Annotated in this window: 44 protein-coding genes; 29 read left to right on the plus strand and 15 right to left on the minus strand. The window is 64.4% G+C overall.

The genetic code is table 11. The features are described 5' to 3' along the window. The first annotated feature begins 479 nt into the window (after positions 1 to 479). From AB0C34_RS29445 to AB0C34_RS29505, 13 genes are all read left to right on the plus strand, one after another. Positions 480 to 1,178, plus strand: coding sequence for a hypothetical protein (locus tag AB0C34_RS29445; protein ID WP_357080018.1), 699 nt, complete (start codon positions 480 to 482; stop codon positions 1,176 to 1,178). A gap of 236 nt (positions 1,179 to 1,414) precedes the next feature. Next, positions 1,415 to 2,374: a DNA-processing protein DprA gene (locus tag AB0C34_RS29450; protein ID WP_357080021.1), complete on the plus strand. Its 960-nt coding sequence runs from the start codon at positions 1,415 to 1,417 to the stop codon at positions 2,372 to 2,374. Next, positions 2,371 to 3,198, plus strand: coding sequence for an amidophosphoribosyltransferase (locus AB0C34_RS29455; RefSeq protein ID WP_357080024.1), 828 nt, complete (start codon positions 2,371 to 2,373; stop codon positions 3,196 to 3,198). The genes AB0C34_RS29450 and AB0C34_RS29455 overlap by 4 nt, the downstream gene beginning before the upstream one ends. A 365-nt stretch (positions 3,199 to 3,563) precedes the next feature. After that, on the plus strand, positions 3,564 to 3,701 hold the full coding sequence (locus AB0C34_RS29460) for a hypothetical protein (RefSeq protein ID WP_357080027.1): 138 nt from the start codon (positions 3,564 to 3,566) through the stop codon (positions 3,699 to 3,701). A 603-nt stretch (positions 3,702 to 4,304) separates the two neighbouring features. Further along, positions 4,305 to 4,523: a hypothetical protein gene (locus AB0C34_RS29465; RefSeq protein ID WP_357080030.1), complete on the plus strand. Its 219-nt coding sequence runs from the start codon at positions 4,305 to 4,307 to the stop codon at positions 4,521 to 4,523. Positions 4,524 to 4,751: 228 nt separating this feature from the next. Next, positions 4,752 to 5,972 carry a hypothetical protein gene (locus AB0C34_RS29470; protein WP_357080032.1) on the plus strand — a complete coding sequence of 407 codons (1,221 nt, stop codon included), beginning with the start codon at positions 4,752 to 4,754 and terminating at the stop codon, positions 5,970 to 5,972. Between the two features lie 439 nt (positions 5,973 to 6,411). Then, positions 6,412 to 6,768 carry a hypothetical protein gene (locus AB0C34_RS29475; protein ID WP_357080035.1) on the plus strand — a complete coding sequence of 119 codons (357 nt, stop codon included), beginning with the start codon at positions 6,412 to 6,414 and terminating at the stop codon, positions 6,766 to 6,768. Between the two features lie 456 nt (positions 6,769 to 7,224). Further along, the gene (locus AB0C34_RS29480) at positions 7,225 to 8,397 is read left to right on the plus strand and encodes a cytochrome P450 (RefSeq protein WP_357080037.1); all 1,173 of its coding nucleotides are present in this window, start codon (positions 7,225 to 7,227) and stop codon (positions 8,395 to 8,397) included. After that, complete coding sequence (locus AB0C34_RS29485; RefSeq protein ID WP_357080040.1) at positions 8,394 to 9,641, plus strand: cytochrome P450; 1,248 nt, start codon at positions 8,394 to 8,396, stop codon at positions 9,639 to 9,641. The genes AB0C34_RS29480 and AB0C34_RS29485 overlap by 4 nt, the downstream gene beginning before the upstream one ends. A 1,227-nt stretch (positions 9,642 to 10,868) precedes the next feature. Then, entirely contained in the window at positions 10,869 to 12,029 is a 1,161-nt protein-coding gene (locus tag AB0C34_RS29490; protein WP_357080042.1) for a lipase family protein, read from the plus strand. 317 nt (positions 12,030 to 12,346) lie between these two features. Further along, positions 12,347 to 12,940 carry a DUF664 domain-containing protein gene (locus AB0C34_RS29495; protein ID WP_357080045.1) on the plus strand — a complete coding sequence of 198 codons (594 nt, stop codon included), beginning with the start codon at positions 12,347 to 12,349 and terminating at the stop codon, positions 12,938 to 12,940. Between the two features lie 422 nt (positions 12,941 to 13,362). Beyond that, positions 13,363 to 14,259 (plus strand): DUF5995 family protein, encoded by an 897-nt coding sequence (locus AB0C34_RS29500; RefSeq protein WP_357080048.1) that lies wholly within the window; start codon positions 13,363 to 13,365, stop codon positions 14,257 to 14,259. 620 nt (positions 14,260 to 14,879) lie between these two features. Next, the gene (locus AB0C34_RS29505) at positions 14,880 to 16,340 is read left to right on the plus strand and encodes a class I adenylate-forming enzyme family protein (RefSeq protein WP_357080051.1); all 1,461 of its coding nucleotides are present in this window, start codon (positions 14,880 to 14,882) and stop codon (positions 16,338 to 16,340) included. On the opposite strand, the gene AB0C34_RS29510 is transcribed toward AB0C34_RS29505, so the two are convergent. Beyond that, complete coding sequence (locus tag AB0C34_RS29510; RefSeq protein WP_357080054.1) at positions 16,337 to 16,591, minus strand: acyl carrier protein; 255 nt, start codon at positions 16,589 to 16,591, stop codon at positions 16,337 to 16,339. The two genes, AB0C34_RS29505 and AB0C34_RS29510, sit on opposite strands and share 4 nt — an antisense overlap. Positions 16,592 to 16,671: 80 nt before the next feature. On the opposite strand from AB0C34_RS29510, the gene AB0C34_RS29515 reads away from it, so the two are divergent. Then, positions 16,672 to 17,949, plus strand: a complete 1,278-nt coding sequence (locus tag AB0C34_RS29515) for a hypothetical protein (protein WP_357080056.1) — start codon at positions 16,672 to 16,674, stop codon at positions 17,947 to 17,949. 414 nt (positions 17,950 to 18,363) lie between these two features. After that, positions 18,364 to 18,963: a helix-turn-helix domain-containing protein gene (locus tag AB0C34_RS29520; protein WP_357080059.1), complete on the plus strand. Its 600-nt coding sequence runs from the start codon at positions 18,364 to 18,366 to the stop codon at positions 18,961 to 18,963. Positions 18,964 to 19,036: 73 nt separating this feature from the next. Here AB0C34_RS29520 and AB0C34_RS29525 read toward each other — a convergent pair whose 3' ends face one another. Both AB0C34_RS29525 and AB0C34_RS29530 read right to left on the minus strand, forming a co-directional pair. Continuing rightward, positions 19,037 to 20,014, minus strand: a complete 978-nt coding sequence (locus AB0C34_RS29525; RefSeq protein WP_357080063.1) for an NADP-dependent oxidoreductase — start codon at positions 20,012 to 20,014, stop codon at positions 19,037 to 19,039. A gap of 224 nt (positions 20,015 to 20,238) precedes the next feature. Further along, positions 20,239 to 21,279 (minus strand): GlxA family transcriptional regulator, encoded by a 1,041-nt coding sequence (locus AB0C34_RS29530; protein ID WP_357080066.1) that lies wholly within the window; start codon positions 21,277 to 21,279, stop codon positions 20,239 to 20,241. A 99-nt stretch (positions 21,280 to 21,378) separates the two neighbouring features. Between AB0C34_RS29530 and AB0C34_RS29535 the strand changes: the two genes are divergently transcribed. Next, the gene (locus AB0C34_RS29535; protein WP_357080069.1) at positions 21,379 to 22,017 is read left to right on the plus strand and encodes an HD domain-containing protein; all 639 of its coding nucleotides are present in this window, start codon (positions 21,379 to 21,381) and stop codon (positions 22,015 to 22,017) included. 18 nt (positions 22,018 to 22,035) lie between these two features. On the opposite strand, the gene AB0C34_RS29540 is transcribed toward AB0C34_RS29535, so the two are convergent. Then, positions 22,036 to 23,721, minus strand: coding sequence for an alpha-keto acid decarboxylase family protein (locus AB0C34_RS29540; protein WP_357080072.1), 1,686 nt, complete (start codon positions 23,719 to 23,721; stop codon positions 22,036 to 22,038). Positions 23,722 to 24,122: 401 nt separating this feature from the next. On the opposite strand from AB0C34_RS29540, the gene AB0C34_RS29545 reads away from it, so the two are divergent. The 3 genes from AB0C34_RS29545 (at position 24,123) to AB0C34_RS29555 (ending at position 25,883) form a co-directional block, all read left to right on the plus strand. Then, positions 24,123 to 24,470 (plus strand): hypothetical protein, encoded by a 348-nt coding sequence (locus tag AB0C34_RS29545; RefSeq protein WP_357080075.1) that lies wholly within the window; start codon positions 24,123 to 24,125, stop codon positions 24,468 to 24,470. Between the two features lie 180 nt (positions 24,471 to 24,650). Continuing rightward, positions 24,651 to 25,190: a cupin domain-containing protein gene (locus AB0C34_RS29550; protein ID WP_357080078.1), complete on the plus strand. Its 540-nt coding sequence runs from the start codon at positions 24,651 to 24,653 to the stop codon at positions 25,188 to 25,190. Between the two features lie 54 nt (positions 25,191 to 25,244). Further along, positions 25,245 to 25,883, plus strand: coding sequence for an HD domain-containing protein (locus AB0C34_RS29555; RefSeq protein WP_357080081.1), 639 nt, complete (start codon positions 25,245 to 25,247; stop codon positions 25,881 to 25,883). Between the two features lie 117 nt (positions 25,884 to 26,000). Here AB0C34_RS29555 and AB0C34_RS29560 read toward each other — a convergent pair whose 3' ends face one another. Together AB0C34_RS29560 and AB0C34_RS29565 are read right to left on the minus strand one after the other, a co-directional pair. Beyond that, positions 26,001 to 26,336, minus strand: a complete 336-nt coding sequence (locus AB0C34_RS29560) for an MmcQ/YjbR family DNA-binding protein (RefSeq protein WP_357080084.1) — start codon at positions 26,334 to 26,336, stop codon at positions 26,001 to 26,003. A gap of 114 nt (positions 26,337 to 26,450) precedes the next feature. Next, entirely contained in the window at positions 26,451 to 27,557 is a 1,107-nt protein-coding gene (locus tag AB0C34_RS29565; RefSeq protein ID WP_357080086.1) for a class II histone deacetylase, read from the minus strand. A gap of 415 nt (positions 27,558 to 27,972) precedes the next feature. Here AB0C34_RS29565 and AB0C34_RS29570 point away from each other — a divergent pair, with 415 nt between their 5' ends. From AB0C34_RS29570 to AB0C34_RS29580, 3 genes are all read left to right on the plus strand, one after another. Next, positions 27,973 to 29,460 carry a cytosine permease gene (locus AB0C34_RS29570; protein WP_357080089.1) on the plus strand — a complete coding sequence of 496 codons (1,488 nt, stop codon included), beginning with the start codon at positions 27,973 to 27,975 and terminating at the stop codon, positions 29,458 to 29,460. A 609-nt stretch (positions 29,461 to 30,069) separates the two neighbouring features. Next, positions 30,070 to 31,215 carry a lipase family protein gene (locus AB0C34_RS29575; protein ID WP_357080140.1) on the plus strand — a complete coding sequence of 382 codons (1,146 nt, stop codon included), beginning with the start codon at positions 30,070 to 30,072 and terminating at the stop codon, positions 31,213 to 31,215. 79 nt (positions 31,216 to 31,294) lie between these two features. Then, complete coding sequence (locus tag AB0C34_RS29580) at positions 31,295 to 31,915, plus strand: TetR/AcrR family transcriptional regulator (protein WP_357080092.1); 621 nt, start codon at positions 31,295 to 31,297, stop codon at positions 31,913 to 31,915. A gap of 133 nt (positions 31,916 to 32,048) precedes the next feature. Here the strand turns inward: AB0C34_RS29580 and AB0C34_RS29585 are convergent, their stop codons facing one another. Together AB0C34_RS29585 and AB0C34_RS29590 are read right to left on the minus strand one after the other, a co-directional pair. Continuing rightward, positions 32,049 to 32,252 (minus strand): ferredoxin, encoded by a 204-nt coding sequence (locus AB0C34_RS29585; protein ID WP_357080095.1) that lies wholly within the window; start codon positions 32,250 to 32,252, stop codon positions 32,049 to 32,051. Positions 32,253 to 32,297: 45 nt separating this feature from the next. Then, positions 32,298 to 33,524 (minus strand): cytochrome P450, encoded by a 1,227-nt coding sequence (locus tag AB0C34_RS29590; protein ID WP_357080098.1) that lies wholly within the window; start codon positions 33,522 to 33,524, stop codon positions 32,298 to 32,300. A gap of 327 nt (positions 33,525 to 33,851) precedes the next feature. Here AB0C34_RS29590 and AB0C34_RS29595 point away from each other — a divergent pair, with 327 nt between their 5' ends. Then, entirely contained in the window at positions 33,852 to 36,998 is a 3,147-nt protein-coding gene (locus AB0C34_RS29595) for a BTAD domain-containing putative transcriptional regulator (protein ID WP_357080101.1), read from the plus strand. On the opposite strand, the gene AB0C34_RS29600 is transcribed toward AB0C34_RS29595, so the two are convergent. From AB0C34_RS29600 to AB0C34_RS29615, 4 genes are all read right to left on the minus strand, one after another. Next, positions 36,982 to 37,731 carry an ABC transporter permease gene (locus AB0C34_RS29600; protein ID WP_357080104.1) on the minus strand — a complete coding sequence of 250 codons (750 nt, stop codon included), beginning with the start codon at positions 37,729 to 37,731 and terminating at the stop codon, positions 36,982 to 36,984. The genes AB0C34_RS29595 and AB0C34_RS29600 overlap by 17 nt on opposite strands. Beyond that, on the minus strand, positions 37,728 to 38,669 hold the full coding sequence (locus AB0C34_RS29605) for an ATP-binding cassette domain-containing protein (protein ID WP_357080107.1): 942 nt from the start codon (positions 38,667 to 38,669) through the stop codon (positions 37,728 to 37,730). The genes AB0C34_RS29600 and AB0C34_RS29605 overlap by 4 nt, the downstream gene beginning before the upstream one ends. Before the next feature lie 145 nt (positions 38,670 to 38,814). Beyond that, positions 38,815 to 39,684 carry an alpha/beta fold hydrolase gene (locus tag AB0C34_RS29610; protein ID WP_357080110.1) on the minus strand — a complete coding sequence of 290 codons (870 nt, stop codon included), beginning with the start codon at positions 39,682 to 39,684 and terminating at the stop codon, positions 38,815 to 38,817. Between the two features lie 246 nt (positions 39,685 to 39,930). Continuing rightward, positions 39,931 to 40,905 carry a helix-turn-helix domain-containing protein gene (locus AB0C34_RS29615; protein WP_357080113.1) on the minus strand — a complete coding sequence of 325 codons (975 nt, stop codon included), beginning with the start codon at positions 40,903 to 40,905 and terminating at the stop codon, positions 39,931 to 39,933. Between the two features lie 146 nt (positions 40,906 to 41,051). Here AB0C34_RS29615 and AB0C34_RS29620 point away from each other — a divergent pair, with 146 nt between their 5' ends. The 6 genes from AB0C34_RS29620 (at position 41,052) to AB0C34_RS29645 (ending at position 46,099) form a co-directional block, all read left to right on the plus strand. Further along, a complete protein-coding gene (locus AB0C34_RS29620; RefSeq protein ID WP_357080116.1) occupies positions 41,052 to 41,483 on the plus strand; it encodes a VOC family protein in 432 nt (143 codons plus the stop codon). Between the two features lie 154 nt (positions 41,484 to 41,637). Next, entirely contained in the window at positions 41,638 to 42,072 is a 435-nt protein-coding gene (locus AB0C34_RS29625; RefSeq protein ID WP_357080119.1) for an anti-sigma factor, read from the plus strand. Next, a complete protein-coding gene (locus tag AB0C34_RS29630; RefSeq protein WP_357080122.1) occupies positions 42,065 to 42,877 on the plus strand; it encodes an RNA polymerase sigma factor SigF in 813 nt (270 codons plus the stop codon). The genes AB0C34_RS29625 and AB0C34_RS29630 overlap by 8 nt, the downstream gene beginning before the upstream one ends. A 176-nt stretch (positions 42,878 to 43,053) precedes the next feature. Beyond that, positions 43,054 to 45,081, plus strand: coding sequence for an MMPL family transporter (locus AB0C34_RS29635; protein ID WP_357080125.1), 2,028 nt, complete (start codon positions 43,054 to 43,056; stop codon positions 45,079 to 45,081). Between the two features lie 83 nt (positions 45,082 to 45,164). After that, positions 45,165 to 45,854, plus strand: coding sequence for an ElyC/SanA/YdcF family protein (locus AB0C34_RS29640; RefSeq protein WP_357080128.1), 690 nt, complete (start codon positions 45,165 to 45,167; stop codon positions 45,852 to 45,854). Further along, on the plus strand, positions 45,851 to 46,099 hold the full coding sequence (locus AB0C34_RS29645) for a hypothetical protein (RefSeq protein WP_357080131.1): 249 nt from the start codon (positions 45,851 to 45,853) through the stop codon (positions 46,097 to 46,099). The genes AB0C34_RS29640 and AB0C34_RS29645 overlap by 4 nt, the downstream gene beginning before the upstream one ends. 33 nt (positions 46,100 to 46,132) lie before the next feature. Here the strand turns inward: AB0C34_RS29645 and AB0C34_RS29650 are convergent, their stop codons facing one another. The 3 genes from AB0C34_RS29650 to AB0C34_RS29660 form a co-directional block, all read right to left on the minus strand. Then, positions 46,133 to 46,306, minus strand: a complete 174-nt coding sequence (locus AB0C34_RS29650) for a CsbD family protein (RefSeq protein WP_357080134.1) — start codon at positions 46,304 to 46,306, stop codon at positions 46,133 to 46,135. A 235-nt stretch (positions 46,307 to 46,541) separates the two neighbouring features. Next, complete coding sequence (locus AB0C34_RS29655) at positions 46,542 to 47,270, minus strand: hypothetical protein (protein WP_357080137.1); 729 nt, start codon at positions 47,268 to 47,270, stop codon at positions 46,542 to 46,544. Positions 47,271 to 47,678: 408 nt separating this feature from the next. Then, positions 47,679 to 47,813 (minus strand): PLP-dependent transferase (locus AB0C34_RS29660; protein ID WP_357080143.1); only part of this gene is annotated, 135 nt, incomplete at its 5' end.

The following is a 47,813-nucleotide window of genomic DNA, read 5'->3' on the forward strand; positions in this document are numbered from 1 at the left end:
GGCTGACACTCTCTATGGCTTCGCTGTTCATAGAGAGTGTCAGCCGGGCAGGGCAGGAGGCAACACAAAACACAAAGTGAGGAAGAGGCAAGAGACGAGACCACAAGGGAGAGAGGAGGACCACAAAGGGGCTTGGCAAGGTGGTTGCGTGGGGGCGCCAGTTACGTTCCGTACGCGACTTGGGAGAAGTGGGGATGGACAGCGGCCGCAACGGATCCGCACGTGACTCGGCAACAGCGTGCAGTTCCGTTAGGCGTGCGGCCGGGTGGCGGGTTCGACGAGACCACAACAGAAGGGGTTCGCCTTCGGCGGGTCTTGATGACTACGCGTCAAGATGCAACCGAGGCGTTCTTGATGCTCAGGCGTCAAGGCGGTTCGACACATACCTCAAATCTGGTGATGCATGAGCATCAAATTCACTGTCTACCAGCACTTTTGCGGTAGAATTGATGCATAGGCATCAATCGGAGGTTCTTCGAATGAGTACATTCGCAGGGTTCGTGGTGACCGTGATCGAGACAGTCTGGGTTGCGATCCGGGATCAGCACCCGGACGTCCCGGATGTGGTGGTGACTATGGCTGGCGGTTCGATCGGCTCCCGTCGGGCGATGCGTCTCGGGAGCTTCGGACCGGACCGCTGGCTACGCGGCAGGGAATGGATGCCCGAACTGTTCGTCGGCGGTGAAGGGTTCGCCCTCGGCGCCCGCGATGTTCTCGGCACTCTGTTGCACGAGGCGGCCCACGGCGCCGCCCGGACTCGCGGTGTGCAGGACGTCAGTCGCGGCGGCGCCTATCACAACGGGAAGTACCGTGACATCGCGACCGAATTCGGGTTGGACGTTGTTCGACAAGGCCATCGCGGATGGTCGGAGACGACCGTTAGGAACGCAACGGCGAAGCAGTACCACGCCCAGATCGATGCGTTGGGATCCGTGCTGACTGCACATCGTCGATCTGAACACGACCCAGCACCAGGCGCCGAGGGGCGCGAAGGAGGGGACGATGAAGAACGCGCACCACGTAGCGGCTTCGCGCTGACCTGCCACTGCGATCCAGCGAGGCGGATACGGGCAGCGAAGCGCAGCGTGAACGCCGGGCCGATCCTGTGCGGGGTCTGCCAACACCCGTTCACGGTCCCGGACTCAGCGACTATGGCGGCAGGCTGCCGCCGTGGCTGAGCAGGCGCGGCTGCCCCCCGAGGGCCTACTCCGGCGAGTAGACGATCATGGCGGACGGCGTCGGCGATACGGCGTTGCCGACCGGTCGCAGCCCTCGTGGCTGTGCTGAATGTGAAGATCTCCTGCGCTAGGCTCGGGGCCTGGATGGAGGCCACCACCAGGGGCGACCCGTCAATCGAGTCGGCATCCAATATCATACTTCGAATGTGTGTTCGAATTTGTTTCGAGGAGGGCAGGTGACACACCCACATGCGGGCAACGATGGGCACCATGCCGACGGCCAGCCCGGCGCTGTGATCTGGGGTGACAGCGACCGCGCGGCTCTAGTCGCATTGATGCGACTGAAGCCAAAGAGTGGAGACTGGTCGAAACTGACCGAGCAAGTGATCGAATGCGGAAGCGCGTTCGAGCTTTGGAGCGCTGACCACCCGGAGTCGCTCTTTGGCAGCGATCCCGATGCAGCATTGATGGCCACAGCGCGCCGAGATGTAGACGAGTGGAAGCACATGCCCTTCGACTTCCATACGTTTCGGGATAGCTCGTATCCTGACCAGCTCCGTTCCGTGCGTCAGATGCCACCGGTGGTCTTCACGCACGGGAAGCTGATCCACAACGAGGTTGGCATCAGCGTGGTTGGGTCTCGAAAGGCGTCTCAGAGCGGCTTGGAGTTCGCGCGTGATGTTGCATATGCGCTGGTCGAACATGACGTGTCAGTCATCGCGGGACTCGCAGCGGGAATCGATACAGCAGCACATTGTGCTGCGCTGGAAGCCGGCGGGCGGACGGTTGCTGTCTTAGGTAATGGACTCGATTACGTCTATCCGCGTTCGAACCAGGAGCTACAAGCTGAGGTGGCGTCTCGCGGGATGCTGCTGACGCACTTCTTGCCCGAGTACGCGCCGACAAGGTGGTCTTTCCTAGCGCGGAATGTGACAATGAGCGCCTATGGCGCAGCGACCGTGGTGGTAGAGGCGGGAGAGCACAGCGGGACCCGTACGCAGGCGCGCGAGGCTGTCGCTCATGGTCGTCCAGTCATACTGAACTCAACGGTCATGCAGACAACCGACTGGGCACGTCGTCTCACCGAGGAACCGGGTGTTTACGTCGCTTCAACCCCGTCGGAGGTTATCGGTCATGTTGGGACCATCCTCGCGCACCGGCGGACAGTCGAGAGCTGGCTGAGCGCTTCCGAATGATGCAGATTGGCCCGCAGGCAGGCATTGTCAGACAGATTACGCAGGAGCGTGTCGGTAAGACCTTTCGCAATGCCTATGTCGCGGGCACCCCTGACGTATGTGATGTCTGCCGTGGTCCGGCACCGGCCACGGATGTCTGCTCTCGTTGCCAGCAGCATGCGACTGAGTTTGGTCCGTTACTGGCAGACCGCACCGTTGTCTTGACTTACGCCCAAGGCAATCATCCCGCTGGTATCCATCAGTCAGCCCACGAGGTGCGCGCGTACAAGCAAGGGGCAGATCAGTGCATGCAGAACCTGCAATTACTGATGAAGCTTGGAGCGACGATTCACCAACACTGCATCGCCCAGTGGGTAGGAGCATTGTGGGATGCCGTGACGTTCGTACCGTCCATGCAACGGCCTGGACCTGATCACCCCGTCGCCGCGCTCGCGAACGCCGTCGTACAGGACCTGGCATCGCCAGTCAATATCAGGAAGTTTCTGATTGAGCCTGGCCCTGGTGTGAACGTTAAGCGTGTCCTGGTCGGCGACCGGTTCGTCGTACCAGACATCTATCGCCCTGTTGTCGAGGGGAAACGTGTCCTGATTGTCGATGACACATGGACGACGGGTGCGAGCGTGCAGGGCGCAGCGATTGCCGTAAAGAACGCGGGCGCGAGTTCAGTCACCGCCTTTTGCTTCGACCGCTGGCTCCGTTGGGACTGGGATGACCATAAGCAGTTGCTCGGCTCACTGGACGCGGATGCTCGTTACGATCCGCTCCGCTGCCCTGTCAGCGGATCAGTGTGCGCCTACGCGGCCAACTTTCGCTTGAGGTTCTAGCCGCCATCGTCGTACATAGGGTGTATGCCGTTGGTCAACTCATCGGCGAGGCGCCCGCTTGCGAAGTCCTCCGCAGACTGCCGCTTGCGGCTCTCAATGAGGGGTTCAGGGCGAGCCATGCCTCCGTTGCGGGTGTAGCCGACTCGTGCGGTGCCTGACTGGGTTCGTTTGGAGGCCTGGGCTTTGCGGTGCCGCGCCGGTGGGCCCACCAGTCGCCGCCGGTCGGGACGCGGCCGAGCGTCTTGACATCGACATGGATCAGGCTGCCGGGATCGGAGTGCTCGTAGTGCACCACCTTCCGCAAGTGTCCCGGTCGGCGGATCCAGGTCGGTCGACCGGTTGACGCCGCGGCGCGTGAGCATCCGGTGCACGGTCGCCGCCGGCGCGACGAGAACGATGCCGTGCTCGGCTGCCAAGCGGGCAGTGATGTGGGCTGGGCCGAACTTGCTGGTCCGGCGGATGTGTTCGATCAGGTCGGCGACATCGTCGCTGGTTCGGACTGATTGGCGGTTCGGTGCCGAGGAGTGATCGGCTAGTCCGGAATCGTGGCGGTGAGGGCGGTAATGATCGCGCGGCTTCGCTATTGGCTTTCCGCCGACATCCCGACCCAGACCACAGTCACACCTGCATCGATGCATGCCCATCAGCATGGGCCCATGGGTCACAATCGTCGGCACGGTAAAAACCAGGACAAATGTCGCATTAGATTCCAACCGGTTTGGAAACAATGCATATTTGACGTTCGCAATATTGCATTCTGTACGGTGTAATTCTAACTGTTCTACTGTGGTTTACAGGATTTGCGCAGCTCAAGGCCGAGTTTTTGATTCTCGCTGGATGTGATGGAGATCGAAGATCAGAGATGCAAAATTGCGTTTCAACTTCCGTTTTTCGACCTAGTGGGTAGACTCGTCACGTTCGGTGGGTTTCGGCACCAGTCGTCGAACTGACATCGCAACTCTGCGTGGCCCTTCCCGTTTGGGGAGGGCCACAAGGCTGATCGGCCCACTGTTGGGCTGGCTGAAGCCGCTCCGCTGGTCGGGGAGGTTTCCGCCGCCGCAATCAGACGGCGGATTTGAAGAGGTTGACGATGGAGGTGATGCTCGGTGACGGCTGCCGGACCGAACGGGTCTGAGCCGCAACGGCCGGACAAGACCAAACGCTGGTTGGAGTTGCTGTTGTGGCTCCGGACCGCCGTGAACGTGCTGGACTTGGTGATGCGGACTGCTCCGCATGCGGCCGAAAATGCCACCGCCAACCTGGCACTCATGACGGCCAGGCTGGCGGCTTGGCTGCTTCGCACGATAACTAGGTTTCTTGGCTAACGATCGTGTGAGCAGGATGTTCCAGGTGGGGGACTGAGAGGCTGGGCAAACAGCCAATCGGGCCCCACCGCATCTAGGCATCTCGGATGCGTTGCGTACCGTCCAGCAACGAAGTCGGACGGTACGCAACGTGAACTGTACAGGGCTTTTGTGCCTCGCAGGGGGCTGACGCAGATCAGCATTCGATCCCTGGTCCACCTGTGCTGCGAATTTTGTCCGAAAGGGTCGGTGAGCGCCTATATGGTTTGGGAGCGCTCGTACACTGCGCTGATGATTTCCGACGTACCGGCTGAACACCCTGCCGGTTTCGACTTCGACTACAGCTACTGGTTCGACTGCAAGTGCGGACGGCGCGTTCAGGTCTCGGCCACCGCGTATGACCTGCAATGCAGTGGTGACGAACCGTACCCCGTGTGCAACTGCGATACGACGATCGATATTGCCGCGGCGCACCCGGCCCTTCGCGACCTTGACGACATCGATTGCCAGGACGAGCAGGTCGACCAACACCTCTGGTATCACACCAGCATCTACCAGGATTGGCCATCTCCGACGTACCACGACGACATCGCCGCGCAGCTTAAACACTCTCCATTGCCGACATACCAGCACGAGAAGATAATCGAGGCAAAGACCTCGCTGGCTCTTCATCTGGGAACCTATGCCGCCGCAATCGATAACATGCTGCGTCGCATGCGCGATCAGGACTCGCCGAGCCACCAGTACTGGCTTCATCAGGTGCAGATCCGCCTTCAGCATGCAGATCTGGCACGTGGGATCCACAGCGAATTGTGCGGATGGTTCGGCGATGTACCGATGACGGCGCTTGCCGATCTCGGCGCCCGGGCTGCCCGCTATGTCAACGTCCACGAGGCGCCCGGGTCGATTTCGCTGGCCGTTGATCCGCATGTGATCATGCGAGTGCGGACGATCCCGCTGACGCTGGCGGCAGTGCTGCCCGCAGCCGAAGCCAGCGAGCAGGTCGTCGACCGCGTCGTCGCTGATCTGCGCGCCGCACAACAGCTTCGCCCTGATACCACCGGTATACCGAAAGATCAGGTCTTCGAATCGGAGTTGGACATCTTCCGCGCAGAGATGAGCGGCCGCACTGTCAGTGACGAGGCGAAGAAACTCACCAAGCAGCTCACCCCGCAATTCAGGAAGTATCACCGTCGGGAAAGTGAGATCTGGTCGAACCTGCAAACCACACTCACTGACATGTATCTAGCCCACGTGACTCCACGGCTGCGCGATCGATTGCTCAGCGTCATTCCTGCCGATATCGAACCCGGACAGTATCACCAACGGTTGCGTGAACTGGCCGGCCTGATGATGCAGCCACACGCTGTGCTCGGACGGTTCGAGACTGCTTCGTGGCGAACGCTCGAACCAACGAGCTACAGCGTGCCCTCGGAGTCGGATGAGCGGGGTGGCCAGGCAGCGGAATGAGGTCGGCGCACATCTCTGCGTGCTCAACTCGGTCCAGGCGGCGATTGGTGGCCGAAGACGGCAGTAGTAAGCCTTCGATGTGGAGCCACAGAATTTGCCCACAGCTGCCAACGTAGTCGAGGTGCGTCACCGATGGTCGCGGTCAGGGTTATGAGGCGGAGAGTATTGCGACACCAATGTATTTTGCGTGTTTGCTCATCTCGGAGCTTGGTCTCCGCAGGTCAGCACACTGTTCGGAGTGTTTGATCTCATAATCCATTGGTCGCGGGTTCGAGCCCCGCCCGCCCCACAAACCCACTCTGAGCAGGGGTTTATTTTCACGAGAGGTCCTTCCAGCGACCGGACCGCCGCGCGATCGAGGCCGATCCAGTAGCGCTGCGCGGGTGGCTCGAGCAGGCGTATCCGGCGCTGACCGTGCGCCAACGCTGAGGACGCGATCGTGTTGTTCACCGATCAGGTCGACGTGCGCAGCGACCTTCTTTTGGGCCGGACCTGGCTTCGCCGCGCGGCTAACCCCGACGGTGGCACGGACGGGGAAACGGTTGTCCCTCAACGCGATGTCGGCGTTCTCCCCTCCGAATCGGGAGTGCTGGGCGTGAGGCCGGTTATGGCCAGGAACAGCGCGGCGAAGGCCACGATCCAGGCCAGGGCCGAGCTGTCTGGCGTCGAGTACCTCCGGTTGGCTGGCGCCCTGCTGGGGGCGGAGTTCGGCGAGGGTGGCGAAGGCGGTGCTGGTCGCGTGTTGTGCGAGGACCCACCGCCGGTTGTCGGTTTCGATCGCGATCGGGACCGGTAGTCCTCGGACCGGAACCCGGTCGAGCAAGGCGGAAGCGTTGATTCATCAACAAAGCGCGCGTGGCTGGGGTCGTTGCCTCGGCCGGGTGTCAGTCAACGCAGTGATGACGGCGATAGCGACCCGGGAAGGGTGTTCCGAGGCCGGATGCTGGTCTGTTACCAGCCTGGGCAGGGATCGCTACTATCCGCCCGGAGGTAGGGATCGCACCTCGTGAGTTCGCCGATGACATGCAGGCTCTGGGATTGAGCCTGGCCCGACGAGGCGCGGGGCTGTTCTCGCTTCGGGTAACTCGGCGTCCCACGCCCTGTCTCGACGTTACCCTGTATTCTCGTCCCGCTCGGGGATATCGCAATTCGTTGCTGCACAACGGGTTCTACTCGCCGGGTAGGCCGACATCGGGACACCGTCGGCACCCGATCGGGTACACCGCCGATCGGGGTTACAAAGGAGCAGACTGTGATCGACAGCCACCAGGATTTCTTCGATGGCCTCGACTTCTTCGATGAACGGCACTGCGCGCGACTCGATGACGAACTGAAGTGGGCACGCGAGCAGTGCCCGGTCGTGCATACGAACTTCGGCGGCGGGATGCACATTGTGACGCGCTACGCGGACTTGCGCACAGTCGCAGTACATCCCGAGGTGTTCAGCTCAGCGCAACCCGGCATCGTGGAGGTACCGGTCGCGCTTCCACCACTCGATCTCGATCCACCGCTACACGGCGAGTTCCGCGGCCTTCTGAACAATCGCCTCTCCCGCGCCGCGCTGGCGCGCTACCGGCCGATTCTCGAGAAGCTCGCGGACGAGTTGATCGATGACTTCGTCCAGGACGGCGAGGTTGAGTTCATCAGCCGGTTCGCCATTCCCTTCACCGCTGGAACTCTGGCGAAGGTAGTGCTCGACGATGACAACGAGGAGCGGCTGCAGCGTGGAGTCGACGCGGTGACGGCCGTATCGGTGCAGGGCACGCCCGAGAGCTTCGCCGCGGTCGCGGAATTGGCCACGGAATTGATGGCCGCCCGCGAGAGCGACCGGCGTGATGACTTCCTACAGTCCGTCGTCGAGGCGACGGTGGCGGGCGGACGGCCATTGACACAGGAAGAGCGACTGGGATTGGTCACCGTGCTGCTCCTCGGTGGTCTGGACACCACTCGCGGGACACTGGGCTACATCGGTCAATTTTTGGCCGAGCAACCAAATCTGGAAGCGCGCCTGCGCGAACCGAATTGGGCCAACCGCAACTTGGACGAGTTGCTGCGCCTCACCTCGACGGTGTCGGTGATGGGCCGGGTTGTGTTGCAGGACAACGACCTGCTCGGCATCCCCCTGGTCAAGGGCGACCGGGTCGCCGTGCACTGGCGCTCGGGCAACCGTGATGCCGCCAAGTTCGACAATCCCGACCAACTAGACCTCGATCGTTTCCCCAACCCACACATGGCCTTCGGCGTCGGTATTCACCGCTGTGTGGGGCAGCATATAGCCCGGCTGCAACTGGAGATCGGGGTCAACCGCCTGCTCGCCCGGCTGACGAACTTCCGGATCGCACCCGGAACCTCGATCCGCTCGGCCAGCGGCGTCAGCATCGGCGCACCCGAGGAACTCCACCTGCAATTCGACCAGATCTCATGACCGTCCCAGAATCGCCGCGACCCAGCGGAACCTGCCCAGTAGCCCACGGCGCACCCAACGGCATCGTCGGCCCACGCGTCCCGCTATATGCTCCGGAGTTCGCCGCGGATCCGCATCGCGCGTACGACGAAATGCGCCAGCGATACGGCTCTCTGGTGCCGGTGGACCTCGCGCCGGGTTTGCCGGCCACCCTGGTGATCCGCTATCACACCGCAGTGCGGATCCTCAACGACCCTGAACACTTTTCGCCCGATCCGCGGACGTGGCAGAAGAACGTCCCCGCCGACTGCCCTGTCCTGCCTCTCCTAGGGTGGCGTCCCACCGCAAGCAAGAACACCGGAGTCGACTACTTTCGCTATCGGCAGGCGACCACGTCGAGTATCGACGAAGCCGATCTGCATGCGCTGCACGCCATCGTGGGGCAGATCGCCATCCCGCACATCAACAGTTTTTGCGAGGCTGGTAGCGCAGACATCATCAGCCAGTACGTCTTTCCGGTGGTCTTCGACGCCGTTAATTCCCAGCTGGGCTGCCCTCCGGACATAGGTCAGCGAGCCGCGACGGCGCTGGCTACTGTATTCGAGGGCGTCGATGCCGAAGCGGGAAACGCAATGCTCTCCGAAGCATTGATCGAACTCGTCACCTCCAAACGGGCCCATCCCGGCAACGACATCACCTCGCGGTTGGTGCAGCATTCGGCCCAGCTCGACGATGTGGAGGTCCTCAACCAGATTGTGGGCATCTACGCCGGCGCGTGCGAACTGCAATTGAACCTCATCGCCAACGCCCTGCTGCCGATCCTCACCGACGAGCGGTTCGCGGGCGGCGTCCTCGGCGGGAGCCTGTCCACCCGCGACGCGCTCGACGAGGTGCTTTTCAACGACCCACCGCTGGCGAATCTCTGTGTCACCTTCCCCAGGCAACCGCTCCTCGTCGACGACGTGTGGCTGCCCGCACATCAGCCGGTCGTCATCAGCATGGCCGGATGCAACAACGACCCCGAGATCCGCACCGATAGTCTCGTCGGTAATCGCTCGCATCTGGCCTGGGGTTTGGGGCCACACGCCTGCCCCGCGCGGTCGATGTCCTACCTGATCGCACAGGACGCGATCGATCAGCTTCTCGATGCGCTGCCCGAGCTAGAGCTGGCAGGGGAGATAACCTGGCGGCCCGGACCCATCCACCGGGCGTTGGCGGGCCTGCCGGTCCAGTTTCCGCCCTCTGCACCGTTCACCGTGTTGTAGCCGCGTTTCGGCTAGGACCGCAGCCCTGGAAGATGGAGTCGAAGCGCAGTTTGTTCGTGGCTGCGGATCGCGGCGGGGATCGTGGTCGGCCCAGGGTTGCGCTCCGTCCGGGCGGGCGCGTCGAGCCTCGCGGACATCAGCGTGATACTCGACCGCACCCGGCACTCGAGTCATTGCCGGTGCAACCCTGGTACGGCCGGTGATACGAGGCATCGATAGTCTGGCCCGCGCTGACCGCAGAGAACGAAGCGGAATCGCAGCAGCGGGGTTGGCGCGGCGACTGAACTCCAGCTCGAAGGATTGATGGCCCGACACGTCAACTTCACGGCTTGGTCGCTACGCCTGACTGAGTGGCATCGCCGCTGATTCCAGGTCGGGGCAACCATGGCCGAGGGCCAGCATCGTCCTGCCCACCCTGCGGGAGATCATGAGTTTCAATGCCGTCATTTTGCCCAAGTTGCTGTGAATGGGCATCAGCGTCGGCTCGCCGTAATCCAGCCATGCGCCTGATCGTCAGTAGATCCTGATCGTCAGTACATATCGCCAACGCTCCGATGTCGAGCGGGCTCTCGCCTCGATCGACGAGCACGTGCACGGTGTGAGCTACCTTGTGTTCGTCGACGACTCCGGCGATGCCGGTCACCATGACTGGTTCGCCCAGCACGGCAAGGTGGTGGACGTCGGCCGCCGCCGTTACAGCGCCGCCAGGCGCGCCGTCTGCGCTGCCGCGGAAGGCCAGCAGTTCGACACAAATTCCTCGACGTCGATGGCGTCCTCGAGCAGGCCGCGACCTTCACCTGCAGTGCAGTCTTCACCGCTCGCTCACGCTGCTGGATCGGATACTGCGGCTCGATCGACAATCACCGCTCGCCCGGCATGATGTGGGTGCGAGCAGTCCCTGCGCCGGTGTGCTTTGCCTCACCTCGACTGACGAGAACTCCCGCATTCCACCGCTTTTCGATTCGATCGATGATGTGAGGAATCGGACAATACCGACCGGTTTGTTGCACGATCGGCTGGCTGTCGGATAGCCTGCCAATTGTTCCGACGTAACGTTCCCATATCGAATTTTTTCATTTTTTGAAAACGACTCGTCGAAGCCCGGCAAATTCGCAGCAGACCGCTCACCGGTCGCATCGGGCTGCACCGTGGAGGTACTAATCGAGCATGCGTCCGATATCACGAGCCGGTATCCTCGCGACCGCAGTGGCAGCGATACTTTTCTCGGTGAACATCCCCGCGCTCGCGGTCAACGACCTGGCCGGTCCAGCACATACCGAGATCGATGAGGCACAGTTTCTGCCCGATCCGACCGGAGATCCCTACCTCGATCAGAATTTTTCTGTGACGAGCGCGATACCGAACGGCACCATTCTTTCGGCTCGTCCGATCGATGCTGATATCAGCGTCCCGCTTTCCGGCGACGGCGTCCAAGCGTGGCAGGCGTGGTACAAGACCACCGCGGGCGACGGCTCCCCGTCCGCCACCATCGTCACCGTGCTGAAGCCGGCGCGCTGGAACGGTGGGATCATCGCCAACAACTTCGCGATCGACGGTCTCGGCACGAAGTGTAATCCGTCCTATCAGATGCCCCACGGCGACTTCACCGAGATTCCTCCGGTCGGTCCAACCCTGCTGAGCCGTGGATACGCCCTGGTGATCAGCGATTACGAGGGCCCGCGGATGGCCTACGCACACGGCCCGACCGAGGGGCGCGCCGTCCTGGACGGGATTCGCGCGGCACTGCGTCTGCCGGCTGCGAATCTCTCGGGCCCGGTTGCGCTGCTGGGTTACAGCGGCGGCGGGATCGCCACGGTGTGGGCAGCGCAACTCGCGCCGACCTACGCACCGGACCTGCACCTGATCGGCGCCGCGCCCGGCGGCGCGCCGACCGACCTGGACCAACTGCGGCCGCCGATGGACGGAAAATTCGGCGCCAGCGGCTTCTATCTGTTCGGCGCGCTCGGCCTGGCCCGTGCCACCCCCGGCGCGCTACAGCAACTGAACCCGATCGGCGCCGAGCTGGCCAGGCAATTCAGGAATTCTTGCGTATTTACGGCGATGGCGGCGGGTGTCGTACCGATAAAACTGACCGCCCTTACCAACGGCTCGCTCTACAAAACCGATCTCGCCGATCGGATCTTCCAGGACACCACGCCTGGAGAATTGACACCGAACATCCCTATTTTCTTCTGGCACGGTGCGGAGGATGAATTCATACCGATCAGCGGCGTCGAGAAACTCTCCGCCGAGTGGGCGGCCAGAGGCGTGAACAGCACGGTCGACGTTCTGCACTGCGGCGAGCATGTGACCTGCGCCATCGCGCCCGAGGGCATGGACGCCATCGACCGATGGATGGCCGCGGTCGGTATCTCTACGACCCGATAGCGCAGCGCGGCGCAGCCTCTGGACCGCATGAGACCACGGGCATGGGCGGTGTGCGTGCGCGGCCTTCGTGATGCGCGTACCTAGGAATGCTGGTTACACCCCCGGACTGTGCCTCGTACACCGCGGTGGCGAAGGCGAGTGATGCATGGGCCACCGAGTCGAGTCAGGGGAGCCGATCTTCTGCTGGTCCGGCTACGGCGCGGGATCTTGGTGCCGCGATCGACGGCCTGTAGGACAACTCCCACTACGGTCAGAACTCTAGCCGCATCCCTCGACGCCCTCCGCTACAGCCGACATCGCCCGGGGCGGGTCACCCCATGGTCGGTCAGCCTGCCGCAATCGTCGGCAGTGCTAGGACTGGGGAGCCAACGTCCTGTTCGAGACCGGGGAATCGGGCCTTAGGTGCGTCCACAGGAGATTTCGATGGGCTCGTTCGATGTGCCGCTGGACGACGAACGCACACAGCTCGAGGTATTCATCGAAGAACATCGCAGCGCCATCGAGGGGCTCTCGACGGTCTTACCGAGAAACAGGCCCGCCGCCGGCTCGTCTTGTCGGCGACGACGTTGCTCGGGCTACTCGAGCACGTCACGTGGATGCGGAGGGTGTGGTTCGAGGAGTGCGTCGGCGGAACGTCCCGCCGGGAGCTGGGCCTTGCGCGGAGTCCGGACGAATCCTTTCGGTTCGCCGTCGACGACACTGTCGCCTCGGTCACGGCAGCGCACCGGGAAGCCTGTGCCACGGCCGGGACGGTGATCGCAGACCAGCCACTGGACACCGTCGTGACCGGCCACTGGGCCGGACCGCGCACGCTTCGCTGGTATACCCGCAAGTTCTGCGGGAACTGGCCCAGGGTTGCGGGCACGCCGCCATCCTGCGCGAACAGGTACTTGCCGACTGAGTCGAACTAAGTCTCGGCGCGACTTTTCCCGCCGCTGAACCCCCATGCCTAAACTTCCCGACGGGGCCCAATCACACGGTGGCGGTGCTTACCAGTAGCAGCCTGATCGCTGGGCGCACCGCAAGCGTCACCTATGGAGACCACATTCAGGGCGCTGGGGGTGACGGCGACATGTGTGAGAGGGGATCGTCTACATTCCCAGCCCTAAAACTCTCGCGTTGTTCCGGTACGCAACTACCCGGATAGTAGTGCGGCGTATATGTCCAGCAAGAAGCGCACAGGACCGACGAGAGCGGGACCGCGCAGCCGCGAAATCGACCGGAGCCGCGCACGACCTCCGCAGCTGTCATCCCTCCAGCTCCGAGGGGCTCCATACGAATGGTCTGTGTCGTGCCCGGCTACGGCCGCATCCAAGCGATACCATTCCGCCCCATGCTGCCTTCTGGAACCGCGATCCGTGTGACCTGCGCCATCCTGGTGGCGCTCGCCACTCCGGCGGCCTCGGCTCAGGCATTGGACTCGGCGGCCGTCGATGCCGCAGTATGCGGAACGGCGCTGTCCCCGGACGAGCTCCGGATGATCGCCGACCTCTCGGATACCACCACCCTCGCCGGAGATTCCTTGCAGCGGTCGGAAACCGCTGTCGATCGACTGCACCGGATCACCGAAATTTTGGTGTCGCACCGCGATCGACGTGGTCTGTTTCCGCTGGGCTGGGATGCCGTCGAGCAGGTGGCCGTAATGCCGTTGCAGCGCGACCCCGCCGCCTTCGCCGACCGCGACTACGCGCACGCCGTCAGCCTCGAATTGCTGCGCCGTATCCTGGTCAACCTGCATGCCGAATTCACTGGCGGCAATGCCGAACCGCAGTGGGCGCACTATTTCGAGATGGCGCGGCAGTGCGAAATCTCCGGCGCTCGCGTGGCAATGGCCGGGTACAACGCCCAATACACTGTCGATATCGCGTATTCCGTTGCCGCTGTCGCCTCCAAGCCGGAGAACGCACCCGATTACTTCAAGATCATCGACGCGATCTCCTCCACCGGCGACGTCGTCATCGACCGGACCAAGCAGGTCTACGACGCCGATCTCGGCCCGCTGTGGCGCTTTTATTTCGTCGGCGAGGGACTGGACCTGGTGGTGGGCAAGGGTGTCGCGACCGGATCGATGCGGCGCGCCGTCGACCTCGGCTACGGCGCTATCGTTTTCGACAATGGCCTTGCCCTTCAGGATCCCAGCGTGCGTAACGTGAAAGAGTCGGAGATCCGGCTGCTGTACGCCACGACCGAATCGGCCTTCGACATGCTGACTCGGCTTCGTGCGCTGTGATTTTCGTCAGCCACCGTTCGCCAGGACGCCGGTGATATCGCCGACGATCCCAAGCGTGCTGGAGGCCAGCGGTCTCGGCGAGATCCTCGGTGCCGGCGTACTTCACCATAAGATCGAGCCAGGCCGGTTCTTCCGTGGGTCGACAATGTCAATCGGCATCGGCACGTCACGGCCAGTCCGAGTTTTAGTGCACTGCCATCGATGCCGTCTGATCTGCCGCGGTCGGTGTGGAGCATGCAACCGGCCATATCACCGAGCCGGGCCACGGCAGTATTCGCCGCGGTGGCCGCCAGTCGCGATGTCCTGCGCGAGTCGATCGAGTAGCCGACAATCCGGCCCCGGACGGGCGGACTTCCCTCGGGAGCGTTTGCCGAACACACTCCAGCATCGTTGCGACGAGCAGATCCGACACGCGGTCCGTTCGCTCATCACCGCACCGGCGGCACGGGCTCATCGGCGAGAAACCAATACCCGAATACGGAATCGTCACGGTGGGCGTCGAGGCAAAGCGTGTGCCCGATACGCCTCGGCTATCTCGGCGGCAGTCAATGGGGCACCTTGTAGATGCCGGATCCCACTTCTATCCTTACGGGCAGAGGGACAGACCCTGCGGAGTCGAGATGATCTACGACAATCTGCTCACGTGGACAGCGCGGGCACCGATCACCAGCGGCTTGCGCCAAGGCGACGCATTTACGCCCTACGCCGCTTTGGTCGAGCGGATCGGCCGTCTTGCGGCCGGCTTGATTGAACGTGGCATCACAAGTGGCGATCCCGTTGCCTTGCTGATTCCGAACTCACCCGATCTATTCGTCACTGCGCACGCGCTGTTCGCTATAGGCGCCATCGCGATGCCGCTGAGCGAGACGGCTACGCGATCCGAACTTTCCACGCTCGCGCAAAAGACCGGACCCAAGTCTGTCATCTCAACGCCTGGTGCTGCCGCTGCTGCCGAGATGCTGATCACAGATGCGGCCCCCGGCATTCCCTTGTTCCTCACGAGCGCTTTGCCCGAAGGAGGTACCACCGCCCGGCTGCCGAAGCTGCCGGGCGACACAACGGCGCTCTACCTCTTCTCGTCCGGCTCCACTGGGTTGCCCAAGGTGGTGCCGCACACCCATGCCGAGTTCATCGCCGATGGTGAGCGAGCCAGCACGGCGTGGGACCTGCAGCCCGACGACATCGTCCTCGATATGTTGCCGGGCAACTTCGCATTGGGTTTCCTACTGGGCGCCACGGATGCCGTCGCCGGCGGTGCAACAACGCTCTACTGGAGCGATCCGCTGCCGCTGGCGCTTTCGCGCAAGAGGTTGCTCGACACCATGGTCCGCGAAGGCGTCACCTTCATGGGTGCTGTTCCGGCAGTGTATGAAATCATCGCCGGGCACGTCGGCAGCTTCGATCTCCGGCTGCGTTCGGCCTTCTCGGGTGGCGTGGCACTGAATCGGCCGATTTTCGAAGCGGTGCGCGAGCGCCTTGGTGTCACACTTCGTCAGGATTACGGCTCGACCGAGGCCGGCATGTTCTCGCATAACAACTCCGCCGATCCCGACGCAAGCTGGGCCTCGGTGGGCAAGCCGGCGGGCGACGCCAGGGTCCGCATCGCTCCGTTCGAGACCGAACTCGGTCCATCTGTCGGCGAGATGGAAGTAAAATCCTCATCGCTCATGCAGGGCTATCTCGGCGATGACGTGGCCAACGCCCAGGCGTTCGATGAGGGCTGGTTCCGGACTGGCGATCTTGCCTCGCTCGATGACGAAGGTCGCATTTTCATCCGTGGCCGCAGCAAACTGCTGATCGAGGTCTCGGGCTACAAGATCGACCCCATCGAGGTGGAGGAGACTCTCATGACCTCGCCCGCCGTCGCCGAGGCCGCGGTAGCAGGTCTCCCGGACAAGCGCAACACCAATCGGCTGATCGCGTTTGTCGTCAAAGGGGCAAACGTGTCGGCCGATGAATTGATCCGCTATGCCCGCGAAAGGCTATCGATTCAGAAGGTCCCGGCCGAGATCGCGTTCGTCGACACACTGCCGCACAGCCCGGCCGGCAAGGTGCTCCGCGCACGGCTGCGCGAACTCTAGGCGGGCTGGCCCGCTCGTCGCGAAACGTAGGCTGCCAAGGTCCTGGGCGAGGCGAACAGATCCTCCCGGATGTCGGTGTCAGGGATGCTGATCTCGAATCGCTCCTCGAGGAAATGCACCAGTTTTACCAGATTGATCGAGTCCAGCACGCCGGTCTCGAGCAAAGGGGTCTCGCGATCGACCGGGGCTCCGCCGGTTTCGACCACCATGGCGGAGATATACTCGACTGTCAGTTGTTCGATATCAGCCATCACTCGAGTCCTTATGTAGTCAGCGTGCCAGCCCACTTCATCGCGACCTGAAATCGTACTCGAAAAAATCGGAGGACGGCTTGGGTGAAACGCGCCCGCTGGGCGAACAGGAACAATTGCTCAACAGTTTGCATGCCCGTGGTGGGCTGATCGCGATGCAGGTGCTGCATGTGCGCGGGCGCCTCGATCCGGCGCTGGTCAAATGCGCGCTCGCCTGGCTACAGGCCCAGCACCCTATGCTTCGCGCTCACATCCGCTACGGCAAGATTGTCTGGCACCTGCCGTCGGTGGTCTATCGCCAGCCCTGGTTCGACACCGAGGGCACGACGGAAATTCCGTTGAAGGTACTCGACAGCGCCGACCCAGACGCCTGGCGCGAAATTTTTGCCGTCGAGATCCGCACACCGATCCCGAAGGGTAATCATCCGCGCGTACGGATAACGATAGTGCGGCAGTCACCGGACGCTGATCTCAATCACATCGTAATCTGCGCCGATCATGCGACTCTCGATGCCCAGTCCGCTAATATGTTCGCTCGCCAGCTTCTCGAATTTCTCGCTGATCCAGCGATTGCCCAACGGCAATCCCCGAGGGATACCACCCTGCCCCCGCCGATCGAGGCCGGCCTGCCCAACAAATCCGGCAGTGCCGAGACAGCAACCTACACCCCGGCCATTCGGCTACCCAAGCAGACAGTACCCGAGCCAAAGAAAGAAACGCGCGTATTGGCGCGTCACCTCGCCTGCGCCGTAACGGCACCGCTCGACGATGCCATCAAGGCAAATAGAACCACGCTGCACGGTGCGATAACGGCGGCGTTCCTGCTTGCCATGCGCGAGCGGTACCAGCTCGACGCGATGACCGTGCTGACGACGGTCGACGTCCGTCGCCTCTGTAAACCGGTGCTGCCGCACGAGATCTACGGTTGCTACATAGACATCCTGCGTACCAAGCACCCGATAACCGACGACTTCTGGTCCACCGCGCGCGATGCCTCGTTCAAGGTGATCACCGCGCTGGCCAAGAATAGGGAGTCCGCCTCGATCCTGAAGTTTCCGAAATGGGAAGTATATCGGTACGAAGCCGGCCGAACGATCCGCAACAAGCGGCGCATCGACGGACTTGCTGTTACCACGGCAGGCGACTCCGGCCTTCAGGACAGCTACGGCACCTACACGCTCGAGGACGTCACCAGGGCCATCTCGATCGACTTGTTCGGCCCGTCACTGACGGTCATTGCCAACGAGCGGCTCGGCGGCCTCGATCTCAGCGTGGTGTACACGGCAATTGCGATAAGCGAGGATGAGGTGCGGTGGCTCACCGACAATGCGGTGGCCCGGCTCGAAAGTTTTGGATGAGAACACCGATCACAGCGATGCCACCGCCGTCGTCATTGGCGACCACGATGGTCGTATCGGCCGGGGCATGCTGCACCGGGCTCGATCAGGAGGCCGGACGCGTTGTGAAGGAAGGTCGGATCACCCAGCAGCCTCCATAGTGACCCGCTTGCGGTGCACGGTCCGCGACGACTATTGCTGCTCACCCCTGGGGCGATAGTTCGGATTGGGTATGAGCCTCGCCACCTACACATCCGACACCGAAATCGTTTTCCCCCACCAGATTCCGCCGCACCGAATCGTCGGCGCACAACAGGTCGACAGACTCACGATGACACCGGGAAAGGGAGTAGTCGCGGGTTTCGGAAGTCGGTCGCTGTGGTACGAAGCCGGTTTGGAACAGTCCATCGGGATGCGGTCGTCTCCACGGAAGATATGTCCGTGGTGTCTGCTGATATACAGTGTTTGACCGAATCGGGATGCGGCTTCGGCGCTCAGATTCATTTTACCGGTCATCATACGGAGTTGCTCGAGTTCTGCTGGGGTACGGGGTGTTCCGTGGAGGGGTCGCATGATCCGGTCGATGTCCGAGAAACGGCGTGCGGCGGCGAAGGTCTTCCTCGGCGACAAGTCGAGCCGTTCGAACTCGTCGCGTCCTATTGTCCGATCGACGCCCGTGAGTTCGGTCGTGGTGTACGCAAGGTCGTATCGAGCTCGTCGCGACGGCGCCGATATCCCCGGGCCCAGTTGTCGAGCCGATCGGCCACCCGTCTGGCGATCCGCCGCGTCAGCTCCACAACGCCATTGGTCACTGCATTTGCCCTTCACCCGCGCGCATCGGTCGGGCCCCATGCGCTCGGTCCGGAGGAGTCGATCCACGTCGACGCGGCAGCACGCCGGCTCGTGCACACCGGCGACGGACTCCGTTCCATCGCACAGTCTGTCGGCTTCAACTCCGTCGAGACACTGCACCGAGTCTTCGAACAACACTTCGGTGTGGCCCCGGCTGTCTACCGTGAGCGTTTCTCCGGCTGACCGTCGCGACTCGAAAAACCTTGTGTCTCATGACGACGTCGTCGCGTCCACGTCAGATACGGGTGAAATCGAACTAGGGAACGAGTATCACCGTCTTGCCAGGCCCGGGTTTCGGCGAAGACCCGCTCTCGTAGGCAGCCCGACCAGCCGATAGCGGAAATGTCTGAGCGATCGCCACCTCGACTCCATCCGCGGCGAGCAACGTGGCCAGTGTCTCCAGCCTCTCACGGCGTGTGCGGACTACGAAGAAGACCGCGTGCACGCCATACTTGTCGGCCAGTTCCTGGCTCGGGGGCTCTTGGAGAACGATGAGGCGTCCGCCCAGGCGGACCGAGGCATACATCCATTCCGGCACGTCGCCGCCGACCGCGTCGATGGCGACGTCGAATGGTGGTAGATCGAGCCCTTCCGAGCGCGCGGTGGTCACGACGACATGGTCGGCACCGAGGCGTCTCGCGCGGGCCTCGGCCGCCGCCGAGGTCACTGTCACCGTGACAACCGCGCCCATTCCGTGCGCGAACTGGGTGAGAAATGCCCCGACCGCACCGGCGCCGCCCCTGATCAGGAGGCGTTGACCAGCAGCCAAGTGCGTCTTGTCGCACAGTGCCTCCCAGGCGGTCAGAGCAGGTAAGGCGGCGGCGGCCGCGTAGAGGTCGGAAACAGTGGTCCTCTTGCGTGCCACGCACGCGGACGGGACGACCACGAACTCGGCCGCTGCTCCGTCGCGGTCGAATGGTGCGATCCCGAAGACCGAATCACCTACGGCCAAGTCGATGACACCCGGGCCGACTTCGGTGACCACTCCGGCGAATTCGTGTGACGGGATTACGGGCGTCCGATCGATGCCCGCACTCTCCCAAGTTTCTGCCCAGGTCAGTTCGGCGAAGGTGATAGCCGCTGCCCGCACAGCGACGCAGATCTCGTCCCGGCCGGGAGCCGGGCGCGGTGCCTGCTCGTACACGAGGCGTTCGGGCCCACCGCGCTCATGCGCGCGCAGTGCCATCATCATCAGAGGTGTTGTGTTCGCGACGGTCAGTTCAGCATCCATCATCGATCCTCCCTCTGCCTTGGTCGCGTACCGGATCCGAAGAGTTCCGGCTTTCGCGCTATCCGATAAGCCTGGCCGCGTACAACTCTCGCCGCTGCGCCTATTCGGTCAGGAACCACCCGGATCCGGACAGTTACTCGCGGGCTTTCGGGAGCTCGAGCGTTAGCGCAGTCGGCTGAGTGCAATCGGTCCGGATCGGACGAACTGGACCCGCCGTCCGTCTGCACTCAGGACGGTGTCGCACGGTCTGTGGCCGACTCGCCCCGGCGCGCTGTGCGGAATCGGCGCTGGTAGGCAGCCGGCGACATCTCCAGTTCGCGGGCGAAGACCCTGCGCAGGCTCTCGTAACTGGGAAAGCCCGCACGCTCCGCGGCCTGGGTGGCGGTGTATCCCTGGTCCAGGAGAGCCTTGGCGACATCGAAACGGATCGATTCGACATACCTGGCCGGTGTCGTCGAGAGTTCGTCGCGGAACAGACGAGTGAGGTGTCGAGGGCTCAGATTCAAGCGATCGGCAAGCTCGGTCAGCGAATGGCTCGCCGACGGGTCCGCCGTGACGAGATCGACGATCCTGCGCAGTGCCGGCGTCCGGGGTGGTGGACCTTGCAAAGGTGCGGAGAACTGCGACTGGCCGCCCGCTCGCTGGAGATAGACGACGAGGGCGCGCGCAACCTCACGAGTGAGGTCCGGCCCGTGGTCCTCCTCGACGAGAGCCAGCGCGAGGTCGATGCCGGCGCTTACCCCCGCCGACGTGTATGTGGTTCCGTCACGGACATAGATGGAGTCGGGCTCGACCCGAATCATCGGGTAGCGCGAGGCAAGGGTGTGCGCGACCTTCCAATGTGTTGTGGCGCGTTTACCGTCCAGCAGCCCGGCGGCGGCGAGGATGAACGCGCCGGTACAGATGGAGGCGACTCGTTTCGCGCCGACCGAGATGGCTTGCGCGGCATCGACCAGATCTCGCGGTACGGCGGTGCGTGGATAGATTTCGCCGCCCGCAATAAGGAAGGTACGGGGCGCAGGCTGGATGTCCGGGCCGGTATCGACCGCGATTCGGGTGCCGATCGAGGTGGTGACGTCTGCGCCGGTGGGCGACACCAAGATGACGCGATAGTCGGCACCGAGCCGGTTCGCCTCTGCGAAGACTTCGGTGGGGCCGGCAATGTCGAGGAGCTTGGCACCGTCGTACACCAGGACTGCGACCCGATGGGCGTCGGCACGCGCCGTGCGGTGGCGGGGCCCGGCGTTGTCCTGATGTGGGTGATTCATGTCCCGGCGGAGGCGGCGTGGACACCTCGCTCGACGGCAGTGTGGAAGTCGGACGAATTGTCCGGTTCCACGCGGTCGAGACCCGAAGGTGAGCGTTGCATGTCCGAGATTATCGCAGGAGTGGAGATCCCCGAGACCTCCACCGCAGCCGATGCGACCCGTTTCATCGGGGAAAAGATCAGCCCACTTCTGTTCCATCACTCGCGCCGTGTGTTCCTTTTCGGCTCGATGCATGCTCGCGCCTTGGGCCTCGATCCCGACCCCGAGCTCCTCTATGTGGCCGCGCTGTTCCACGACGCGGGACTGCTGACTCCGTTTTCGGCGACTGTGCAGCGATTCGAGATCGATGGCGCTGATCATGCCCGAGCCTTCCTGCTCGACCGTGGCTTTTCCGCGGGGGCCGTCGAACTCGTCTGGAATGCGATCGCACTGCACACCACACCGGAGATACCGAGGCGCATGGGCCCGGAGATCGCTGCCACCAACCTCGGCGTGCTCACCGATGCCATCGGTGTGGGGCTGGACGAGTTCGACCCCGTGCTGGTCGATGAGATCACCGCGACGCACCCGCGCGGTGACTTCAAGAACGAGTTCCTCCAGACCTTCCGCGAAGGACTCGAGCACCGGCCGGATACCACTTACGGCACCGTCAACGCCGACATTCTCGACCACTTCGTCCCCGGTTTTCGCCGTATCTCCATGGTCGAGCGCGTCATCGCCTCGCCCTGGCCCGCCTGAACTCCGACTCCCTGAACCTCAGGACACCGCCGCGTGGTGATAGTCCGCGGCCGCGAATGCCTTGCCCAACTCGACCAGGGATTGCGGACTGTCCATTCGTTCCATCATCACCTCGAGGAAAACCAGCCGGTCGTTGTCGGTCTTCGCGGTGTCCAGTGCGGCCGCGAGTTCGTCCTCGGTACCGGCCTGGACGGTGCGGGCTCGACCGTCGGGATCGAAGGCTTCGACCAGCCGGTGGTAGTTCCACCGGGGTATGTCGTTGTAACTGGCTTGTGGCCCCAGGATGAGGCGTTCGACCGTGTAGCCGTCGTTGTTGATCAGGAAGATGACGGGATTGAGGTCGTGTCGCAGAATCGTCGACAGTTCTTGCGCGGTCAATTGGAAGGAGCCGTCCCCGATCAGCAGGATGTGGCGGCGATCCGGCGCTGCGAGCATGGTGCCCAGCAGAGCCGGAAGGGTGTAGCCGATCGATCCCCACAGCGGCTGCCCGACGAAGGTGCAGTCCTTGGGAAAGGCCAGATCGGCGGATCCGAAGTACGACGTACCTTGTTCGGCGATCACGACGTCACCGGGCTCGAGGAAAGCTTGGAGTTGCTCCAGGTATCGAGATTGGACGAGTCGGGTCGAGCCGACGGGCTGGTATGGCGCCCGGCCACGGACGATCCGGTCGTAATACGACGTGATCTTCGACGGCTTGGTCGTCACCACGGAGGCGAGGGCGCTCATCGCGTCCTTCATGGAGACGTGGGCATGTCGGCTTTCACCGACGGCTGCGGCCGTCGGATGCAACGCGATGACCCGGGATGGATCGATCTGCTGGGAGAAGCCGCCGGTGACCGAGTCCGTGAACATGACACCGACAGTCAAGAGACAGTCGGCCTGTTCGATCGCCCGCTTGACCTCGGGATCGCTGAGCTTTCCGGAGTATCCGCCGAGAAACTGGTCGTGATCTTCGGGGAAGACGCCCTTGGCGTTGCTCAGGCAGGCGACCGGGCAGCCGATCTTTTCGACGAGCTCGCGCAAGTGCGTAGCAAGCCCGTATCGGTCGACCTCATGACCGACCAGGATTGCCGGACTGTGTGCTGCGCGTAGTCGTTCGCTGGCCTCGTTCTTGAATCGTGCCAGCTCATGGGGCTCACTGGAGGGCTCGGGGAGAACCAGGGGCTCCGTCGGCGCGTCGATCTGTTGGTAGGCCACGTCCGCGGGAAGCATGAGCTGCACGGGGCGCTTGAACAACCAGCAGAGCCGCAGCATGCGGTCGATCTCCGAGGCGGCGTTGTCGCGGCTCAGCCACGACTGCGCGACGGTGTACTCGTGCGCGCATGTCGCGGCGTGGGTGAAGTCGCCGTCACCGACGGTGTGGTGCACCTTCTGGCCCGCGTCCATGACGAAGGTTGCCGGTGTACCGACGATCGACACGACCGGCACGGATTCGGCGAAGGCGCCGGCGACACCGTTGAGCGCGCTGAGTTCGCCGACGCTGAACGTGGTGAGAAGCGCGGCGATCCCGTTCAGGCGGCCGTAACCGTCGGCCGCGTAGGCGGCGTTGAGTTCGTTGCAGTTCCCGACCCATTCGATACCGTCCATCGCTTCGAGCTGGTCCAAAAACTCCAACTGGTAGTCCCCAGGCACGCCGAAGATGTGGTGTATACCGATCTCACGCAGTCGAAGCAGGAGATAGTCGCCGACGGTAGACGTGGCCATGACGAAGCACCTTTCTCGATAAAGGCATCTTCTTCCGACAGATTTTCGGCAACCCTCATCCGCGAGCCCAGCAAACGGGCGAGCTTTCGGTGCGTCGTGGCAGGACGCATATCGATCATAGGTCAGCGCAAGATCGGTCGGACCCGACTACCGGGCAGAAAACTCTCGAGGCACTTGATGTGGTGCGGGGCGATTAAAAGCTGACCGGCGGGCGCCGTATGTGCCGATTTCGACGGAGTTGCTCCGAATTGTGACCTCATGACGAGTGTGATCCGACTTTTCGGGTGGTGGTGGCGACGACGGTGCAGGCTTACTATCAGACGTGTTGGGGACTGTCAACGAAATCGACAATCGGCGAGTGGGGTCAGTGCGACGAACTCCGCCGGAAGAAGGTAATGATGATGACCAACAAGACGCACCGAAATTCCACCTGCCAGCTGCTCGCGAAGGTCGCGCTCGTTGGAGCCGCGATAGCGATTCCGATGACGACAGTGACGGTTCCTGCCATCGCCGCGCCGACGTCCGTATCCGACGTGGTGCAGGTCGATCGACCTGGTGGTGGTGGTGGCGGTGGTGGTGGTCATGGCGGCGGTTGGGGCGGAAGAGGCGGGGAAGGCCCGGATCGTGATCGTGGCTGGGGCAACGATGGTTGGGGCGGCGGCGGTTGGGGTGGCGGCGGCGACGGCGGTTGGGGTGGCGGTGGCTTCGGCAACGGTGGTTGGGGCGGCGGCTTGTTCGGCAGTAGCTGACCGAACCGACCTGGGTGGAATCGATACGGTCGGGTCGCCGTATAGACCTGAGCACTGACACCGCACGACAGCGGACGCCGGCATGTGCTGGGGCTCGAACACTTCACCAGCTTCGGCCTGTAACCGACCGATCGGTTTCTATAACGTTCTGGCCGTAGATTCGATGAATGGGGAGACGGTATGGAGACAAGCGGCGCGTCGACCGTCCGGGTGGTGCGGCCCGGGGACGGGGGCATCGTCCAGATGCCTGGATTCAGTGCGGTTTTCAAACTTTACAGCCGTGACAACGGCGGTGAAGTGGCTATAGTGGAGCATCCATTCGAGGTCGGTGCCATCACTGCGGCGCACCGCCATACGCGTGAGGACGAGCACTCGATCGTGCTGGAGGGCGAGATCGGTTTTCGATCCGACGCCGATGAAGTGGTCCTGGGGCCGGGCGGCTATATCACCAAGCCGCGCGGCCAGATGCATGCCATGTGGAACGCCGGCTCGGTGCCCGGCAGAATCATCGAGATCATCACGCCCGGAGGTTTCGAGAATTATTTCCGGGAACTCGGGGAGTTGCTCACCGCCGGCGTCCAGGACGCGGCGGTCGGCCCGCAATTGCACGAGTCGCCCGAATTCAGTGAACTCGCACGGAAATACGGCCTGACCTATGGGGTCCCTGACTGGTTCGACGATGTGGTATCACGTTACGGGTTGCGACCGCCGACCCACTAGAACGCCTGACGCCTCCGTCGAACCACATCGAGACGAAACATCGAGGAGAACCTCGTGACAGAGCGTATCGCGGACATTCCGATTCCCGACAGCCGCCTGATCGCCGAAGCGACCGCATTGGTGCACGATTGTGCGCCGCCACTGCTGTTCCATCATTCGCGGCGCGTCTACCTCTTCGGGATGCTGCAAGGACGCCGGCGCGGATTGTCACCCGACCCCGAGTTGCTCTACGTCGGTGCGATGTTCCACGACCTCGGCCTGACCGATACGTATCGCACCACGACCCAGCGGTTCGAGCTCGACGGCGCCGACGAGGCTCGCCGCTTCCTCGCCGCGCACGGCATCGATGACGACGGCCTGCGACGAGTCTGGACCGCTATCGCGTTGCACACCACCCCGGGCATTCCCGAGCGGATGGAGCCCGAGGTCGCATTGGTCACCGCGGGCGTGGAGACCGATGTCCTAGGAATCGGATACCACGATCTGGACCCGGCCGATATCCAAGCTGTCGTCGCCGCCCATCCACGCCCCGACTTCAAGCGCCAGATTCTCGCGGCCTTCACCAACGGCTTCGCTGATCGCCCGGACACGACATTCGGTACGGTGAACGCCGATGTGCTCGCTCATTTCGTGCCCGGGTTCACCCGAACCGACTTCGTCGAGATCATCGAAGGCAATCCCTGGCCCGAATAGGGCAGGGCTGGGAGTGCCGCAATCTGTTGCCGAACGAGGCAGTTCGACCATCGGCACCCGCGCTGAGCCACCGTGGCGTGTACAGCCACGGTGGCACAGCGCCTTGCAGCGACGTCATCAGGCACCGTCGAGCAGATGTCCGGGTGCGGCCTGTCGCCATGAGTCGAGAACGATGGCTGCCAGCTCGTCCCGGTCGTCGAGGGCGGTGAGGCGCACGCGGACCCAGGCGTTGTACGCCTCGTGGGTGGCGATCCAGAATTTGTTCGGTTCGGCGGCGACGAGTTCGTCGCGGTCGATGAGGGGGCAGCGGACCGCCATCGAAGTTTCGCCCTCGGGGAGCGTGAGGAAAAGCTTGCCGGCAACCCGAAAGGTGGGCATTCCCCACGTGAATTGTTCGGCCGTCTCCGGCAACGAAAGGGCAAGGGCGCGGACATCGTCCCCAGTGGCGCTCATCCCTCGAATCCTTTCAGGCGCGATTTCGGAGCGCGCGATGTGTGCCCGGTTTCCCCGAAGGACGGCCCGCTGCGCGGTAGTGCACGGCGATCGGCAGCGTGCCGTCGCAGCGGCCTACAGTTGCGCCATCAGCGGAACGGCCTCTTCGATCGCGGCGGCCTCGTGCGCGAGCAGAACATCACCGCCCATTGTCGCGACGATCGGTGTGTAGGGGTCGTCGACGAATTCTTCGCCGAGTAGTTCGCGCAGCACCGCCACACCGCAGTAGGGCACGTAGTGCGGGCTGTATCCGCCTTCCTGCACGAACGCGATCCGGCCCGCGCACACGTCGGCGGCCGTGTCCAGCATGCGACGGGTGAACTTCTGGAAGCCTGCGCTGGTGACCATTTGACGTGCCAACGGGTCGAGGATGCTCGCGTCGAAGCCGGACGCGACGATGATGAGCTGGGGATCGAAGGAGCGCAGCGCCGGCTCGACCACACGCTCGAGGGCGTGCAGATAGGCGGCGTCACCGCTGCCGGGCGGCAGTGGGATGTTGATCGCGTATCCGTACCCGTCGCCTTCGCCACGTTCCTCGCGGAATCCCGAATTCGGCGGGAAGCACAGATGCTGGTGGATCGAGATGGTCAGGACGGAGGGGTCGGTGAACCAGATGTCCTGGGTTCCGTTGCCGTGGTGAACATCCCAGTCCACGATGGCAACCCGTTCGATGCCGAGGACGGCTTTCGCGTAAGCGGCGGCGACCGACACGTTGTTGAACATGCAGAATCCCATGCCGGTCGCTCGGGTCGCGTGGTGTCCGGGCGGATTGACCAGCGCGTAACCGTTGTCGACAGTGCCTGCCACAACCTGTTTGACGAGCTCGATCGCGCCGCCGGCCGATAGCGCCGCGATCTCGTATCCGCCCTTGCCGAATGGCGAGCAACCGTCGCCGGCATCCCCGCCTTTCGGTTGAAGGCTCTCGGCTTTGATCCGGTCCAGATGTTGTGCGGTGTGCACGCGCAGGATGTCCTCCTCGCTTGCCGGCACCGCCTTGATCGACCGGACCCGGTCGAGCAGGCCCGATACCGCGACCAACTCGTGGAAGCGGCGTTTGGTATCGGGGTGGGCGAGATGGTGGCTGATGGGCTGGAGGCCCGCGGTGGCGTCGGACGGGAACAAGCTGCCCGTACCTGTGTCGACCCATCCGTAGACGGTGTTCCAGACGTACCCAGTCGTCATGTGGAGCTCCTCATCGCGGTGGACCGGTCAGCGCGGACCACCCACAGTCAAACCTTGCTGCGTTGAAGACAGCGCTCCCATTAGAGGACACCGGCCACTCCGCCGCAACCGGAAGCAGCGGCCACCGAATACGCACGGACAGATGGGTATTCGGTGTCGCGTCGAGCCAGGCGGACAGACCGTCGTTGTAGGGATCACTGGCGAATCGGCAGCAAACATTTATTGACCGACGCGATGTGGGGCCTTTCGCCGCGGATTCGGCGAAAGGTCGTGCGACACAACGATCAATGAGGGCGCATGGGTTCCGGAAACCCGTTCGACGTGCCATCATTTAACGGCACAATGCGTGAGTGCATGAAGGGTGCGGGAGGTTGATTCATACCGCCCGTCGCTGCTCTCCTCGAGAGGATTCGTCATGGCAGTGAGCTCAGCGAAATCATCGGACTGGACTTTCGAGCACAAAGGCACCGAGTGGGTCGCCGACGAGGAACGCCGAGGCGAATCGCGCGCCCTTTTCTGGCCGTGGGCGGGCACGAGTTGCAACGTGATCTTGGTGTCGTTCGGTCCCTACGTGATGGCGCTCGGGCTCGACTGGCATGGCGCAGCACTCGCCGCCGTGGTGGGTGCGATTCTCTCCTTCCTGTTGCTCGCCTTGGTGTCGTTGGCCGGGCAACGGGGCGGTGCGGTAACCATGGTGGCCAGCCGTGCGGCGTTCGGGTTCCATGGCAACAAGATCCCGGCCGCGCTCAGCTATCTGGCCTTGGTCGGTTGGGAGACCTTCTCGGCAGTCCTGGCGACCCTCGCGGCGCGCACCGTGGTGCATCGGCTCGACCCGGATCTGGATACCGGACCGATCATGGTCGGTGTCCTCGTCACGGTCATTCTGGTGACCACGGTGGTCGGAATCTATGGTTGCCACGTAATCCTGCGGATCCAGAAGTGGTTCACCCTCGCATTCGCCGGGCTGTCGATCGGGTACGTCGTGTTGACGCTGCCCAGGATTTCGTTCGCGACGCACGGCCAGTTGAGTGCGGGTGCGTTCGTGGGAGGCGTGCTGCTCGTCGCCAATGCGCTCGGTCTGAGCTGGGTCAACTGCGCGGCCGACTACACCCGGTATCTCCCGCGCGAAGTCGGCAAACGTGGTGTGGTCGGCTGGATCACGTTCGGTGGTGCTGCCCCCGCCATCGTGCTGATGGGATTCGGGACATTGCTGGCCGCGGGTGATCCGGATGTCGCGGCGAGGGCCGCGCACGATCCGGTGAGTGCCCTCTCGGCCCATTTGCCCACCTGGTTTCTGGTGCCATATCTGATTTTGGCGCTGGTGGGCTTCATGTCGGGCTCTATCATCGGCCTCTACTCTTCGGGGCTCGCGCTGCAGACAGTGGGGGTTAGGATGCCTCGGCATCGCACCGTGGTGATCGACGCGATTCTGATCGCCGTCGTCGGCGGGTATGTGGCGTTCGCCGCACCGGGTTTCTTCGCTCCGTTCCAGGCGTTTCTGACTACGACCGGGGTAGTGATGGCCGCTTGGACCGGCATCTTTCTGGTCGATCTCTGGCAGCGTCGCCATGTCGGGTATGACCGAGGGTCCCTGTACAGCCCGGCCGGCGGCTACGGCAGGGTGAACCGCGCGGGAGTCGGGTGCCTGATCGTCGCGACGATCGTCGGGCTCGGCCTGGTCACCTCACCCGATCCGCATATCGGCCCGCTACTCGGTTACCTGTTCACGCCGGCCGCTCGCGCCGGCGGTCTGGGCAGCAGCAACCTTGGAGTATTCGTCGCCTTGGTGCTGGCCGTCGTGGGATACGCGGTTCTGCACCGGGTAGTTCCGCTCATACGGCCGACTTCGACCGGGCATGCCGAGGACCACAGTGCGGAGCGAGTGGGCGTTACCGCTTCATGAGCTCTGGTCGGATGACCAGGTAGACGCGGCTCGAGCTGGCGTCGCCTCGGGTCCGAATCTTTGGTTTCTGGTCCATAGTTCGGCCGGGTTCGTGACTGCGTCCGACCGGTGTTCGCATACGAGAATCTATTGTCAGCCCGGCTTTTCAGTCATTGTCAATACCTTCTTCCGACGAGGTTTGCCGCGTGGTCATGACTCGCCGACGTGTCGAATTGTCGCCTCCGGCAAACCCGATAAAAGGCTGGTATCCGCGCCGCGTCGTCATGTGAAGACGTAGAATTCCCGCTCCGCCCGACAGTTGTCATTAGATAAGTGACCGGCCGGGAAAGGTGAATGCCGTATTCTGTCACGAAAGGCAATCGCGTGCCCGAACAGCTGTGTTAGCCTGCCGTGGTTGGCTCGTGCTCGGTCCGGCTTCCGGTTCTTCCCGCATGTGCGGTAGAGGAAGTTTTCGTCGTGGTCTCGCTGTGAAGTGCCGTTCCGTCCGAGTTGCCGATATCGAGAGATATTCGTCTCGGCGTCGGTGAATCGGTGGCGGCTGACCCTCGAAGGAAAACCGTGTCCAGAATTCCGTGCAGGATTGTGCTCTTGTTGTCCAGTATCATCTCGATGGGGCTGTTCGGCTTGCCCGCGAGTGCTCAACCACTGTATCCCACACCGGATCCTGATCCGTTCTACGCCGCGCCGTCCGATCTCGCGTCGCTCCAGCCGGGTGATGTGGTGCGATTGCGCAGGGTCGGCACCGGCCCCTATGTGGGCAGCGAAGGCTGGCAGGTGGCGTTTCGCTCCACCAACTCGACGGGCAATCCGGTCATGGGCGTGACCACGGTTCTGCGCCCGATGGGGGTGCCGAACCCGCCACTGGTCTCCTACCAGGCGCTGATCAATTCTCTCGGCACCAAATGCCAGCCGTCACGATCGCTGCTCAACGGCGGAATGCCAGAGGAGGACATGGTGGCGGGCGCCATGGCGCCGATCGCCCGCGGCTGGGCGGTATCGATGCCGGACTACCTCGGTCCGACGTCGGCCTACGGCGCGGCCAAGCTCAGCGGCATGATGACCCTGGACAGCATCAAGGCCGTAAAGAAAACAGCCGACCTCGGTCTCGCCGCGTCGCCCGTCGCGATCGCCGGGTACTCCGGCGGCGCCATGGCCACCGCGTGGGCGGCCGCATTGCAGCCCACCTACGCCCCAGATCTCCGACTCACCGCAGCGGTCGCGGGCGGTATTCCTGCCGATCTCGAGGAGATGGCGACGGCGCTCGGTTTCGAGCCGCACCCCGGCTTCGGCTTGGCGTTCGCCGCCGCCATGGGTTTGGAACGGGAATACCCGGACCGGTTGCCGGTTTCCGAGCAACTCAACGAAAACGGGCTGTGGTTCCGAGAATTGACACACGACGCGTGCCGGAAGTTCCTCCTGTTTCACGGCGCCTTCCGCAGTGCCGAGCAGATGGCGGCGTCCAAGAACCTGATGGACAGCCCGGAGGCCCATGCCGTCTTACGGGAGAACAGCCTGCGCTACTTCGAGGGCGTTCCGGGCATTCCGACCTACTTCTGGCAGGCGCGTTTCGACGAACTCACCCACTTCGGTCCGGTCGCCGAGTTGGCTGACCGCTACTGCAAGGCGGGAACTCCGCTGCAGTTCCGCCCCTACGACATCACCGAACACATGACGGCCGCCATCACGGGCTTCGGTGGAGCGTGGAACTACCTGGAAGCTCGATTCCGCGGTGAACCGGCGCCGACCAGTTGCTGACTTCGCGCCGGTGCCGGAATACGGTCCGGGACCGGTTTCCGGCATGCTGCCGCGCGAGGAAGTAACTAATCTGACTCTCGTGACACGTGCCGAGCCACTTGCGTCCACCTCCGGCGATTCCAGCGCGGAAGCGGGGTTTCGCCGCCGGCTCCTCGACAGCATGGCTGTCGCGATCCGCGAGCGTGGTTACCGAGACTCGACCGTCGCCGACGTGGTTCGGCACGCCCGCACCTCGCGACGCACCTTCTACGAACACTTCACCAGCAAACAGGACTGTTTCGTAGCTCTGCTGAACGAGTGGAACACCACAACGATCGAACAGATCGACGCGGCCGTCGACCCGCATGCCCCGTGGCGTAGGCAAATACGCCAAGCCATCGAGGCATGGATCGGTTTCGCGCAGCAGGATCCCTCGATTCTGCTCAGCTGGATCCGGGTCGGTCCTGCGCTCGGCGAGGACGCGCGGCAATTACAGCGGGACACCGGCGACGCGTTCATCGCCCTGATCCAGAAACTCACCGGTACCGCGGAATTCGCGGCCGCAGGTCTGCGTCCGCCCTCCCGTCAGGTGGCGACGATCCTCTTCGGCGGCTTCCGCGAACTCATCGCGACTACCGTCGAAGACGGCAATGAGATCTCCGACGTCATCGATGCGGCGGTCGAATCCGCGATCGCCCTCGTCGGTCCTCGCGATTGCTGAACGCTCGAGTACTCGCGACCCCGACCGGGGACAATTGTCGGTTCGAGCACCGCCACCTCGATGCGTTCGGCCGCCGAGACCGATGGGTGAACGCACGATCCCGTCGATACCGGAACTACGCCGGGCGCTACTGCTAGAACTCGTCGATGGCGAGCGCCCCGGACGGGCAAGCATCCAAGGCATCCCGCACTGCCGAGTGCCCGCGCCGCGGTCTCGCATCGAGTACCCGCACCCTGCCGTCGTCCTCGTCCTGATCGAAAACCTCCGGTGCGGTCAGCGCGCACATGCCCGAGCCGATACAGCGCTCCCGATCCGCGAATATTCGCACCCTCGTCATCTCCTTTCACGACCAACGGGTATATCGAGGACGGTCGTCCCGCTGCTAGCTGGCCGATTCCGTCCAGGTGACGGGCAGTTCGTGGACGCCGTAGATATTCATGTCGGTCCGGAGTCTCACCTCGCCGGCGGGGATGGCTAGTTCGAGGGTCGGGACGCGACGCAGCAGTCCCGCGAAGCCGGCGCGCATCTCGATGCGGGCCAGTTGCTGGCCGAGACATTGGTGGATGCCGTGGCCGAAGGACAGGCGTCCGCGCGCCTCGCGGTGGATATCCAGGGTGTCGGGGTTGTCGAAGCGCTGGGGATCGCGGTTGGCGGCGAGCATCGAGACGATGACGGTCGAACCCTCGCGGATTGTCTCACCGCCGAGTTCGATGTCCGCCGTGGCGTAGCGAAAGAGGATATCGACAACCGACAGGTAGCGCATGAGTTCCTCGACGGCATCGGGTAGCAGGTCCGGGTCGGCACGCAGTTCGGCCAGCTGGTCGGGGTGCTCCAGGAGCGCGAAGGTGCCGAGCGCCAGCATGTTTGCGGTGGTCTCGTGGCCCGCGAGCAGCAGCAGGAAGGCCATGCCGGTCAGCTCCTCGATGGTGAGGTCGTCATGACTGGCCAGGTCGGACAGGATGTCTTGCCCGGGTTCGGCGCGTTTGCGCGCGACCAACTCGGCGAGGTACGTCGTCATCGCGACGTAGGCGGCGATCTTCTCGTCGAGCGACTGATCCTTGACCAAGAACTTGGCGGAGTTGATCTGGAAGTTCTCTCGGTCCGCATAGGGGACACCGAGCATTTCGCAGATCACCAGCGAGGGCACCGGCAGTGCGAATTCCTTGACCAGGTCGACCGGCGGGGTAAGACGCGCCAACTCGTCCAGTTGCCGTTCGACGATGTCGATGATCTGCTCTTCGAGCGTTTTCATGCGTTTGACGGTGAACGCGCCCGCGAGCTTGCGCCGCAGACGGGTGTGGTCGGGCGCGTCCATGGCGATGAACAATCCCGGCGTCTGCGGCGACGGTTCGGTGGCAGCCGGCATGTTCGGGGTCTCGTAGGGGATGTGCAGAATGCCGATGTCCTGGCGCGAGCTGAACCGGGTATCCGCCATGAGCCGGCGGACCGCGTCGTAGCCGGTGACGAGCCAGCCCTCGTGACCGTCGGGGAAGACCATGGGACTGACCGGCCGGGCCTCGCGCAGCTGGGTGATCCGGCGGGGCGGATCGAAGGGCCCCGCATCACGTTCGATGGGGAGGCCGTGCGGGATGGAAATGGTGGGATTCATTGGACTTCCTTCTGCGGCGGTTTGTTGTGCCACAGTCGCCGACTGGCCTGACATTCGACTGACACCGCCCTGACACCGACCATGCCGGGGCCATTGCCGGCCGGCCCGCACGAGCACGAACCGACTGCTCCTCGACATGCGGACACCTGAACCGGCCAGCGACACCGCGACGTTCGACGGAGCCCCGGCCGCCCCACCGGACAAGCGGCCGGCGACGCCGACGATCGACGACCAGCTGGTACCGGGCCAGGCGCGAGGACCTCGGGAACTTTCTGCGCGGCGTCAGCAGTCGGAGGCCGGCCGATCACCCATGGCAGGATCAGCCGGGTGAAGATCGGGATGCTTGGACCATTCGAGGTTCGCACGGGCGACGGCGACGGCGTCGTCGTCGACGTGCCGGGCGCTCGGCTGCGCGCGGTGTTGATCGCGCTCGCGCTCGAACCTGGTCACGCAGTCCCGAAGGCGACGCTCATCGACTGGATCTGGGGTGAGCACCCGCCCGCCGATGCGGCGAATGCCTTGCAACGCCTGGTTTCCCGGCTGCGGAAGGTGCTGCCGGACGGGTCGGTCGAGGGTCAGGCGGACGGCTACCGGTTGCGGGTGGAACCCGACGCTGTCGACGCCGTGCGGTTCGAACGCCTCGTCGCGCAGGCCCGTAATGACGAGGATCCGCGGGGGGTCCGGCGGCTCCGCGAGGCCCTCGCGTTGTGGCGTGGTGCGGCCATGCAGGACATCGGTCTGCAGGAGAGTGCGGCTTTCGACGCGGTGGTCACCCGGCTCGAAGGACTGCGGTTGACCGCCATGGAGGATCGGTTCGATGCGGAACTCGGCCTCGGAAACGGTGCGGAGCTGGTCACGGAACTGACCGACTTGGTGGCGCTGCATCCGGTGCGAGAACGGCTTGTCGCCGCCTTGATGCGCGCCCTCGCGGCGACCGGTCGGGACACCGAGGCGCTGCTGGTGTACGAGCGCACGAGAGAGACCCTCGCCGACACGCTGGGCGTCGATCCCGCACCGGAACTGTCCACGGTGCACGTCGCGCTATTGCGTGGTGAGCTGGGACGGCGGGAGGAGAACCGGAAGACCAACTTGCGCGCGGAGTTGACCAGTTTTGTCGGCAAAGACGAAGATGTCGCCGAGGTGCGCGAACTCAATGCCGAACATCGGCTCACCACCCTGATCGGGCCGGGGGGCTCGGGCAAGACCAGGTTGGCCACGGAGACCGCGCGCACCCTGCTCGGCGACCTGCCGGACGGGGCCTGGTTGGTCGAACTCGCGGCCATCGGCGCCGATGGTGACGTGGCGCAAGCGACGCTCGCGGCGCTCGGCCTGCGGGATGCGCTGCTCGGTGCGGCACCGGACGCCGAGCCGACGGACCGGCTCATCGCCGCCGTCCGTGAGCGGGCGATGTTGCTGATTCTGGACAACTGCGAGCACGTGATCGAGTCCGCCGCGACCTTCGCCCATCGAGTGCTCGGAGAGTGCCGGCGGCTGCGGATCCTCGCGACGAGCAGGGAACCCCTCGGCATCACCGGCGAGGCGCTATGGCCGGTCCTGCCGCTGGCCTTGCCGAAAGGGGACGCCGGCCCCAGCGAAATAGAGTCCGCTCCAGCCGTCCGATTGTTGCGGGACCGGGCCGGCGCGGTGCGCAAGGATTTGGCGACCGACGCGCATACCTTGTCGACGTTGGCGCGTGTCTGCCGGGCGATGGATGGGATGCCACTGGCTATCGAACTCGCCGCGGCCAGGTTGCGCACCATGTCTCTCGATCAGCTCGCCCATCGACTCGACGATCGGTTCCGCCTACTGACCGGCGGCAGCCGTACCGCGCTGCCACGGCACCGGACACTGCGCGCGGTAATCGACTGGAGCTGGGAATTGCTCACCGACGCCGAACGGATGGTCCTGCGCAGACTCTCGGTGTTCTCGGGCGGGGCGAGCTTGGAAGCGGCCGAGCGGGTCTGCGCGGGCGACGCGGTCGAGACAGGCCAGGTACTCGAGTTGCTGACCGCGTTGACCGAGAAATCGCTCGTGCTCACCGAGGGCGACCGGGCGCCGCGTTACCGGATGCTCGGCACGATCAAGCAGTACGCCGAGCAGCGGCTCGCGGAGGCGGGGGAATCGGATCCGACGCGCCGCGCGCATCTTGGATATTTCACCGCACTCGCCGAAATCGCTGATCCGCATCTGCGCCGCGCCGAGCAACTGGAATGGCTCGCCACGCTAGAGGCCGAGCACGACAATATCGGTGCCGCGATGCGCGCCGCCCTCGCCGCCGGCGAGGCAGCCGGGGCGATGCGGCTCGCCGCTGCCGCCGGCTGGTACTGGTGGCTCGGCGGGCACAAGGCGGAGGGCAACGAGCTGATCATGGCGGCCACGGCCGTGCCCGGCGAGGTGGCTGACGAGATCCGGGCCTTGGTGTACGCGTTCGTCGTGCACTTCGTGACCTCCGGGCCGCAGAGTGACCAGTACCAGGCGCAGGAGTGGATCCGCAAAGCTTACGAAATCAGTCGGCGGGTGCAGAGCCGTCACCCGGTGCTGCGGTTCGCCGCCCCACTGGAAAGCATGTTGCGAGGGCCGGACGTGTTTCTGCCCGCGTGGGAATCACTCCTGGTCGACGAGGACCCCTGGGTGCGCGCCCTGGGCCGACTACAGCTCGGCAAGATGCGGATCCAGCTCGGGCAGGGCGGCAGGGATGCGGACGTCTACCTCGAGACGGCGCTGACCGAGTTTCGGGCACTCGGCGAACGCTGGGGGATCTCGTTCGCTCTGACCGAGCTGGCGAATCGAATCGCTATGCGGGGCGAATTCGCCAGTGCGTGCCGGCACTACGAGCAGGCGATCGCGGTCGTCACCGAGGTCGGCGCCATCGAGGATGTCGTGTCGATGCGGTCGCGGCAGGCCCAGTTGTACTGGCTGCTGGGCGATGCGGAGTCGAGCGAGGGTGCCATGGCCGAGGCGCAACGGTCCGCGGAACGAGTCGCCTGGCCGAACGCGCTGGCCGAGTTGGCGCTGGCGAAGGCGGAACTCGCCCGCTGGCGCGGTGATGCCGAGCAGGCACACCGGCAACTCGACGTCGCGTCGGCCATGCTGGGCGACGACGCCGAGCGGGCGATCGTCCGCGCGGTTCTTCATGACCTGCTCGGATACCTCACCGAGGATCTCGACGAGGTCCGTGCCCACCGCGTCGCGGCAGTCCAGGCGGCGGGCGAGTCCGGGCATGCGCCCTTGCTCGCGCAGGTGCTGGTCGGTGTCGCGGATCTGGCACTACGCGACCACCAGTACGAACAGGCCGCGCGGCTGCTCGCGGCGAGCGTCGGCGTGCGCGGCCTGTCGGATCGCTCCCACCCGGATGTCGCGCGGATCGAGCAGGCCGCGCTGAGCCGCCTCGGCGACGCGGAGTTCGCGGAGGCGGCTCGGGAGGGCACGGAGAGGAGCTGGAGTCAGTTGGTCTCGGTCACGCTCGCTTCGTGAACGTCGAACGCGCCCACAGATACCCGATGAGAGCGATCCCGACGCACCAGGCGACGGCGGTGATTGCCGCGCCGCTGTCGGGTGCGCCGTTGAGCGACCCACGCATGGTTTCGATGATCGGCGTGAAGGGCTGATACTGCGCGAACTGCCGCAGGCCCGGCCCCATCTTCTCCGCCGGCACGATCGCGCTGCTGAAGAACGGCAGCATGACCAGCGGCACGGAGGCCAGACCCGCCGTTTCCGGAGACTTGGCCGCCAATCCCAGCGCGACCGTGAGCCAGCCTGCTGCGACACCGAGCAGTACGACGATGCCGGCGACGCCGAGCCAATCGAGGAAGCTCGCCGCCGGACTGAATCCCAGCAGGAAGGCCACTGCGACGAGGGCCACGATGGCGACCAGATTGGTCAGCACACTGGCGACGACGTGACCGGTCAACACCGCACCACGGGACACGTCCATAACCTTGAACCGGTTGATGATTCCGTTCGTCATGTCGGAGTTCACCGAGGTCGCGGTGGCCCCCAGTCCATAACAGACCGCGAGCAGGATCAGTCCCGGCGTCGCGTAGTCGATGTAGTCGACACCGACGTCGAAAGCGTCGCCGAACATGTACACGAACATCAACATGATGATGATCGGCATGAGGACCGCGTTGAACACCGAGGTCGGGTTCCGGGCGATGTGTTTGAAGTTGCGGCGCAACATGACCAGGGCATGGGATTTGCCGCTCATTTCGCGACTACCTCCGTGTTGTGGCCCGTCAGGGCGAGGAAAACGTCGTCGAGGTCGGGAGTGTGCACCGAGAACTCGTCGGCGCTGAGCGCGTACTCGTCGAGCCGGTCCAGCGGAGCCCGCAGCGATGTCGTGCCGCCGTCGCTGGGAACCCGGAGTAGAAGTGCCTCCTCGTCCCGCGTGGAGTCGGGGAACAGACGCGCGGCCGCGTCGAGCGTGGCGACGGTGGCGAATCGGAGCCGGACGTGCGTCCCGGGGATCTGGCGCTTGAGGTCGTCGGGTGTGCCCTGGGCGACCAGACGGCCCTGGTCGAGCACCGCGATTCGGTCGGCCAGCTGATCGGCTTCCTCGAGGTACTGGGTGGTGAGGAAGATGGTTACGTCGTCGGCCACCAGATCACGGACGATCGACCACATCGTGCGACGGCTGCGCGGGTCGAGGCCCGTCGTCGGCTCGTCCAGGAAGATGATCCGCGGGTTGCCGACGAGCGTCATCGCCAAATCGAGCTTCCGGCGCATACCGCCGGAGTAGGTCGACGCGGGCCGCTGCGCCGCCTCGGCCAGATCGAAGCGCTCCAGCAGGTCGGTGACGATCCGCTTGCCAGCTGTGGCACGAACCCCGGTGAGGTCCACCATCAACTGCAGGTTCTCCTGCCCCGTCAGCAGTTCGTCCACCGCCGCGAACTGGCCGGTGACCCCGATCGCCGCGCGCACCGCCTTGGCGTCGGTCGTGACGTCATGTCCAGCAACGTGGACCGATCCGCCGTCGGCCTTCGTCAGCGTGCTCAGCACGTTCACCGTCGTCGTCTTCCCCGCCCCATTCGGGCCGAGCAGGGAGAAAACCGTACCCGCAGGAACATCTAGATCGATGCCATCGAGCACAATTTTGTCCCCGTATGTCTTCCGCAGTCCTGAAACCGCGATCGCTGAATCTTTCATGCGACCACCATCGGCGCCCGGCCTGACAGCTACCTGTCACACCCCTGACACGACCACTGACGCCCTGGTGCGACGAACTGACCCGGGTTTTGCGATTGCTCAGTAGAGCCGAACACGTCCAGCGCGGTAGGGCGCCGTGAGGTGGTTACCGACCAGTGGACTCCGCGATCGAATCGAGGAATTGGTCGAGCACACGGAAGAACAAAAGTGGTTCGTCGAGTTGGGGAAAATGGCCTGCGTTGGGCAGGATCTCGATGCGACTGCGCGGTACTTCGCGGCGGAGGTTGTCGGCATGTGCGGCGGGAATCATTCTGTCCTTGCCGCCCCAGACCAACAGCGAGGGAATCGATTCGAACTTCGCGAGATGCTGCGTGGCACTGACCGTCTGCCCACGTGGTCCCACGACCGCGCGGGTGGAGGCCAGAAACGCTGCTTTGGACGACTTGTCCGACATGGTCTCGAGCATCCGCCACGTTTCGGTGGCGCCGCGACTCGGCTGCAGCGGAAACCCGAGACGTCCCAGCCTTCTGAGTGCGGTCTCGGCGTTGCGCCGTAGCCAGTTGGAGGCAAGCACCGGCAGCACCACTTCACTTCCCGGCAGGGTGGCCGCCTTGAGCAGCAAGCTCACCTCGGGCCCGAGGCCCCCGCTGCTGACCAGACAAAGCCGGGCGACCCGCTCGGGAAAAAGATACGACAGTTGCATCACGATTCCGCCGCCGAGGGAATGCCCTACAAAACTTGCCGTGGGAATCTCGAGATGGTCGATCAGGTCGCGGAGGGTGGCGGCGTGCGCGCTCAGTGAGTAGTCGCCGGCGGGTTTGTCCGACGCCCCGTGCCCGAACAGATCGGGTGCCACCACCCGATATTTCTTGGCGAGCTTCCTGATCTGGGGCGTCCAGGACTCGTGCGAGCCGAGTAGGCCGTGCACCAACACCACCGCGGGCCCGGCACCGACGTCGACGAACCGGAGGACGTCGTTGTGCAGGACCACGGACTCGAGTTCGTGAAGTGGCATCTTTGCCCTCCGTCGCTGTTCGACCAGTCGAGCATCCGGATCGGATCGCCCCGCTGCCCCGGCTGCGACTTCCACCGCACGAGACCACTCGCCGTCGTGGGAAGCGTGGACAACCGACGCCTGTAAGGCATACAAATATTCTCTCAGCAGGACCGATCGTCGTGTGCGCGTTGTCGGCGATCGAATTCCGGGGCCTCGCCCGCGGATCCGGCGGCTCGGATCGGGTCGATCGGGCCGCTACCGGCCTCAGTAGGAGCCCCGTGTCGTCCGGATCTCGGAAATCGACATCCCGCGGCGGCGGCGGAACAGACTGCGCAGGGTGCCCGCGTTGAGATAGCCCACCTTCGCCGCTACCGCGTCCACCGTGAGCGTGGTGGTGCGCAGCAGGTGTTTGGCCCGCTCCATCCGGATATCGTGGACGAATTCGGTCGGGGACATACCGAGTTCGGCGTTTGTGGCGCGTTGCAGAGTTCGTTCGGTGACGCCGATGGCTCTGGCGGCTTGGCCGATTCGGAAGTTGTCGGTGAGATGGTCGCGGACCCAACGCTCGAAGGCGGCGGTCACCGAATCACCCCTGGCGACGACCTCCGGAATGATGAAATCGCGCTGGAGTCGGCCCGAACCGACCGCCAGATAGCACATGGCGCGCTCGGCCAGCGCGGGACTCGTCGTGGCGACCAGCGACAGGGCGAGGTCCATATGCGACAGCGCGGCGCCCGCGGTAGTGACGCCACGGCCGCGGCACAGCGTCCGGCCCTCGTCCAGTGCGACGCGGGGGTATCGGCGGCGAAAACTCGGGCCGAGCCACCAGCTGGTAGTCGCGGGTGAGCCGTCCAGCACACCTGCCTCGGCGAGGAAAAACGTTCCGGTGCAGGCGGCGGCCAAGTGCACGCCCCGGCTGTGCGCTGCGACGAGGCGGTCGAGCGCTGGGCGGCTGGCCGATGCGGAGACGAGGTCGATCAGCCTGTCGGCGGCAACAACATTCACCGCGGGGACGATCATCAGCTCGAATTCGTCGGTGATCTCGTCGAGCGGCGTCGTCGGCACGGCGTACCCGTTGCCCGTGCGCACGGAGTCGCGGAACGACACGGTTCGGATCTGCCACGGCTCTGGGGGGCCGACGAGTTCGGACCGCACGCAGTTCGCGGTGTTGAAAGTCTCCAGTACGGCGGCCAATCCGAAGTCGGCAACGCCGTCGACGACGAAAACCGCGACATCCATGTCGGAAATAGTACCGAAAATGTCGTTTGCGACACGCCGTTCCGGCGGCAATCCGATCTACGCTCATTCGAGCGGCTCGCCACCCGTATCGAAGCCCGGGCGCAGCCGAGCCCGACCTTCGTAATTTCTGCACCTGGGGAGCTTTCGTGACAGCGATCGAAACAACCGGTACTCACCACATTCGGTTGACGGTGACCGACATCGTTCGGTCCAGAGCCTTCTACCGGGACGTCCTCGGGTTCCCGATCGCCGCCGAATCGAATGGCAGCCCGGATGACCCGGTGGTGCGCGCCGACCCGAGGCAGCTGTTCGGCGGGGTGGTGTTCCACGCCAACGGGATGCTGCTCGGCCTACGCCCGGTAGCGCCCGCGACGGACAGCTTCGATTCCGAGCGTGTCGGGCTGGACCATCTCAGCTTCGCAGTCGCGTCTCGCGACGACCTTGTCGCGGCAGCGTCCCGACTGTCCGAAGCCGGTATCGAGCATGGTGAAATCACCGAGATGGCGGATTTCGGCATCGCCATCCTATCGTTCTCCGATCCGGACGGCATCCAACTCGAGTTCACGTCGCCGATGTGACTCGCGAAGCACTGTGATCGACCGGATTTGTGATCGACCGGATCCACGGCTGGCAGGACAAGATGCTCGCACCAGGCCATGTCCTCTCGGGGTGGCGGGCCAGGAGGCGTAGGCTGGTCGCTCCGACGGACGGTGCTACTACTGGGAGCGGTGCATGAGCAAGGGTGAGGGGACTCCTCCCGCTACGACGCGGACCGGGATGATCAGCGTGCGGGTGCCCGCGGAGTCGGAGCAGTTGGCGATGTTGCGTGCCTTGGCGGAAACCGTCACGCTCATGGCTGATTTCGGCATCGACGAGGTGACCGACATCCGGCTCGCTCTGGACGAGGTCGCCAGCGCCCTGGTGCTGGACGCCGTGGACGGGTCGGAGATCGACTGTGCGTTCACCCTCGACGCCGAGGCGGTGGACGTGCGGATCTCCTCGATCGCGGTGTCGGATGCCACCCCGGACGAGACCAGTTTCGGCTGGCACATCGTGTCGACCTTGACCGATTCGGTCGCCACCGCGCGCGGTGACTACGACGCCGTCGCGGGCGGCTACCCGACCGTCGTCGACTTCCGCTGGGTCCGCGGCGGCGCCGATGGGTAGCGAGCCCAATCCCGGGACTTCCAGGCGGAGGTCGGGCAGGGGAGACAGCTACGACAATATCGAGCCGTTGTTCGCTGAGCTGGCGGCGTTGGCCGAGGATGATTCGACTCGGGAGGCGGTGCGCGCGGAGCTGATCGACCGGTGCCTGCCGCTGGCCGAGCACATCGCGCGGAAGTTCAGCGGTCGTGGGGAAAGCTTCGAGGATCTGCTGCAGATCGCGCGGGTAGGCATGATCGCTGCGGTCGATCGGTTCGATCCCGAACACGGCGCGACATTTCTGTCGTTTGCCGTGCCGACCATCATGGGCGAGGTCCGGCGGCATTTCCGCGACTACGCGTGGTCGGTGCGAGTCCCGCGGCGGCTCAAAGAAATCCAGTCCACGATCGCCCCCACTGTGGAGATTCTGTCGCAGCGGCTCGGTCGTATGCCCCGGGCCAGGGAGATCGCCGAGGAACTCGGCGCCGACCTGAACGAGGTGACCCAGGCGCTGATCGCCCGCAACGCCTATCAGACCTCGTCGATCGATGCCGCGCCCGACGCCGACGACGCGGGATCCAGCGGCTCTTCCTTGCTGGACACGCTCGGCGCCGAAGACCCCGACTTCGGCACGGTGGAGAACTACATGGCGGTGAAACCGCTGCTGGCCGCGCTGCCGGAGCGGGAGAAGCAGGTGCTGGTCATGCGCTTCTTCGATTCGATGTCCCAGGAGCAGATCGCCCAGCGGATCGGCTGCTCGCAGATGCAGGTCTCGCGCATCCTGTCCAGAACGCTGAAATCGTTGCGCGAGCAAGCTTTACGAGACTGACCGCCCGGGTCGCACCGTCGGGTCGCTTGCGCGTCGCCCGGGCACCGGCGACAAGGCCGTGGTGGGCGGCGCGACATTGCGGTCACCAGACCGGCCGGCGCGCAGCGGGTCCGTTGTCCCGCCGGAGAGTCTGAGAGAGTTGTCGGGTGAATGCTTGGGATCGGTACGCGTCGCTGGTGACCGCTCGAAGGTCGTGGGTGCTGCTACTGGTGATCATTGCCGCGTCGGCAGGGCTGATCGGCGCTGTCGGGGAGAACACCGCGGCGGGGCAGGCGCCCGATTCGCTGCCGTCGTCGGCGCCGTCGGCGCGGGTCGAGCAGGTGCTCGGCGAGTTCCCGGACGCGGGCTCGACCGCCGCGATCGTCGTCGTCACCCGCGCGGACGGCGGCGACCTCAGCGATGACGATCGGGCCGCCATGGCTGCGGCGATCATGCGCGCGACGGGACAGCAGTCCGCGGGACCCATCCTGACGTCTCCGGATCAGCAGGCAGCGATCGGTCAGGTGCCGGTGGACGCCGAGTTGAGCGGATTCGCGCTGACCGACCGGGTCGAGGACATTCGGGCTTCGACGGACGAAGGGCTGCCCGACCGGCTGATCCTGCAGGTGACCGGCGGCCCCGCGTTCGGAGCCGATATCGCTGATTCGTTCTCCGGCGCCAACATCACTCTCCTCGCGGTGACGGCGGCAGTGGTCGCTGTGTTGCTGATCGCGACCTATCGGTCTCCGGTTCTGTGGCTGGTGCCGCTCGCGGTTGTCGGCGCGGCAGACCGGGTGGCGACCAGCGTCGGAACCGGCTTGGCGAAGCTGACCGCACTGACGTTCGATGGATCGACCGCCGGCATCACCAGCGTGCTGGTATTCGGCGCGGGAACCAACTACGCGCTGCTGCTGGTGTCGCGCTATCGCGATGAGCTGCACCGGGAAGCCGATCACCGGGCGGCGTTGCGGCATGCGGTGCGGCGGGCCGGGCCGGCGATTCTGGCGAGCAACGTGACTGTGGTCGCCGCACTGCTCGTGCTGCTGCTCGCCGCGCTGCCCAACACCCGCAGCCTCGGCGCGATGGCAGCGGCGGGTCTCGTGGTCGCGGTCGTGTTCGTCCTCCTGGCGCTGCCGGTCGCGCTCGCGCTGTGCGGGCGGAATGTGTTCTGGCCGTTCGTGCCGGACGCGAAGGGGCAGGACACGATGAACGACGGGATCTGGCACGCCGTCGCCGGCTGGGTTGTGCGCAGGCCGGCGGTGGTCGCGGGCTCTGCGATCGCGCTTCTGGTCGTATGCGCGGCCGGTCTGTCCACGGCGCAAATCGGGCTTTCGCAGATCGACCAGTTCCGCGTCCGTGCTGAATCGGTGGATGGATTCGACACGCTCGCACACCATTTCTCATCCGGCGCCTCGGATCCGACCATCGTGCTCGCCCGCAGCGGTTCGGCCACGCAGATCGAGGCAGCGTTGCACCGAACCGCGGGTCTGGCGCAGACGTGGCGGAGCGGGATCTCGCCGACCGGGCTCACCCGGTGGGCGGTCGTGCTCGATGCGCCACCGGCTTCCGCGGAGGCTTTCGACATGATCGAAGCGCTGCGCGCGGCGGTCGATGCGGTGCCGGAAGCCGACGCGCTCGTTGGCGGCACCGACGCGCAGGTGCTGGACATCCAGTCCGCCGCGAGCCGGGACCGGACAGTGATCATCCCCTTGGTCCTGCTCGTGGTGCTCGTGGTGCTGCTCGTGCTGCTGCGGGCGGTGCCGGGCGCGCTGGTGCTGGTCGCGGTCACCGTGCTGAGCGCCGTGGCCGCGCTCGGTCTTGGGAGCTGGATCAGCGAGTACGTGGCCGGTTTTCCCGCGCTGGATATCAGCGTTCCGCTGTTCGCCTTCCTGTTCCTGGTCGCGCTCGGCGTCGACTACACGATCTTCCTGGTCACCAGGGCGCGCGAGGAGACCCCGCGACATGGCACCACCCGGGGCATGGTCCGGGCGGTGTCGGCGACCGGTGCCGTGATCACCAGTGCCGGGGTGGTGTTGGCGGCGGTCTTCTGTGTGCTCGGCGTGCTGCCGCTGATCACACTCACCCAGATCGGCATCGTGGTCGGTCTCGGCATCCTGCTGGACACGTTCGTTGTCCGCACCGTGGTCGTCCCCGCGCTGTTCAGCCTGATCGGGCGATCTGTCTGGTGGCCGAGTGCGCTGTGGCGCGTTGAAGAGTCCGACTGACCGCTTGTCCCGCGTACCGCCGATGCGGCGCGGTGCTTCCCCGAACCTGGGCACAACGAACCGATGACAGCTGGGAGGGTGGCGTGGCCGGTAGGGGAGCGCGTCGACTGCGAGTACTCGTCCAGAGGGGCGTGCTGGTAACGGCTCTCGCGGTGGTCGGATCGAACACGTGGTTGTGGATGTTGTCCGCGGGACACCGATTCGCCGCCGCGCACGCGCCGTGCGCTCCAGTGGTGATCGTGCCGGGAGCGCGGGTCGGCCAGGACGGTTCACCGATGGCGTACCTGCGCGGGCGGCTCGATGTCGCGATCGAACTCATGCGTGCGGGCCGGGTCGAGGAGATCCTGGTGTCCGGCGATGCCGGTGGTGCGTCTGGCAATGAAATTGTCTCCATGACAACCTATCTCGAGCGGCATGGTGTCGATCCGAAGCTCATCCGCACGGACGGGGTCGGATTGTCGACGCGAGCGACCTGCCTACGAGCGAGACACGTGTTCGGCATCGAACGCGCGATCATCGTCAGCCAGCGACGACATTTGCCGCGTGCGGTGGCGTTGTGTCGCGCGGCGGGCATCACTGCCGACGGTGTCGTGGCCCCGTGCGAGGCGCGCCGTGTGACGAAAGTCCGTAACACTCTTCGTGAGTGGTTGGCCGCGCCGAAAGCTCTGATCGGGTTGTATTTACCCGGTGACGCGTCGGCGGCGGACCGTGTTGCCGGTATCGGTGTCGGAGGTGTTGCTCGAGTGACGACGCGGCATAGGGTTGCACGGTGAAGACGAACAGACAGCGGGCCGCCGAGTTGGCGGCGGAGGCCGAGCAGGCGCTGCAGGACGTCCAACGTGGTGTCGGGGATGGTTCGTCCGGCTTCTTGCGCGACCGTGGCGCCGAGGCGAGCGCGGCGCGGTGGGCGCGGGTCCGCGCGCTACAGGCCCAAGCACAGGTCTTCGCGACGCTCGCGGTGGTTGACGAACTGAGTAGTGGGCGTCCGCGCGGGACGTCCAGAGGTAACAGCGGATGACCACCGGTGTGGCCATCCGCTCGTCGCGCTCGGTCAGTGTCGGAAGGCGTCCTTGACCTTCTCGCCCGCGCCCTTGACGTCGGACTCGACTTGGTCGGCCCGACCCTCATTCTTTCGGTCCTGGTCGCCGGTCGCCTCGCCAAGCTTTTCCTTGGCCTTGCCCGCGAGATTTTGGGCCTTGTTCTTCGCCTTGTCGACTGTGCTCATGGAACAACCTCCGTATGCGATGACCGGCCTGCCATATCCAGTCGGTCTCTTTCGCCATAGCCCATTGGCGCCGGTCCAAACGTGAAGGTGTTCGCCGCAAACGGGCAGACCCGGCTGAAACCGGGTCTGCCTGGGTAAACGTGCGAGATGACATTGATTCAGCCGGCACCGACTCCGCGCATCGAATTCTGATCCGCGGAATCGCGATCCGCGCAGAGTTGTCAGGGCAATCAGGCTAGGGCGCCGCGATGGTGGGCGGCATGAGCAGCCCTTGGGCGAGGCCGGCCGCCGCACCGATCGCCGCACCGACAGCCATGGCCGGCCATGCGACGAACGCGTAACCAATGGCGGCGCCGAATATGGTTGTCACTACCGTTCCCGTCGGAAACATCGGAATGCCGGCGATGGCGCCACTGATCCCGCCGATGACCGCTCCGATCGAGGCGACCGGGGCCGCCACCAGGGCGCCTACCGAGGCGCCGATCGTGGTCGAGCCGAGCAAGTCGGCGGCGATGCGGTCGGAGCGGGAAGGTTCGAAGCCTGCCGAGTCCAAGGACTGCGCGATACCCGCTTCGGTGCCGGCCACTGCGTCGTTGAACTGTTTACCCATCTCAGGTGGCAGAAAGTCTGGACGTCCAACCACGACGGAACCGATGCGCAGCGTGCCGGGGGGCGCCTCGATCGGTGCTACCGAGGGCGCGGGGGCGGCGGGATTGGGCATGTGCAGACGCTCCGGAAGGACGGGAGCCAGCATGTTCGGGTCCGGCATCGGCCGATTGGTGCTCATGTCGTTGCGACCGGTGGACACCGGTGCCGCGGGAGCGACGTCGGGCGGTATCGCACCTGGGGCGGCTGGAATAGCGCCGGGGTCGGCGGGGTCGGCGATCGGGGCGACCACAGCGATGGCGGGCACCGGTGCGAAGAGATTCGGGACGGAAATTTCCGGCGCCAGCGGAGTCGCCACAGCGGTCGCTGTGCTGAAAACCGACAGCGGGATCGCGCTTGCGACGACGAGGCAGGCCGTTCGGCGAAGAAGCGGGTGTGCTGGCGTTTCGGGTGTTTGTCGGTCCATGGACTTACCACCTCATTCAGGAGCGGGCATATGCTTACCTTCTGGTTCGGTCCGGGACGTCTTCTGGATGCGCGGAAGTTGAATTTCTTTTCGATCGGCTCGGTTCGCCCGATTCGAGTGCTGGTCCGTATGCGGAACGGCGATAACACCGCAACTGTTTTCTGAGCCGGTCTTTCGACCAAAAATCAGGAAAACCAGCTCGAAACGGGATTTCGTCCCGCTGTTCGGCACGCAATCCCCGCAAGCTATTCGTGCATCGTCGGTGCCCCTGGACGATGCGGCACCCGGGGCATCAACGCGTCAGGAAGCTGCCGCGGCGAAACCCGCCCGCAGATCGCCGAGGATGTCGTCGATTCCTTCGATGCCGACGGCGAGGCGGACCAGGCCTGGAGTCACCCCGGAGGTCAGTTGTTCATCGGGTGTCAGTTGAGAATG

Origin of the sequence: Nocardia sp. NPDC049220 (genome assembly GCF_040647855.1) — a bacterium.
GTDB lineage: Bacteria > Actinomycetota > Actinomycetes > Mycobacteriales > Mycobacteriaceae > Nocardia.

Excerpts from the sequence above, each read along its gene's own strand:
- AB0C34_RS29445 (WP_357080018.1), top strand. The coding sequence starts at position 480 with ATGAGTACATTCGCAGGGTTCGTGGTGACCGTGATCGAGACAGTCTGG.
- AB0C34_RS29455 (WP_357080024.1), top strand. The coding sequence starts at position 2,371 with ATGATGCAGATTGGCCCGCAGGCAGGCATTGTCAGACAGATTACGCAG.
- AB0C34_RS29485 (WP_357080040.1), top strand. The coding sequence starts at position 8,394 with ATGACCGTCCCAGAATCGCCGCGACCCAGCGGAACCTGCCCAGTAGCC.
- AB0C34_RS29495 (WP_357080045.1), top strand. The coding sequence starts at position 12,347 with ATGGTCGGTCAGCCTGCCGCAATCGTCGGCAGTGCTAGGACTGGGGAG.
- AB0C34_RS29500 (WP_357080048.1), top strand. The coding sequence starts at position 13,363 with ATGCTGCCTTCTGGAACCGCGATCCGTGTGACCTGCGCCATCCTGGTG.
- AB0C34_RS29505 (WP_357080051.1), top strand. The coding sequence starts at position 14,880 with ATGATCTACGACAATCTGCTCACGTGGACAGCGCGGGCACCGATCACC.
- AB0C34_RS29510 (WP_357080054.1), bottom strand. The coding sequence starts at position 16,591 with ATGGCTGATATCGAACAACTGACAGTCGAGTATATCTCCGCCATGGTG.
- AB0C34_RS29520 (WP_357080059.1), top strand. The coding sequence starts at position 18,364 with ATGTCCGTGGTGTCTGCTGATATACAGTGTTTGACCGAATCGGGATGC.
- AB0C34_RS29525 (WP_357080063.1), bottom strand. The coding sequence starts at position 20,014 with ATGATGGATGCTGAACTGACCGTCGCGAACACAACACCTCTGATGATG.
- AB0C34_RS29530 (WP_357080066.1), bottom strand. The coding sequence starts at position 21,279 with ATGAATCACCCACATCAGGACAACGCCGGGCCCCGCCACCGCACGGCG.
- AB0C34_RS29535 (WP_357080069.1), top strand. The coding sequence starts at position 21,379 with ATGTCCGAGATTATCGCAGGAGTGGAGATCCCCGAGACCTCCACCGCA.
- AB0C34_RS29540 (WP_357080072.1), bottom strand. The coding sequence starts at position 23,721 with ATGGCCACGTCTACCGTCGGCGACTATCTCCTGCTTCGACTGCGTGAG.
- AB0C34_RS29545 (WP_357080075.1), top strand. The coding sequence starts at position 24,123 with ATGACCAACAAGACGCACCGAAATTCCACCTGCCAGCTGCTCGCGAAG.
- AB0C34_RS29550 (WP_357080078.1), top strand. The coding sequence starts at position 24,651 with ATGGAGACAAGCGGCGCGTCGACCGTCCGGGTGGTGCGGCCCGGGGAC.
- AB0C34_RS29560 (WP_357080084.1), bottom strand. The coding sequence starts at position 26,336 with ATGAGCGCCACTGGGGACGATGTCCGCGCCCTTGCCCTTTCGTTGCCG.
- AB0C34_RS29565 (WP_357080086.1), bottom strand. The coding sequence starts at position 27,557 with ATGACGACTGGGTACGTCTGGAACACCGTCTACGGATGGGTCGACACA.
- AB0C34_RS29570 (WP_357080089.1), top strand. The coding sequence starts at position 27,973 with ATGGCAGTGAGCTCAGCGAAATCATCGGACTGGACTTTCGAGCACAAA.
- AB0C34_RS29575 (WP_357080140.1), top strand. The coding sequence starts at position 30,070 with ATGGGGCTGTTCGGCTTGCCCGCGAGTGCTCAACCACTGTATCCCACA.
- AB0C34_RS29585 (WP_357080095.1), bottom strand. The coding sequence starts at position 32,252 with ATGACGAGGGTGCGAATATTCGCGGATCGGGAGCGCTGTATCGGCTCG.
- AB0C34_RS29590 (WP_357080098.1), bottom strand. The coding sequence starts at position 33,524 with ATGAATCCCACCATTTCCATCCCGCACGGCCTCCCCATCGAACGTGAT.
- AB0C34_RS29600 (WP_357080104.1), bottom strand. The coding sequence starts at position 37,731 with ATGAGCGGCAAATCCCATGCCCTGGTCATGTTGCGCCGCAACTTCAAA.
- AB0C34_RS29605 (WP_357080107.1), bottom strand. The coding sequence starts at position 38,669 with ATGAAAGATTCAGCGATCGCGGTTTCAGGACTGCGGAAGACATACGGG.
- AB0C34_RS29610 (WP_357080110.1), bottom strand. The coding sequence starts at position 39,684 with ATGCCACTTCACGAACTCGAGTCCGTGGTCCTGCACAACGACGTCCTC.
- AB0C34_RS29615 (WP_357080113.1), bottom strand. The coding sequence starts at position 40,905 with ATGGATGTCGCGGTTTTCGTCGTCGACGGCGTTGCCGACTTCGGATTG.
- AB0C34_RS29625 (WP_357080119.1), top strand. The coding sequence starts at position 41,638 with ATGAGCAAGGGTGAGGGGACTCCTCCCGCTACGACGCGGACCGGGATG.
- AB0C34_RS29630 (WP_357080122.1), top strand. The coding sequence starts at position 42,065 with ATGGGTAGCGAGCCCAATCCCGGGACTTCCAGGCGGAGGTCGGGCAGG.
- AB0C34_RS29650 (WP_357080134.1), bottom strand. The coding sequence starts at position 46,306 with ATGAGCACAGTCGACAAGGCGAAGAACAAGGCCCAAAATCTCGCGGGC.